This is a genomic window from Paraburkholderia oxyphila NBRC 105797 (assembly GCF_000685075.1).
Taxonomy (GTDB): Bacteria; Pseudomonadota; Gammaproteobacteria; order Burkholderiales; family Burkholderiaceae; genus Paraburkholderia; species Paraburkholderia oxyphila.
Window position 1 is genome coordinate 1 of record NZ_BAYD01000090.1, and the last position, 42,905, is coordinate 42,905.

Below are 42,905 nucleotides of genomic sequence, written 5' to 3' on the forward strand. Positions count from 1 at the left end.
TTAAGGCCAACGCCCCAAAGATCCGCATCAAACACCTTGATGCCCGCCCCACCCAGTATCCTGATCAAGCGGATAAACCGGCCGCGCAAGCCGAGCATACCGAAACAGCCCATAATCGGAACCAGTAACGCCCCGGCTATCACATTCAACAAGCGTCGCTGCAATCGGCACAAACACCGGCCTGCAATACATCCGCGACTTCAGCAACAGAAAGCGCGCACGCCGCGGATCGACACCGACGCTCTCAAACACCCCCAAATCCCAGGGTTCATGCGTGCGCTCGGTCACAACAAGCGTGGCCGCCCCAATATCAAGCACCGCCGCGCGTCCCATATGAGCGCGCTGCCCCGTATAAGTCGGGCCGCTAATCACATATTCGCCATCGGTAATCGCGCGCACGACACCCGTGGCCATGAACGGCGCACGCGGCGCCGCCCCCTCACGCGCAAGCTTGTTGCCAACGCCAAGCGTCACCCGCGCCCCCACGCCCGCTTCGATCAACGCGGCCACCGCCTCAGGATCGCACAGCGGACCACTCACCATCCCCGTGAGCCCCTGCGCGAGCGCAGCCTCAAGCAAATCCATCGTGTCGCACGTGCCGCCCGACATGCAATTGTCGCCATGATCGAGCAAAAGCACAGGCTTGCCCTCACCCCGCGTTCCTTGTATGTCCATCGCAACCTGCGCCGCACGCGCAACCGATTCCTCGAGCGGCGGGCTACGATAAACGAACTCATCACGTTCGTCCCAAATCTGCCGCGCGATCCGCTCGGCCACCGCCTCAGCCGCGGCGGCATCGCCGTCGCCCACCACCACCACGCTGATGCACGGCGCGGGAATGTCCGCAAGCGAGAAGCCCGCAAGCACCGAAACGGCCAGCATGCCCTGCGCCTCGGCCTCGCGCGCGGCCTCGACGGCGCGGCGCATCGGCCCATCGGCATTCGAACTGCGCAGCGTGGACGTCAGCAGCGGCGGTCGCCGCCACGCGAGCACCGGCCGTGCCCGCCCCGCAATGCGCGCGAGCAGGAGCCGCGCGGCGTGCTCGCCCGTCTCGTACATGTCCACGTGCGGGTATGTCTTGAAACTCACGATCACGTCCGCGTTGTCGATCATCTTCTGCGTGACATTGCCGTGCAGATCGAGCGCAACCGCGATCGGCGCTTCGGGCAGCGCGGCGCGCACGCGCTCGAGCAGATCGCCTTCGCCGTCCGGCGTCTGCTCAGCGACCATTGCGCCGTGCAAATCGAGCATGACGGCATCGCAGCCCGGCGCGGCCGCGAGGATCGCGTCGCAGATCGCATCGTATGCCGCTGCGGCGACCGGGCCGCTCGGATTCGCCGCGGCCGACACCGGCGTCACGATTTCCGCGCCCTCGCGCCCGGCCGCGTCGATGAACGCCGACATGGCCGTGCGCATGCCCTTGTTCTCGCGATATGCGTCCTCGCCCCATGCGGGGCCGCTGGCGCCGAACGAGGCCAGCGGCGTCGCGACCGGCGAGAACGTATTGGTCTCGTGATTCATGCGCGCGATGAGGATCTTCATGCCACGTCCTTCGCGGGAGCGCCCGCCGCAGCGCCGCGAGTCGATTCCTGAACTTGCATTGATGAGGTTCCTTGCATGTGTCGTGAACTGAGTGGGGCGGTCAGACGACCCGACACCCAGAAGCGCCCCGCCAAACGGTGAATGCTATTTATCATGATAAATAGGATGAACCCGATACTAGGTATAATCCATTCGACTGTCAATCATCGCCAATACTCGACAGCACCACCCAGGGGAGTCTCGAAGATGGTCACGAACCGCGTCAGATCGGGGCCCGCCGTCGAAATCAAGCAGCCGAAGCGGGCCGACCTCGTCGCCGAGGAGATCAAGCGCCTCATTACCGAGAAAGACCTGCGTCCGGGCGACCGGCTGCCGCGCGAAGCCGAACTGCAGCAGCTCTACTCGGTGAGCAAGAGCACGATCCGCGAGGCGCTCAAGTCGCTCGAAGTGCAAGGGCTCATCAAGGTCTCGACCGGGCCGAGCGGCGGCGGCATGGTGGTCGAGGTGCCGCTCGACCGCACGCTGCAACTTCTGCAGAACTATCTATTTTTCAAGGATGTGTCGATCGACGACATCTATAAGGTGCGCCAGCAGCTGGAGCCCGAACTGGCGGCGGGTGCGGTGCCACACCTGACTGATGCGGACTTCGTCGCGCTCGAAGCGAACATCGAATGCTGCGATGGCGTAAACGGCCCGGACGACCGTGGCCATCTCGTGCGTCAGCGCCAGGAGGATATGACCTTTCACGATATCCTTGCGGCAGCGAATCCGAATCCATTCCTGCGCTTCATCTGCGAGCTGATCAACGAGATGATCCGGCAGTTGATCGAATTCAGGAACGACACGCCGCTCGCGGACCAGCGGCGCTTTGGCGCCGCGAACGCGAAGATTCACCGCGAGATCTTGCAGGCCGCGCGCGAGCGCGACGCGGCGCGCGTGCGCGTGCTGATGGTCGAGCACATGACCGAAGCGCCGAAGCACGTCAAGCGCATGAAGGGCAAGCTGCGCGGCAGGCTGATCCTGGACTCCGAAATCCGCAAGCGGGCGCGTACGATGGTGGCAGCCGTCGGGAAGGAAACGTAAAGCGAACGCCGGATTGCACGGCGCCATCCGCCGTGCAATCCATTGCGCAGTCACGCCGGACGTGAAGCTTTCAATTCTCGCAACGGCCATTACGGCGCGTTACCCCGCACGCGCGCCCCACTGGCAAAAAAGCCGCTGTCGTAAGCCAGACACCCCGCCTTCCACTCCGATGCGGCTCCCTGGCAGCGCCGACGTTTGCTTACACTTGGCAAAGTCTTTTCATACGGCGAACCGTTACGCTTTGAGTACGGCCCGAGTGCCCTTTCGCTCGACAAGTCCTCAACGATTCGTACGACGCACTATGAAAAACATCCTTTCTCGCAGCACCCAACGCAACCCGAACCGCCGTATCGCAAGCGGACTGCTGGCCGGCGCGCTCCTCGCCACGGCATGGTTCGCCGGCATCGCGCCCGCCTCCGCTCAAATGGTCGTGCTCGCGCCACCCGCACCCGTCTATGAAGCCGCGCCGGCGCCGCGCGTCGGCTATGTCTGGGAACGCGGCTACTGGGGCTGGGATCAGGGCCGCTATGTCTGGGTGCGCGGACACTGGGCCGCCGTGGTGCGCGACGCCGCCGTGCCGCCACCGCCGCCGCCCGCGCCCGTCGTTCAAGTGATGCGGCTTTCGGCGGACACCCTGTTTCCGTTCGATCGCGGCGCAGCGTCCGACGTCCTCCCGGGCGGCCGCGCCGATATTCGTGAGATCGCCGCGAAGTTGACTGCGACGCACTACGGCCGCATCGAAGTGCGCGGCTATACCGATCGTCTGGGCTCTGCCTCGTACAACCTCGAATTGTCGCAACGGCGCGCCGATGCCGTGAAGGCGCTGCTCGTCGAACAAGGTATTCCGGCCGAGCGCATCGACGCACGTGGACTTGGCGAGCAAGACCCGATCACGCAGTGCTCCGACAATCAGTCGCGAGAGAGCCTCGTTGCCTGCCTGCAACCGGACCGCCGCGTCGAGATCGTCACGCATGCGCGCACCGGCGATCGCTATGCCCTGCCGCCGTCGTCCGGTCCCGCGACGTGACATGACGTGACGCACGTCACATGGTAAGCATCGTCCAGCGTGCGCTTCGCCTTCGCACTACGCGAAGTCCTTATGGCGAAGCGCACCACGCCATTCAATCAGCAGTCCTTTCTCTCGTGACCCGTGCGGACGTATTCGGCTGCGCGGGATCTCAATCCCGGTCCGGCGCGCCCAACGGAAATAGCGGCCGGTAAGGCCGTGCCTCTTCCACCGCGCGCGCGGACGACGGTCTCGCGAGCAGGCGCGCGCGATAGGCGCGCAACACCGGAAACGTCTGCGCTATGCGGTGCGTCCAGTCGGCGTAAAAGAGCGAAGGCGCCGCCGCGCAGTCCGCCATCGAGAAGTCCGCTCCCGCTGCCCAGGCCCTGCCCGCGAGCTGCGTTTCGAGCCAGGCATAGGCGAGCTCCAGCTTTTCCTGCGCGAACGCGAGCCCGTCCGCGCGCCTCGCCGCGTCGCCCGACAAGGCGCCGTCGACGGCGCGCTGCACCGGCGTCATCACATGCAGGTCGAAGAAACGGTCGAGAAACCGCACGTCGAGCGCGGCCATCGGGTCGGCAGGCAACAGCCGCACCGGTCCCGGATGCGCGAGCTGCAGGTATTCGATGATCACGCTCGTCTCGGCCACATTGCGCTCCCCCTCCACCAGCACCGGAAATTTGCGCAGCGGCCAGCGCTGTAGCCAGTCGCCCGTATGCGGCGAGTCGGGACCGATAGTGCGGAATTCGAACGGCGTGCCGTTCTCGTACAACGCAATGAGCACCTTCTGCGTATAGGAAGAAAAGGGATGGCCGTAGAGCGCGAGCGACATCGTGAACCCCTCGAAACAGGCTGATTGCGACAGGCGCCAGAGTACCTCAATCGGGAGAACCCCTCGATCATGCGCGGCCAGGCGCCTTCTACGCGGGTAAACCCGCTTCGTGACGAAAATTTGCGATCCTCTATTGCGCAAATTATTTTGCGTGTTAATACTAAACGCAAATGTAATTGCTTGTACCCATCAATCCACCACCGAAGAGGTCGTCATGAAACTCGTTGCAAAGCTCGCCGTGGCCGCACTCGTCGCCGCATCCTTTATTGGTCAAGCGGCGCGCGCCGATACCTTGCTGGTCGCTTGCGATACCGCCTTCGTGCCATTCGAATTCAAGCAGGGAGACAAGTACGTCGGCTTCGACATCGACCTGTGGTCGGCCATCGCCAAGGACCTGAATATCGATTACAAGCTGCAGCCAATGGACTTCAGCGGCATCCTGCCGGCGCTGCAGACCCACAATGTGGACGTCGCGCTGGCCGGCATTACGATCAAGGACGAGCGCAAGAAGGTCATCGACTTTTCCGACGGCTACTACGACAGTGGCTTCATGCTGATGGTGCCCGTTGCCAGCACGATCAAGAGCGCCGACGACCTGAAGGGCAAGTCGCTCGCCATCAAGACCGGCACTTCGGCGGCGGACTATGCCAAGGCCCATTTCACGGGCACCGACCTGCGCCAGTTTCCCAATATCGACAACGCGTATCTGGAATTGCAGACCGGTCGCGTCGACGCGGCCATGCACGACACGCCCAACGTCCTCTACTACATCCACACTGCGGGCAAAGGCCGTGTGAAGGCGGTCGGCCAGCAAATGATGGCGCAGCAATATGGCATTGCGTTCCCGAAAGGCAGCCCGCTCGTGCCGAAGGTAAACGCCGCACTCGCGAAGATCAAGGCCGACGGCCGCTATGCCGCCATCTACAAGAAATGGTTCGGCGTCGAACCGGCCAAGTCCTGATCCACCGGAACCCGGAGAGCCACCATGCAGTTCGATCTCTCGGTCGTGATCGACGCGCTGCCCGCCTTGCTGCAGGGCGCGCGCCTCACTGTGCTGATTGCCGTTGTGGGACTAGCGGGCGGCCTGCTCGTAGGCTTCCTCTTCGGCTTGATGCGCACGTACGGCAACGCCTTCGTGCAAAAAATCGCGTTCATCTACGTCGAATTCGTGCGCGGCACGCCCATCGTCGTTCAGGTGATGTTCATTTACTTCGCTCTCCCGATGTTGTTGCATGTGCGAGTGGACGCGCTCACTGCCGCGATCGTCTCCATCGTCATCAACTCGGGCGCCTATATTGCCGAGATCGTGCGCGGCGCGTTCCTGTCCGTGCCGCGCGGCCTGAAGGAAGCGGGACTCGCGCTCGGAATGCCGATGTGGCGCGTGCTCGCATTCGTCGTCGGCCCGGTTGCGGTGCGGCGCATGACGCCGTCGCTCGGCAACCAGTTCATCGTGAGCCTGAAGGACACCTCGCTCTTCATCGTGATCGGCGTAGGCGAGCTCACGCGCCAGGGCCAGGAAATCATGGCCGCGAATTTCCGTGCGGTCGAAATCTGGACGGCCGTGGCGGTCATCTATCTGTGCATGATTGGCGCGCTCACCTTCTGTCTGCGCGCGATGGAAAAGAGGATGCGGATACTATGAACGCCGGAAAAGCAATGGTGCAGTTCAAGCGCGTGACCAAGCGCTTTGGCCAGACGACCGTGCTCGATGCGGTGGACCTGACCATCCACGCCGGCGAAGTCGTGGTCCTGATCGGACCGTCCGGGTCCGGCAAGTCGACGCTGCTCAGGTGTATCAATGCGCTCGAGCACATCGACGGCGGCGACCTCGTCGTTGACGGCATCAGCGTGCTCGATGGCGCGAGCCAGGTGCGCGAAATCCGCAAGGAAGCCGGCATGGTGTTCCAGCAATTCAACCTGTTTCCTCAGCTGACCGCGCTCGAGAATGTTGCATTCGGTCCGCGCCAGGTACGGGGCATGAGCAAAGCCGAAGCACAGGCGCTCGCCCGCGAGCTGCTCACGAAAGTCGGTCTCGCGGGCCGTGTCGATCACTACGCGAGCGAGCTCTCCGGCGGCCAGCAGCAACGCGTGGCCATTGCGCGCGCGCTTGCCGTGAAGCCCAAGTTGATGCTGTTCGACGAACCGACCTCCGCGCTCGACCCCGAACTGCGCCAGGAGGTGCTGCGCGTGATGCAGTCGCTCGCCGAAGAAGGCATGACGATGGTCGTGGTCACGCACGAGATGGCGTTCGCACGCAAGGTGGGCACGCGGCTGATCTTCATGGAGCACGGCCATATCACCGTCGACGGGCCGCCCGCCGAACTGCTCGACGCGCCGCCGAATCAGCGTCTGCGTGACTTTCTTCAGCATGTCGAATGAATGGGAACCCATGCCAGCACTCGAATTCATCAAAATATCCGGCACCCCCTTCGAGGCCGGGCAGGCACTGGGCCGCTTCGGTTTCGGCGCGGTACAACGCCATTTGCTCCAGACGGCCGCCTGGCACAACGTGATGCAAAGGCGCGGCAGCCCGTTGGCGCTGGCGATGGCCGAGCACGTTCGACAGCGCTTCCCGCGCATCTGGCAAGAGCTACTCGGACTGGCCGAAGGCCTCGGCGTGCCCTTCGAACAGGCCTTCTTGTGGAATTGCCGCGGCGACCTCGCCACGCATGAGACGCTCACGCACGACGGCTGCACAACCGTGCTGCAGCCGGGCCGCGAGCACCGCCGCATCAGCCACAATGAAGACGGCGACCCCGGCTTCGCGGGCCATTGCGCGATCGCCGAATGCCGCATTGAAGGTAGCCCCGGCTTCACGTCGTTCGTGTATCCCGGCTCGCTGCCCGGACACACGTTTGCGGTAACGGATGCGGGACTAGCCGTCACCGTCAACAATCTGCGGCCGCGCCACGTCGATGCGGGCGTGCCGCGCATGGTGCTGACCCGCGCAGTGCTCGATGCCCCCGACCTCGACATCGCCGTCGCGACGCTGCGCGATACGCCGCGCGCCGGCGCCTTTCATCTCACACTCGGGCATCGCGCGAGTCCGGACCTGCTCAGCGTCGAGTTCAATGCACGCCATTGCTCGGTGCAGGCGCTCACGCAGCCGTCGCTGCATGCCAATCATGCGATCCATCCGTCCATGCGCGACGATCCGCAAGTCGTGACGGATTCCTCGCGCGACCGGCAGCGGCGCGGCGACCTGCTCCTGGATCAGGCTCGCGAGGCGGGCCACGCACCTGATCCGCTCGCGGTGCTGGCCGATACGAGCGCTACCGACGATACGGGCGCAGCGGCACTGCCGATCTATCGCACCGATCCGCTCGACCCCGATGGTGAAAACACGCTCGCAACCGCTGATATCGCGATCAAAGCATCTCACATAGAATGGGATATTTACGAACAACCCGGGACGCCGCCCCGGTATCGATTGATCGATGGATACAGACAAGCACAAGACGCGCCGCACAGGTGCCCGTCCAGCGGGCAACCGGGACGAAGCACAGGCGCTTGAAGCCACGGCCGCAGCGCCGCGCAGCGTCGACGGCCTGCGCGAACTCATGGTGCGCATCGGGCGCGGCGAGGCGAATCTTTCTCTTGGCGGCAAGGCGAACTCAGTGCTCGCGCGGCTGCTCGAGCAGCCGGAGGAAGTTGCCGTGCGCACGATCACGGATCTGGCCACGGCATTGGGCGTGAATGCGTCAACACTCACGCGCCTCACCACGAAGCTCGGCTATACAGGCTTCGCCGATTTTCAGGGCGTGTTCCGTGACAGCCTCGCGCAACGGCATCGCCATTTCTATACGCACCAGGCCGAACGGCTCGTTGCCGGAAAGAAGCCGCGCGGGCAATCAGCCGAGACCCACCGCACGTCGCCCGAGGTCGAAGTCGTCACCCAGCTCGCGCACGAATCGATCGCCAACGTCGACGCCTTTCTCTCCCGGCTCTCGCCCGCCGATCTGCACGGCGCGGCCGCGCTCCTTGCCCTTGCGCCGCGCGTGCGCGTACACGGCTTGCGCCAGTTCAGCGCCTTGGCGAGCTTTCTTTGCTACGGCCTCGGCATGATCCGCACGGACGTGGCCTTGCTCGACGCGCAAGGGCTCGGCGTGGCCGAGGGCCTCGCGCAGTTGCAGCCCGGCGATGTGGTGGTGGTCACGAGCGTCGCGCCCTACACCCGCAGCGTGGCCGAAGCCGCCGTAGCCGCCGCCGACGCCGGGATGACCGTGATTGCGATCACCGACACGCTCGCCTCGCCACTCGTGCCGCCCGCGCGCCATACGTTCCTGATTCCGCATGAGAGCAGCTTCTTCAGCAACAGCATGGGCGCGTATCTGATCTTCTGTGAAGGATTGCTCAATCTGGTCGCAACGCATCTGGGCAAGCAGTCCCTGCAGGCGCTTGCGCGGCGTGAACGGCTCATTACGGCGCTGGGCATCGAGTCGGAATGACGAGGCGAGGCCTGCGGAAATGGGCCGCTTGCGAATGTTGCAGGCGCCTACCGCAAACGGCCGAGCGCGAGATTCCCGCGCGGCATCGTAGCGCGTTTGAGGCGCAATGCGGGGGCCTCGATGCGTCGCCAGCTTGCAAGGGCGAGCGGTGCGCAAATTACCGTAACGCACACGAAAGCCACCAGTGGCGCGATTGACGGCACCCAATGCGCGGTCAGTTGCATGACGGGCCATCCATACAAATAGAGACCATAGGAAAGATCGTCGCGCATGCGCAGCTTCGCAAGCCATGGAGACTGCAGTTGTCCGCAATAAAGGATGAGGTAGGCCCCCATCGTCGATATCACCGCACGCAATACGTTCTGAGGCCCAAACAACGCCGCAACAAACACGATGAGCGCGACAGCGGCCAGGGACCCACGCAGAGGAATGCGCTCACGGAACACGTAGAAACACACGCCGGACAGATACATCGACGCGAACCAGATCATGAAGCCCGACACGCCGAAGAACGGCAACCCCTCGGCGCCGCGTTGATGCGGGGCGCCGAGTATCGCGGCGACATTGACGACGACTGCCAGCAGCAACAACGCCCAGCGCCGTTTCACGACGCCGCACAGGCCGAGTACGGTCAGCAGTAGATAGCAACGGAGTTCGAACGTAATCGTCCACATCGCCCCGTTGACCGACTGAACGGGCGACCCCGCGAACACAGGGGGCGTGCGCGGCTGGCGCAACCCGATCAGGTCGGCAATGAACTTGTAAGGCGACCACTCGGCAAAATAGTGCTGCGTACTTGCACCCAGCGGGCCGACGACGAGCACCGACAACGCCGACGCCACGACAAACGCCGGATAAAGACGGAGTGCCCGCTTTTTCAGGAATGCCAGTGCCAGCGGCTCGTGCGACCAGCTCTGCGCCGTGAGATAGCCGCTCAGCAGAAAGAAGCCGCAAACGCCGATGGTCCCGGCCGACATGGCCGACGACATGCGCTCCAATGGATCTGGAGAGCCGAGCAGTTCGAACGAGTGAGAATAGATAACGGCGACCGCGAATAGCAGCCGCAAAAGGTTGTAGTTGTTGTTATGCACGCGCTTATGATTTTTGTGTCCCCGTAGATAGCGCGGACTATATCATTATTCAGCGTCGTGCCAAGGCGCATTTCGGCGGCCGATAAAGCCGTACGCTACGGCTATCGGCCATCGCAAACGTTTGCTATGCGGAGCGCGGCGCGTCCGGCGCAAGCAGCACGCCCTTCGCGAACACGAAGCAGCCATAGCCGCGCGTTTCGCCCGTGGCGATCACGCAGTACGCCTGGCGTGCGCGGGCATAGAAGGCGTGGCGCTCGATCGGCGCGAACGGCACCGCGCGTCCCTCGGCGGCATCGACCTCGGCTTGCACCTCGCGCTGCACGGCCGGAATCGTGCCGGGCTCCCCCACCACTTCCATGCGCATCGCCGGCGACGTCACGAAGGTGTCGAGCGGCAGCACGGACAGGATGGCACGCACGGCGCGTGGCGCATCGGCGCCGTCGATGCGCAGGAGCTTGCCCGAGATAGTTGCGCGCGCAACTGAATCGGCGGGAAAATTCGCGTCGCAAACCACGAGCTCGTCGCCGTGGCCCATGGCGCGCAGCGCCTGCAACACGTCGGCGTTCAGAAGCGGATCCAGATTTTTCAGCACGGTTGTCTCCTCTGTTGACTCACGGCGCCTATGATCGATGAAAGTGCGCCTCAGGTCGCCCACCGACTCGCGTCCGGCCAGCGCTGGATTAGCAGCCGATGCAATTGTATCGTTCGTGGCCGTCTTGCATGCCGGCTGGTGTTTGGCGCCGAAAGGCGCTGGGCGGTAGAGGGAGCGCGGATGACAGTTAGTTGCACAATTCCCGGAAACCCGCAAACCCGTTTGATCCACTCAGGACGCCCGCCATAGGCCTACGTTGTCCTGCCCTCTCTAGCCAACGTCGCGCACCGCGAAGAATGCCGCTGCGTTACACCGGCAGCGCATGCGTCGAGAGAATCTCCTTGAGCACCATGAAGCTGCGCACCTGCCGCACGCCGGGCAGATACAGCAACTGCTCCGCGTGAAGCTGGTTGAAACTCTCGTTGTCGCGCGTGCGCACGAGCATGAAGTAGTCGAACTCGCCGGTCACGACGTGGCACTCGACGCACCCCGACACCTTGCGCGCGGCCTTCTCGAATGCACTGAACGCCTCGGGCGTCGAGCGATCCAGCACGAAACCGATCACGACCAGCATCCCCGCGCCTAGCGCCTTTGGGTCCAGCAGCGCGACGATGCCCCGTATCAATCCCATCTCCTTGAGCCGTTCGACGCGCCGCAGGCACGCGGGCGCGCTCAGCTTCACCCTGGCAGCGAGGCTCACGTTCGAGATGGACGCGTCCGCTTGCAGATGCTTCAGGATCGCGCGGTCGATACGATCCAATGCCGGTAGTGCATCTGACGCGGCTGCCGATTGCTTGCTTAATTTCATTGCGCATCACTCCAGTTTTACAAACTAATCCTGTTTATCCTGGTGGTTTTATGCCTCAAAAGTAGGCCTCATGGATTTTTTTCGCAAGCACATTTCGCGCACATCGGCCTAGCATTTTTCAGGCGGAATGTGCGCCTCAGATGCGCAGCGATCGCAGCCGCTCCCCGCGTGCCACCCTTTTCCGGAGACATTCGATGAACCTCCAACGCTTTCCCCGTTATCCGTTGACGTTCGGGCCAACGCCCATCCAGCCGCTCAAGCGCCTCAGCGCTCACCTCGGCGGCAAGGTCGAGCTCTATGCGAAACGCGATGACTGCAACAGCGGCCTCGCGTTCGGCGGTAACAAGACGCGCAAGCTCGAATACCTGATTCCGGACGCGCTCGCACAAGGCTGTGACACGCTGGTCTCGATCGGCGGCATCCAGTCGAACCAGACCCGCCAGGTCGCCGCCGTGGCTGCGCATCTGGGCATGAAGTGCGTGCTTGTTCAGGAGAACTGGGTAAACTACGCCGATGCCGTCTACGATCGCGTCGGCAACATCCAGATGTCCCGGATGATGGGCGCCGAAGTGCGGCTCGTGCCGGACGGCTTCGATATCGGCATTCGCCCGAGCTGGGAGGAAGCGCTCGAGAGCGTGCGCGCGGCGGGCGGCAAGCCGTATGCGATCCCGGCCGGCTGCTCCGAGCATCCGCTCGGCGGACTCGGCTTCGTGGGCTTTGCCGAGGAAGTCCGCCAGCAGGAAGCCCAGCTCGGCTTCAAATTCGATTACATCGTCGTGTGCTCGGTCACGGGCAGCACGCAGGCGGGCATGGTCGTCGGCTTTGCGGCCGATGGGCGCGCGGATCGCGTCATCGGCATCGACGCTTCGGCGACACCGGAAAAAACGCATGCGCAGATCACGCGCATCGCGCGTCATACCGCTGAGTTGGTCGATCTCGGGCGCGCCATCCACGAGCGCGATGTGGTGCTCGACACGCGCTACGGCGGCCCCGAGTACGGCTTGCCGAACGCAGGCACGCTGGAGGCGATCCGCCTGTGCGCGCGGCTGGAAGGCGTGCTGACGGACCCGGTCTACGAAGGCAAGTCGATGCACGGCATGATCGACAAGGTGCGCCGCGGCGAATTCGAGCCGGGTTCGAAGGTGCTGTACGCGCATCTGGGCGGCGTGCCGGCGCTCAGCGCGTATAGCTTCCTCTTTCGCGACGGCTGAGGCGCGGCAGGCACGGCGCGAACGCCGCTCGTCCGGTCAGGGCCGCAAGGTGCCAAACGGAAGCGAGCCAATACAATGGCTCCTTTAAATCCCGACTCAGCCCCCGCAAAAGCGCGCGATTGAGGCCACTACCCGGCAACAGCCACCGGCAGCCGGGTGGTGGCCACGCACGTCAGTCCATGCAACGCGCACAACGCGATGAAGGCCCACCCATACGGCCCGAACATCCCCAGAGCGGCATGCACCGGCTCCTTCAACTGCCAGGCAAGCAGCAAGGTGCACAGCGTGGTCCAGGTGGGCCCGCCGAGCCGCTGGACGATATTCATCGTCGTCGTGGCCATGGGCAGATGCGGCCGCTCGACCGATGCATACGCCGCGGATAGCGACGGCGCACCGATAGTGCTGAGCCCCATCCCGCGCAAAAAAAGCCCTGCAGCGAGCACAAACGGATGGAGGCCGTTGCTCGCCAGCCAGACAAACGGCAACGTCCCCACCAGCGCAAGCAATGCGCCACCGAGGGCAAGCTTGCGCACACCGAACCATGTCGTGAGCTTGCCCATCCAGAGATACGTGAGCAGCATGCCCAGCCCCATCGGCATGAGCATCCAGCCCATTTCGCCGGGCGAGCGTCCACAAGCGTCGATCAGGAACATGGGCACCAGCGCCTGGCCCGCGAACATCGCGCCGTTCGACAGGAACTGCGTCGAGGCCACGGTGCCGAAGACTGTGCCCCGAAAGAGCCCCAGATCCAGCAGCGCACGATCGCCCTTGCGGCGTTGCACGTACAGAAAGACCATCAGCAGTGCGACACTGACTGGCAACGCCACTACGCCCACAGGCTCGCCAAGTCGCGCACAACCATAAAGAAAGAGGACCAGCGCTGGCGATAGCAGCATGAGCCCGATCCAGTCGAGTTCGCGCGGCCGCGTCTGTGATCGGTCGTACGGCAGGAAGCGCCATGCCAGCACGAGTGCGAGCACGCCAATCGGCAAGTTCAGCAGAAACAGCCAGCGCCAGGAGGCATGCTGCAGGATTGCGCCGGCGACCAGCGGCCCGAGTATTGGGGCTGCGAGCACCGGGACGGCCATGTAGCCGATCACGCGCGCCATCTGCTTACCCGCCGCGCGCGCGACGATCATCTGCGCCATCGGCGCAAGCAGTCCTCCGCACGCACCCTGCAGCACGCGAAACGCGATCAGCGAAGACGCGGACCACGCCATGCCACACAAGGCCGATGCGAGCGTGAAGGCCAGAAAACACCACAGATAAACGGCCTTCGCGCCAATCCGGTCCACCAGCCAGCCGCTTATCGGCAGAACCAGTGTGAGCGTCAGCAGATAGCCGCTCGTGACCCATTGAATCGTCGCGAGGCTGGTATGGAGGTCCGCTGCGAGACTCGAAAGCGAGACGTTCACGATGGTCGCATCGAGTTGGGCGAGTAACGAGCCTATCGTCGCTACGGAGATGATCTTCCATTGCGAGGCATCGAGCCGCCTTGCGGACTCGATACCCTTCACACCGCCATCCCCTTCAGGCATGGCGCCGATCCAGGGCCTCACAGATGGCCTGCGCCGTGCCGGTTTCACCCAGCAGCGGGAAGATTCGCAACAGACTGTTCTCGTGGGCTTGCGCGCTCAGGTCGGACATGGCGTCGATCGCAAGCGTCACGTTGAACCCCAGTTCATGCGCCTGACGCGCGGTGGATTCCACGCCGATGCTGGTCGCAACGCCCGAAAGCACCACCTGCGTGGCACCGCTTGCGCGCAGATACGCCTCAAGATCGGTGCCGGTGACAATCGTCGTGATGCTCATGCGTCTCTCCTGCGAGATCGAAAAGAATGGCGTATTGACGGCTTAAATCAGACTCATGCCGAGTCGCCCGATGGCAGGTTGCCCAATCGGCTGATCAAAGGAATCGCGGCTTCGAGTGCGCGCAGCTCCTCGGGCTGGAAGGTGGCCAGCGCCGCCATCATCCATTCGCGTTTCGCGACGCTACGCCTTCTGCGTTCTTCAGCGCCCGAAGCCGTCAGCACAAACAAGATCTGGCGTCCGTCGGTCGGATGCGGGCGCCGCTCGACCAGTCCGTCTTCTTCGAGGCCCGCCAGGATCACCTTCATCGACTGAGGCTTCATGGCCTCCATACGCGCCAGATCGGCCGTTGTCGCGGGGCCCTGCCGCTCCAGCCTCGCCAGCGCACCCATCTGCGACAGGTTCAGTTCGTGCGGATTGGCTTCGGAGCGCAGCCTGCGAACGAGCTGGCCCAGTGCCAGCATCAGGTCCGCGGCGAGGGTGTCGGGAGAAGGGTCGGATTGGCGCGCTCGTTTCATTCACACATCATAGATATCAACAGTTTATCTTGCAAGTTTATCTGTCTATTTTTCATGCACCTGTGGACAATGCGACCTGCAATGCATGCCCGCTGCGGCCGACGGTAAATGGTTTGATTGCGCATTGGCGCACGTTGCGTGCGCAGGCACGCTCTGCTTCAGGCAGTGCGCCGGTGGGAGATGAGGCAAGTTGGCGTTGACGGCGTGCTCGAGTGCGCGCGAGTCCGGCGGGCGACGCGCCTGGCGGCGCCGCAAGGCGGATTGTCCCTGGAATGCTAACGTCGACCGGTCAAACCGCCCCTATCATCCGGCAGCGGCCGGCGAGACTCCACGCCTCAAAAGGTCGTCCATGAACTGAAGTGTGCGCCAGCCAACAATCCTGGCCACGAGAGGCCACCTGAGCACACATCGCATGCCTACCATCAAAATTCCAGCCTGGTGGCGGTATCCCATGACCCCAAATCAGTGGCTAGTACTCGGGGCGGTCCTGTTCGGGGCGGCGCTGTGCGCGCTCGTTGCCCTGCTCGTTATCGGGTTCAATTAAACCCAGGCTGCCACGCCGGCTACCGGCATTCGTGCGCGCGCATTGCACGCTCGACCCACTAAGGATGCACAGCGCACGAATCGGAACCATGGAGCTGTTGCTCCAGGCGCCAATCGGCAAACGTCAACGGACGCGCCAGCAGGTCATCTCCGTCCAGACGCGTCCAGCTGTAAAACGCACCCGGAAGCCCGTTGATCGGATGAGGCACCGCGTAGCGCACGATTTCCGCCCCGGGCCGGTACGCCTGGTGCGGCCAGAAGACCGGCATGGTGCGCCGCGCATTCATCTCATCAAGCAGCTCGCGCGGACCACCTTCATCCGCGATCACGTCGCATTGCAGCGCCCAGTCGGTCTCGTCCCAGGCGAGAAAAATGCCCGCTTCGCCAGCGGCGTCGAAAGTCAAGATGGCGTTCCCGTCGGGTCGCCAGTAATACTCGGTAATCGACTCTCGCCTGGCGAGGTTTTCGAGCACCGCGATCGTCTCCGGCCGCGAATAGACGGCCCCCGTATCGTGAACACTGACGAGCCCACGGCTCATGCAGTGCTTGCGTCGCGCCTCGCCTAACAACGCGCGCAGCTTGACGATCATTTCCGCGTCCGACTTCTTCAGGTAATAGTCGATCAATCCGGCATTGAACGCGTCGACGGCCTCGGGAGCCCCCGCTTTGCCGGTCAACAAGACTCTCGTGCAATCGATGCCCTTCATTTGCGACAGGAACGTGAGCCCGTCGATTTCCGGCATCTCGTAGTCGACCACGACAGCGGCGACCGATTGGAAACGGTTGCCGTCCTCCATGATGTCGTCACCAACGGCATTTCCAGCGCCACAGTCGACCGCCGCATAGTCGCGCCCCGCCAGCCGCGCGCCCCTTGCCGGATATCCGTTGCGCATCACGAAGTCCAATGCCTGCCCGGGACGGGCAAAGAAATGATGCGTGCGGGTATCGGGAAACATGCTCCGCAATGCCGAGAGGAATCCGACACTGTCGTCGAGGAATACGACGGACGCGGGAAAGGAAACGGGCTGCCGGGTAAAATCGCTCATGGTCGCTTATGTCGTTGAGCCGCAGAATTAACGCGATTGCATCATCGGTTCGCGATGCGTATTGAATCGACGCGATTAACTTTTGATGCAGTCCCTGGGCATTCCCCTGAAATGCTTCAAGAGCATTCTATGGCAGAATGCACGAGCGTGCGGAGCAGATTCGGAATACCCGATCAAGTTTTACAAACTGCATCCGGCACTATCAAAACAGCCATGAAAGACGATCCATGCCGACCTCGTCCTTCGAGAAATATGCGAGACATCCCCATTCGATTTTCACCTTCTGAGCCGTTGCGATGAGCGGCCAGGTTCAACCTTCACCGCTCATTCTCTTCGTTGACGACGATGAGATGTCACGCACGCTATTCGCACGCGCAACGCGCGGTCTTTACCACGTTCGCGTCGCGCAGCACGCGGATGAGGCGATGGCGATTCTGGACAGGCATGCCGCCGAAACCGCCATTATCGTGACGGACTTCCGGATGCCGGGCCGCAACGGCGACGATCTGCTGCGCGAGATCGCGCAGAAGTATCCGCATATCGTGCGCATCCTCGTCACGGCATACGCGGACAAGGACTTGCTGTTGCAGATGGTCAATACCGGCAACGTGTTTCGTATCCTCGAAAAGCCGCTGCGAATGGAGGCCATCTGCGAGGTCCTGAGTCTCGCGATCGCGCACTTCAATGAGCGGGAGAGCCGTCATCAGCGGCTGCTGGCCATGGACGAGACGTTGGGCTTTCTCGCCCATGAGCTCAATACGCCACTGGCGGCGATTGCGCTTTTTGCGCGCGGCATTGGAGAGGACAGGCCCGATGAAACCGAGCCCGAGCGCCGTGCCAGGTTTGCCGACGCGGCCACCTCCATGCTCGATAACGCGCAGTATTGCCTGAGCCTGATCGAGTCGTTCTGGTCGTCGGTCAAAGATGGCGGTCAGCGGCCGTCATCGCCGGCGGCCATGCACGAGGTCAGGGCAACGCGCCTCGTGGCCGGACTGATCGAGACCTACCCGTTTGTCTCCTCGCAGCGCGACTGGATAACCGTCGATGTGCAGGGTGACTTTGTCGTGAGCGCGATGCCCAATTGCGTGGCGCTGGTGCTGTCTTCGCTGTTGTCGAACGCCCTGCGTGCGCTCAATGGCTCGAACGCGCCGTCGTTGCGCATTGAAGTGACGACACTGCCTGCGCCTGCGATTCGCATCTGCGATAACGGTCCGGGGATTGCGCCGGACATCAAGGCGCGCCTCGCGCACGACGTCGTGACCACGCATGCCGGGAGCGGTGGCCACGGCATGGGCATGATCTTTTGCAACCGCATCATGCAATCATGCGGCGGAAGCCTGCGGATCGAATCCGCCCTGGGCGTGGGCACGACGGTCACGATGGACTTTGGCAACTCCAGAAAGCGGGCTTATGCCATCGACAGCCCCGCGCCGCTCGAAGCTCATTCGTCGCGCGGTACCTTGTCGTAGCCGCGCGTCGTTCTGGCCGAAGCGCAATACGTTTGCAGCGCATCGGCCGAACGCTCGCCCAGTGCCGTGATCCGGCCAATCCAGTCGGGTTCCAGAGGCCACTGACCGGCTACCAGCCGTGGATAGACGTTCCTCACCAGCGCGTGCAAGGCCTGCGCCCCCATATTGCCGCTGACACCGAGTAGACGATGCAGCGCCGCATGGGCCGCTTCGATATCCTGCTTCTGTGCGGCACCTGAAAGCTGCGTCAGCAGCGATCGAATCTGCGTGATGCCATTGAGGAAAGTCTCGTCGAGCAAATCGAGTCTCGCGAGTTCGTCGAGTTGCTCTTTGTCCAGCAGTTCGCCATCCGTTGCGATCGGCTGGACATAGGGCGGAATGAGCGAGGCCGGCGACGAGTCCGCCTTCGTCAAGGTGTGCAATACGCGCTGCCGCGCGAACTGCCTGGCAAGCGCCGCGTAGAGCGCGCCAACCTGAACGGGCTTGGTCACGACTTCATTCATGCCCGCGGCCATGCATTCCCGAACCGCGTCCATGTCGGTCTGGCCAGTCAAGGCGATGATCGGGATCCTCGCGTAGCGGTCGTTGCGGGCACGAATCAGCGAGGTGGCTTCCACGCCCCCGATCCCCGGCATGTTCACGTCGATCACGACCGCGTCGATGGCGGTGCCGTCCTTCAAACGACTCAGCACGGCATCGCCGTGCTCGGCTTCGATGACGCTCGCACCGCATCGCTCCAGATAAGCCTTGGCAACGAGCCTGCTGAAGGTGTCGTCGTCCGCCACGAGGATCGATTTGCCCTGGAAACCCTCGAAGCCCTTGCCCAGATGCCGCCGGTCGCCGCTTTCGAAGAGCGCCTGAAGCGACGTGATCAATTCCATCATGCCGCAGGATTTGCTGATCACGTCATCCATGCCGGCTCGGCGCGCCAGGACATGAGCCACATTGCCGGACTCCGCGGTATAGCCCGCGATCAGGACATCCCGGTTCGGCAGTTCACTGCCTGCGCGAATTCTTTCGGTGGTCGTATAGCCATCCATGACCGGCATATTCACGTCCATCAATACGAGGTCGCAGGGCGCGGCGCCCCTGCCCTGCAACATGGCCAGCGCACGCTGCCCGTTGTCGGCCTCGCTGATCTGCGCGCCCAGCTTCGACAACACGCGCTGAACTTTCAATCGCTGGTCAGCGTCGTCATCGACGAGCAGAATGGATTTCCCGTGAAAGACAGGCGTGGCCCGCGCGAGAATCTCGCGCTCGTGCTCGGCGATCTCGCGGTCGGCAATAGCGGGAAAGCGCAACGTGAATTGCGTGAATTCGCCCAGTTCCGAATGGCAGGTGATCGTGCCGCCGAAGGCCTGCATCGCGCGCTGGCAGTATGCGAGCCCGAGTCCGGTCCCCGCCGAATTTCCCGCGGTACGGAAAGGCTCGAACAGATGCGGCAGGATTTCCGGGGAGATGCCCGGGCCGGTGTCGCGCACGACCACGGTATGGCGGTCGACCACCAGCGTGAGCGTGGCCGAGGGGTGCGCCGCCATGTGATGCAGCGCGTTCTTGATCAGGTTGAAGAGCGTGAACAGATAGACCGTTTCGTCGACCTTGAAGACGAAATCCTCGAGCACGAGGAGCCTGACCTTGCTGTGCTCGGTGTCGTCGGCAAAGCCGTATTCGTCCAGCACTTTACGCGTGGTGCTCGCCGCGCGCAGATAGACGAGATGGTCGGAGCGAATGGGTTTCGCGCTCACTTCGTCGAGCGTCATGGCAATGATGCGCAAGCCCCGCTCGATCGAGAGTTGGCCCTGTGCGAGGTAGCGATAGAGCGACGTCGCATTCGCGTGCGTCAACACCAGCGACCGGCCGATTTCGGTCGACGCAGGCAGGGTCTCCTCCATGCCGTCGAGCACGTACCTCAACTGGCTGAGCGGATTGCGCATTTCATGGGCGATCGAGCCCGCGAGCGCCTTGAGCGCCCGATTCTTTTCGACAAAGATGCGGCCTTTGCTGATCGCGTGACTAAAGGCCATGCTGCACAGCACGACCACGGGGAGCAGCGCGATATTCGACATATCGGCTGCGCTGACGATGATCGGCGTTGGCGAAGTGATGACCGCCGCCACGGTGCTCGCAGCGATACCGGCGCCGATGCAGGCCATCAGCAACAGCGGGCTGTCGATACACAGCGCCAGAATGAAGATCATCATGACTTCGGTCATCATCCACATCGTGGAGAAGTCATTTCTGATCGCCAGGAACGTACAGACGAACGGCAAGACGTAGATCAGGCAACAATGCCAGTAGATGAGCAGATAACGGCTGTACTGCTTGGGCCAGCGTGCCTGAAAGATCAACGGGATACAGAGGCACGCGGCGCTCAGGCGCAGAAAAAGATTGTCGTAAGGCTGCGGCAGGACCCAGGTCCAGACCACGTAGTAAATGGGGTGGCACAGGAGGCCCAATATGCCCCCCCAACGAATCGCAAGCCGGCTTCGTTCGAGCATGTCCCTCATGCTTTCGCGCGGCATCACCATCAGGCCTCCAATGACGTTTTTATGACCCCACCGGTTCAGGCAGGGCGCTCTGTTGTGCTTCCCGGACGATGGACGAACCGTTCTTCCCGTGGAACGGCCCAACCGAAAATCCGTACTTCTTCAAAAGACTGTGAGTATAAGAAACCGACCACACTGGCGGACTGCCGACAATGAAATCGGACGCTATGCCTTCCTGCCAGGCCGCATAGCCCTCGGCGAAACAGGTATAGCAGTCGCGCGTGCTCGGCAGCCTGAACGGGAACGCCGTGTTCAGCCCCGCCGGGCCACGGGCGAAGCATTCAATATATAGCGTCTGGCCGCGTGAGGCGAGTTCTGCTTCGACGCTCGCCGCCCGCGGATGGGAGTCGTCAATCCAGAATTGCGCGCGCCTGAGGTCGGCTGCCGTAAGGTACGGGACGCTGGTGCTGCTGGCGAGGATCGCGCCGTCGAACTGCGGCAGCGGTGTGTGCGGACTGAACGTGTGGATCGACACCTTGACCCGCCCCAGCAGGTCGGCCGCCAGCAGCTCGCCCGCCTGCTCCCTGAGCAGGTTCACCTTGTCCGGCAAGTCGATCAGCACGAGCTCTCTCGGCGCGTCCTTGTAGAGCACGTACTTGGCCACCGTCGTGCCCAGCCGGCCGGCGGCGCCAAACAGCGCGAGCTTAGTATTGCCAAACTCCAGGCCCACCTCGTTGCAGCAGTGCATGGCCCAGTCCTTGAGCATCGCCGCGGTTGCCGCGTGACCCGTGGTGATATGGGGCGGCTTGCTCGGACGCGGCAGCGCGCCATAGTTGCAGGCATAGGGCGTCGATGCGCCCATGGCCACCATGTTCAGCCCCGCTTGCCTCGCCAGCTCGAGCGCCGGGAAGAATTGCGCCTCCCTGAACCGCTTGATGCCACGCGCGCTGCCCAGCCACAGTTCGAGGGGCACCGGACAGGCGATGTTCGCCCCGATCACCTGCGAGCCCTGATAGATCGCCGATGCAATAAAGGGGCGCGTTCTCCAAAGCTCTTCTTCGAACGACGCGCTTCGATGCTTGACGTTATGAAACGAGAACGCCAGCGTGTCCCAATCGGTCGCGTGGAACAGAAAGCCAATGCCGCCTCGCCCCGCTGGCAGGTTCTCGCGTATTGCTTCCGGGTGGATGATGTGTTTGAGCTCCAACGGCGCGCTGTTGAGGTTAAGGCTGGAATAGATCCGCTCATCGAACCCGGCCGTCATTTCGTTATGAATTGGCGTCATTATTTATTTCCCTTCGCGTGAAGTCTTGCCGGATAGCCGGCGCAATGTCGCCAGTCGGGATTGACTGGCAATCCTTCAACTCTAGAGAAATATCCTGGCCTATGGTCATGGGGCCGTTGCTAATCGAATTGCGGTGGGCGCGCTTTCGATGTAGTGCGAAGGACTCCTGCGCGGGGCGCCATCCCGGCAAACAGGCGTGGCGGATCCTTCCGCTTTCTGGAAGGGTATCTTCCCGAGATCATGGTTAACCCTGGGCCCTGAAACTCCTAGACTTTGGTCATCGGTTGCAGCGAATCCGCAGCATCGAAAGCCAAAACACCATGGAGGTTGTCATCATGAAGTCCCTTATCCAGGCCGTCGCAGTGGCTGTTGCCCTCATTGTCCCGGTTGCATCGTTCGCCCAGTCGAATGGGCCGCTGACCCGCGCGCAGGTTCGCGCCGAACTGGTGCAGCTCGAAAAGGCCGGCTATAGCCCGGGCCGCGGCAACGATCCGCACTACCCCGACGACATCCTTGCCGCACAAGCCAAGGTCAACGCACAAAACAGCGCGTTTGGCGGCGTCGCCAACGGCTCGGCGGCCTCGGGCGCCCCGGTTGCCCGCCCCGCCTACGACGGGATGAAGCCGATCTACTTCGGCCAGTAAGCAGCGGGACTAGCCCATTCCCCAAGGGGCGCCGCACTCGTGCGCCCGTCGTTTGAAAGACTGGCCCGCTCCCGCGATCAAGCCCGGAACGAGCCAGTTTTTGCATGAATACCTCCACCATGGGGGCCCCGCCCCGATGGTTTCACCCGGACCTCGCCGGTCTGGGTCTTTTTCGCCCTCGCGGGTGCGGTGCTAGCCGTCATCGCCCGAATTCCTTATATTCCCCATCGCGGATGCCCCGGAGCGTTTTATGCGCGGCCGGCTGCGCACGACGCCGCCGCCAATCCGGCGCGCCATCCCCCCGATTCGACGCTACCGCGTCCAGGCCAATATCAGGAGCCCCCACCCCATGAGCGAAAGCCGTTATTGCGAAGTTGCCGACCTGGCCCATGCCCGCGAGCAACTCAGCGAGATCCGTCATCACATCCACCAGCATCCGGAGCTGTCCTACGAGGAGGCCGATACGGCCGATTTCGTCGCGCGCAAGCTCGAGGCGTGGGGCTACGAGGTGACGCGCAATGTCGGCGGCCATGGGGTCGTCGGCTCGCTGAAGGTGGGCACGAGCGCGCGCACGGTGGGCGTGCGGGCCGACATGGACGCGCTGCCGATCCAGGAGCAGACCGACCTCGATTACGCGAGCATTCACGACGGCAAGATGCACGCGTGCGGCCACGACGGCCACACCACCGTCCTGCTCGGCGCGGCGCAACAGCTCGCGAAGACGCGCAACTTCGACGGCACCGTGCACCTGATTTTCCAGCCCGCGGAGGAAGCGGGCTCGGACAGCGGCGCCGTGCGCATGATTGCCGATGGCCTGTTCGAGCGCTTCCCGTGCGAAGCGATCTTCGGGCTGCACAACCATCCGGGCATGGCGGCCGGCACGTTCGGCTTTCGCAGCGGCGCGTTGATGGCCGCCTGCGACACCGTCAAGGTGCGCATCGCGGGACGCGGCGGCCACGCCGCGCGTCCGCATCTGGCGATCGATCCCGTGCTGGTGGGCAGCAGCATCGTGATGGCGCTGCAATCGGTGGTGTCGCGCAACGTCGATCCGAACGAGGCCGCGGTGGTGACCGTCGGCTCGTTCCGCTCAGGCTTCGCGCCGAACGTAATACCGGAGGACGCCGTGCTGGAACTGAGCGTGCGCTCGTTCTCGCCGGCGGTGCGCGAGCTGCTGGAATCGCGCATCCGCGCGCTGGTGGAATCGCAGGCGCAGGCTTATGGCGCGAGCGCGGAGATCAACTATATCCGCGGCTATCCGGTGCTCGTGAACAGCGGGGCCGAGACCGAATTCGCGCGCCAGGTGGCCGAGGAGCTGGTCGGGCCGGAGCGCGTGGTTGCGCCGTTCCCGCCGATTGCGGGCAGCGAGGACTTCGCGTATTACCTGCAGCAGCGCCCCGGCTGCTTCGTGCGCCTCGGCAACGGCGAAGGCCAGCCGATGCTGCACAACGCCCGCTATGACTTCAACGACGAGAACCTCACCATTGGCGCCGCGTTCTGGACGCGTCTGGTTGAGCGCTTTTTGAGCGCGACGCGTACATAAGGCAGCGCAGCGCCGGTATTTGGGGCCCTTACCCTCCTTAACCGGCCTCTTCGCTTTTCGTCTCGACCGCATTGCTCGGATAGCGGGCCTGCCCATAGCGAATCAGCAACACACCCAGCGCGATCAGCACGATCGCGCCCGCTGACGCCAGCAGGTGCAGCTCCGTATTCGAGCCCGAGCGCAGAATCAGATCTCGCGCGATCGACACCATCGCGATGTAAAGCGGAAAGCGCACCGGCAACTGCCCGGCCTTCAGGTACTGCCCGACCATCGCGAAGACTTCCAGATACAGGAACATCAGCAGCAGATCGGTCAGCGTGACGCCATCGGAATTCACCATCCGCCAGATGAGATGCACCATCGCCGCGACGGTCCCGATGCCAATAATCCCGAGGCCGAACAGCTCCGCAAGCTCCATCGCGCGCTCGAGACGCACTTTGATCGCCTTTTGCAAGGCGCTCTCGTATTTCATATGTTCCTTCAATCCGTTGAATAACCGTCAGGAACGAGGAATCGTACCGCGAGACTGTGAAATGAAGAAAATCGGGCCGGAAAAGTCGGCGTGCGGGGCACCGATACTTTATATGTGCGGGTTTATATGTTTCGACGCACCCGCTCGGCTGCCGGGAAGCTGGCGGGAAACCGCTCGACTGCATGGCACGCCGGCTTCCAGTCGATGGAATGTTGTAATAACGCAACGGCTAATGTGTGCCAGGTCCGCGAATCGCCGCTCCGGGCGCGCCTCGCCCGCCTCTTTCCTTGCATTCTGGCGGGGCGTCGCTATAATAGGGTTTACCCTTAGGTAACTACCCTGGAATCGAGGACACCATGGCTGCGCTCATCGCCGCAATTTCGTCTACCGTCACTCACGCTTTCGAGGCTGTTGGCCGCCTCAGCGTCAAGGCACTCAATCGCCACCTGGAATACTGCGAGCTGCTCGCAGAAGCGCAACGCCGCTACTAATCCGCTCAAGCAGAGAAGACTCCCGATCTACCGCGACATACGCCGTGCCCGCATGGGCAGCGGCGCCGGTGGATCGGTGCGGGCTACGCCCGTCTGCGGGCACAGTCCGCTGTACCGGATGGCATCAGAACCGGTGCACGATCCCCACTCCGGCCGCAAACATGCTGCGCGAGTCGAGTACGTGGCGCCGCCGCCCAAATCCTCGATTCGAGGTTGTTGTTAATTCGCTGTTCTTAGTAATTCGATTTTTTGGTCCGATTGGCCATGCGCCCGACGGACGCTGTCGCGCCGCCCGGTCACGGCCGATCAATCCACCGTTGTCGTTGTTTTTGAAGCCGTGCGCGCGTTTGCTTCGCCCTGGGCCACGGGCTCCGGAATCGCCTCGATACGGCCCATCACGAACACGAACGACACGATGCCCACCGCGAGGATCACGCCCGCCACGAGGAATGCGTTGGTAAAGGAATTGGTCGCGCCGACGATGAAGCCCGTCACGATCGGCGCGGCCACGCCCATCAGGTTATTGGCAAAGTTCATGATGCCGCCGATGGTGCCCACACCGCCCTTCGGCGCGATCAGCGAAGGCAGCGACCAGCCCACCGGCGCGGCGGCGGCTAGGCCGCCCAGCGCGATCGAAATCCAGAAGATCGCCCAGCCGGGATTCGTGGTCTGCGTCGCGCCAAATACCGCGAGGCCGAACAACATGCCCGTCACCAGCACCGCGCGGCGCACGCGCGTCTCGTCCTTGCCCCGCGCGATCAGGTGATCGATCAGCCAGCCGCCGACCAGCAGATCCGTTGCCGTGGCCACGGCCCACGGAATCGCCGCGAAGCCGGCCGACTTGAGAATGCTCATGTGCATGGTCTGGACCAGATAGCCCGGCAGCCAGGTCAGGAACAGATAGAACGAGTAGCCGTAGGCGGCGAAGCCGATCGTCAGGCCCCAGACCTTGGTCTTCGTCAGCAGGTAGCCCAGCATGCCGAACACGCTACCGCCCGGCGTGCCTTCGGGCGTGGCGCCGCCCTGCTGGATATAGTCCAGCTCCGCCGCGGAAAGTTTGCTGTCCTTGCCCGGATCGCGATAGATCATGAGGAATGCGATGAAATACGCGATGCTCAGCAGCGCGGTGACGCCGAAGCCCCAGCGCCAGCCGGCGTTCACGACGACTACGGCGACCAGCGGCACGCCGATCACATTGGAGAACTTGGCCGCGGCGTCGAAGATGGCCGTCGCCAGCGCCCGCTCCTTGCGCGGAAACCAGTAGCCGGTGGCCTTCGAACTGACCGGAAAACCCGGCGCTTCCGCGATCCCGAGCACCGCGCGCGCGGCGAACACGCCGCCGAACCCGCTCGCGAAGACGGTGATGGCAGAGGCCAGGCCCCACAGGAATGCCCCCAGCCGGCCAATGCGCGTCACGCCGTAGCGGTCGAGCAGAATCCCGGCCGGCACCTGGAGCAAGGCGTACGGCCAGAAGAATGCGCTGAACAGCAAGCCCATCTCGGCTGGCGAGAGGTTGAACGCCTCCTTCATCTGCGGCGCCGCCACCGAGAGGTTGATGCGGTCGAAGTAGTTGATGAGCACGCCAACGCCCAGCAACACCCCTATCGCCCAGCGCCGGTTGGGGATGCGTTTTCCTGATGCGGTTGCCATCGTTGTCTCCTTGCTTGTCTCTATCGTTCTGGTTCTAATTTTCTGTCTCGTCAGCCTGAGGGCCAGACTATAGACAGCGCTATCTCAAGCGGCCTGCATAAAGCCCGGCTGCATTTGCGTGCTCGCGCACCACGCGACCGCATCCGTGACGATGCTGGCGAGCGAGCGCGTGCCGTCGACGGTCAGGGTCAGCGGCTCGGCGACCGGCGGCTCCAGCGCGGCAAACTGGCTCTCGACCAGCGAGGCCGGCATGAAATGGTCGTCGCGCTGCGCAACGCGCCGCAGCGCCTCCGCCTGCGGCAGATCGAGAAACACGAAGCCGAGCGACGCCGTGGCCGCACGCAACCGGTCCCTATAGCGCTCCTTGAGCGCCGAGCAGGCCAGCACCGCTCGCTCGCCCCGGCTGGCGGCGCGTTCGAGCTCCGCGCTGAGCCGGTCGAGCCAGCCGGCGCGGTCCTCGTCGGTGAGCGGGATGCCGCGCGCCATCTTCTCGACATTCGCCTTCGGATGGAACGCGTCGCCTTCGATCAGCACGCCGCCGACGTGCTCGGCAACCGCCCGCGCCACGCTGCTCTTGCCGCAACCCGCTACGCCCATGACGACGAGGGATGAAATTTGCCGGGTCATTCGAGTCTCCCAGAATCTTGAGATAGCGCTATCTCAAACTTTCAAAAAAAAGTGCACCACCGCGCGCGATTCACATTGGCCGCCATATTAGGGGCACTACCATTGCGCCAGGTGCAAGACAGCGCTATCCTAAATCGACCATGGCACATTCAACAATCAGGAAAACCCGCAGCACCGGCCGGCCCACCCTCGAGGAGGTCGCCCGGCGCGCCGGCGTGAGCACGATTACGGCATCGCGCGCCTTGCGCGGCGTGGACTCGGTGGGGCCCGACCTGGTGGAGCGCGTCAAGGCCGCCGCCGCGGCGCTCAACTACGTCACGAACCCCGCGGCGCGCGCGCTCGCGTCGTCGCGTAGCGACGCCGTGGCCGTGGTGATCCCGTCGATCTCGAACGCCGTGTTCGTGGACGTGCTGGAGTCGATTCACACCGTGCTGCGCCCGCGCGGCTATGAAGTGCTGATCGGGAACTCGCACTATTCGCGCCACGCGGAGGAAGACCTGATCCGCCATTACCTGGCTTCACCGCCCAGCGGCCTGATCGTCAGCGGCTTCGACCGCACCGAAAGCGCGCGCCGCATGATCGATGCGAGCGGTGTGCCCTGCGTGCACATCATGGAGCTCGATGCAGCCGAGGGCGTGCACTGCGTAGGCTTCTCGCAGGTGCGGGCAGGCGCTGCCGTCGCCGGGCATTTGCTGGGCCGCGGCTGCCGCCGCAATGCTTTCGTCGCCGCCCAGCTCGATTCGCGGACGATGCAGCGCGGCGAGGGCTTTCGCGAGGCGCTCCAGCGCAAGGGCCTCTACGACCCCGATCTCGAAGTGCTCACGCCGTCGCCCTCGTCGATCGGGCTCGGATGCGAGCTGTTCCGGCAATTGCTGCAACGCCGGCCCGACGTGGATGGCATTTTCTTCGGCAACGACGACCTCGCGCAGGGCGCCCTGTTCGAGGCGCGCCGCCAGGGCATCGAGATTCCGGCCCGGGTGGCCATTGTCGGCTTCAACGACCTGGCCGGCGCCGCCGATTGCGTGCCGCGCCTGACCACGGTTCGAACGCCGCGAGCGGAAATGGGACGCGTCGCGGCCAATCTGTTGCTCTCGATGATCGACCGCGAGCCGATTGCCAAGCCGGCGGTCGATCTGGGGTTCGAGCTGGTGGTGCGGGAAAGCGCTTAACGGCGCTCGGTAACCGGCCCTTCAGCATCGACGCGGCCGACGGCGCCCGCCGCGCCGCCGACGTTGATCGGGCCGCGCGCTTCCAGATCGCCGTGGACGACGAGCGGGCCGTGCACCGTCAGCGGGCCATAAAAGGTGTTTTCTCCTGCGCGCCTGGCCATGGCGGGTTCGTCGGGCGCAATTCGTTCAACCCGCGCTGCCGATATCGGCCCAGCGGCGTGGATGTCTCCGGCCACCCTCAGCGAACCCTCGACAGTCAACGGCCCGCGCACGTCGAGCGACCCCGTGACGTTGAGCGGCCCGGTGGCAACAGGCTCGGCATACGCCGATGCGCACCGGCATACTGTCCCTCGAGCCGACACATTGGCGTGCACGCGTGTCGATACACTCCATCTACATTCAGGATGCCTGATTATCTGGACACGGCGCAGCTGCCTGCAATGGCTCCCAAAGAAAAGGAATATCGCTGCGAGACTGGCTAACGATCCTTTACATTTTCTTAAGGATATCCGACGCAAAATCTGCCAGACTGTGTGCGCTGAATCGAATTCACGGAATGAGTGCAAGCACGACGATTTCCCCATGGTTGCCGAAGCGACATACAAGCCAAACGACGCCGGAGGACTTATCAATGCTGCAATGGATCGTGACCTGGTGCTCGCGCCACGCGCCAACACCGCAGAAGCAAGCCGAGCGAGCGCTCAGTGAATTGCGTATGTCCTTGTTTCAGGCCGAACAACGCGTCCTGGACGCGCAATTCCAGGCAAGCTACTACCGCACCCGAATTGCGTTCTACGAAGATGTCGTGAATAGCGGCATCGAGCAGGTTTCGGATCAACGCAAAGAGCAAAGCGCTACGGCGCGAACACCCTCGCCCACGCTCAAGGTTGCAGGCTCGCCGCTGTGAAAAGCGTGCAATCGAAAAATGCACGCGTACCCTCAACGTTCGAATTGCAGGCCGCTGAAGACACCCAGCGGCCTGCCTCGTATTTACGAAGCGAGCTTGGCCGCGAGCTCGGCAACGTGCTTGCCCTGATAGCGCGCGATATCGAGTTCGTTCTCGCTCGGCTGGCGGCTGCCATCGGCGCCGGCAAGCGTCGTCGCGCCGTACGGCGTTCCGCCGGTGATCTGATCCATCTTCGTCAAGCCCTGGCAAGCGTACGGCACACCGACGATCACCATGCCGTGATGCAGCAGCGTCGAGTGAAACGATGTGATCGTCGTTTCCTGACCGCCGTGCTGCGTGCCCGTTGAAGCGAACACGCTGCCGATCTTGCCAACGAGCGCGCCCTTCATCCACAGGCCGCCGGTTTGATCGAGGAAGTTGCGCATCTGCGCGGCCATATTGCCGAAGCGGGTAGGCGTGCCGAAAATGATCGCGTCGTAGTCCGCCAGCTCGTCGACCGTCGCAACGGGCGCAGGCTGATCGAGCTTGATATGGGCTGCCTGGGCCTGCTCGGTGGGAATGGTTTCGGGCACGCGCTTGAGCGTCACGCTCGCGCCCGGCACCGAACCCGCGCCCTCGGCAATGGCCTTCGCCATCGTTTCGATATGCCCATACGACGAGTAATACAGCACGAGAATTTTGGCCATCTGGTTTCTCCAGTTTTACGGTAGCCCCGGTCGGGTTCGCCTGGCGCCGCGGATGCGCTGCGCAGTTGTTCAACACGTCAACACACCTGCGATCAAGTCGACTGCCAGGTTCAATGGTCGACTGAATGCGCTCAAGTACGGATCAGTCCAGGCGATCGCTCCAAGGAATCAACCGAGCCGCGCCGTACTCTCCGTCACGCTCTAGTGGACAATCTAGTCGGGCAAGCCCGTTGATCGAGGATCGCCTAAGGCGCCGATGGCAAGCTTTCCGAAAGATAGTCGAGCAACGCCGCAACGCGTGCAGGACGGAACACCCGGGGCGGCGTGACCAGACTCAGGTAGATCTGCGCGATCTTCCACTCCGGCAGGACTTCGACCAGCTCGCCGCGCGCCAGCGCATCCGCTACGACAAACTCCGGCTGCAGCGCCATCCCCATGCCGGCCAGCAGCGCCGGGATCAACGACTCGGCATTGTTGGTGCGCATCCGGCTGTCCACCGTCACGCTGCACTGCTCACCCGACGCGTGCTGGAAACGCCATGACAGCGACGTCGAATGACTCGCATAGCAAAGACATGTATGACTTTCGATTTCCCGAGGGTGGGCGATGAGCTCATGTCGAGCGAGGTACGTCGGGCTTGCGACGAGCATGCGGCGTATCACGCATAGATTGCGTGAGCGCACCGATGAATCTTCGGGTGCCGCAATCCGGATAGCCACATCGAAGCCACCACTCACGACGTCGACTACGGCGTCATCGAAACAAACATCGAGATTCACATCCGGATAGCGGGCGAGGAACCCCGGCATGAGGGGCGCCACATACTTGAGACCGAATGACATGGGCGCCGAAATACGCAGCAGGCCCTTGGGCGCCCGCGAGTGCGCCGTTGTCTCCGCCTCGATCAGCTCGCCCTCTCTGACGATGTGCTTGGCGCGCTCCATGACGAGCTGACCGGTTGGCGTGAGGGAAACCCGGCGCGAGGTTCGGTAAAGCAGCGTCGTGCCGAGCCGCCTCTCGAGGCGGATGATCGCCTTCGACACCGTGGGCTGCGTCATGCCGAGTGTCTCGGCCGCTTTCGCGAAAGAGCCTGTTGTGGCTACGCGCGCGAAAATCGCCCAAGCCTCGAGATCGGGAAGATTTTGCATGCAATAGTTCTGACTGGGGGAGTTCCACGAGTTCTACTGGCCGGTATTGACAGGTCGGCTCACCACCTGCAGCGGTGATTCGATGCCCCGCTGAATTGTCTCGGGGTCATGTTATCGGAGCGCAAGCCAACTACAAATAGAACAAATGGAATAGATGTAATTCCAGATTTATCGATTCGTAGTAACATCGAAGGCCATAAATGCATAAAAAATCGGCATTTAAATGGAGCTCCGGATTTCAATAAAGCGCTGCGCGTTTCGATCGAGCTCCCCAACCGGCGTCGTAGCCGCGCCGGCATCGCGATACCATGTCGGGTCTCTTTGTGCAATTTTGAACCAGTGGCCTCGCGGCCATTCTGCTTTCCATGCAAACACTCCCTGACCTCGAGGCGTGGGCCATCTTCGCGCGCGTGCTCGAAACCGGTTCGTTCGCCAAGGCCGCCGAGTCGATGGGCATCTCGCAGCCCACGGTGTCGAAGGCCATTGCGCGGCTCGAGCACAAGCTCGGCACGACGCTCCTCTACCGCAGCACGCGCCAGCTTTCGCTCACGCCCACAGGCGAGCTCGCCAAGGCGCGGGCCATACGCATCCTGACCGAAGGCGAGGCGGTGGAGGCCGAGGCGTCCGCGCAGGCCGTCCAGCCGCGCGGCATGGTGCGCGTGACCGCGCCGATGTCGTTTGGCATCCGCTACCTCGCGCCGCTGATCCCCGCCTTTCTCGAGCACTACCCCGATGTGGAAATCGACCTCTCGCTCACCGACCAGATTGTCGATGTGGTGGCCGGCGGCTTCGACGTGGCCATTCGCATTGCGGAGCTGGGCGATTCATCGCTGCGCTCGCGCCGGCTGTGTGCCGTGAACCGCCCCCTGGTGGCCACGCCGACGTATCTCGAGCGTCATGGGCACCCCACGCACCCGCGTGAGCTGGCGCAGCATGCCTGCCTCATCTACACGAATCTGGCCACGCCCGAGCTATGGCACTTCCGCCATACCTCCGGGGAGGAGTGTGCGGTTGCCGTGAAGGGCCGCATTCGGAGTAACAATGCCGATGTGATCGGCCCGGCGCTACTCGCGGCGCAAGGCCTCGCCTTGCAACCGGAATTCATCGTCTGGGATGCGCTTCAGGAAGGCGTGCTGGTCGATGTGCTGCCCGACTGGCGCATCAGTCAAATCAACCTGAATCTCGTGACGCCGCCCAATATCCTGCGTCCGGCACGCGTGACCGCACTGCTCAACTATTTGTCCGAGTCTCTCGCCGCGGCGCCGTGGGCGGTCGTTGCCGCCTGAGTTCGGCACGCCCCGCGAAACGACTTTGAAGGCGGCACTTGCGGTCGTCTGAGATCCGTTTTTCCCAATACTTCGCAATCCTGATAGATGAAGAAGCTGTTACGGACCTTTGCCGGATTCATTCTCAACCTGCAAATTTTCGTGATCGTCATGCCTGGTTGACCGATCCAGAACACCGTGCGCCGGCAGGCTGCGTGCGGGCGCCAGCGGCGCGCCCGCTCGATCCACCCATACGCTGATGGGCCCGTTTGGCAAGCCCGGATATTTTCCTGATCGACGAGAGCGGGTCAAATTGGGTATTGTCTTACCAACCCGGCCGATGTCCGCGCCCGCCCCGAACCATTCGAAATTCATTCACCGGGCCCGCATCGTACCCCAGCAAGCGCATCCGCGCGGTCCCTGGCCCCCATGCGCCAGGCCCGCGGGCCGCCTCTCGTCCACCCCATTGACAACACAGGAGACAGCATGCCGACCCGTACCCCGTCCGCCCTATGGGCCCAGCAGTTCAGGCGGACACCGGAGTCGAAGGCAACGCTGCAGCACCAGATTCGCCAGATGCTGGTCGCGGCAATCCTCGATGGCCAGCTCCCCCCCGACTCGGCGCTGCCGTCGAGCCGCGAGCTGGCCGACCAGCTCGGCGTCGCCCGCAACACCGTCGTGCTCGCCTACCAGATGCTCGTGGAAGAAGGCTATTTGCTCTCGCGCGAGCGCAGCGGCCACTTCGTCAACCCGGAGATGCTGCAGGGCCTGCACGGCCTCACGGCCCGCCAGCCCGAGCCCGACACCGAGCTCGCGCAGGGCGGCGAAACGCCCGCGCGGCCCGCCTGGCAAAGGCGCATCGTGCGGCCGCCCTCGGCCCAGCGCAACATCGTCAAGCCCGCCAATTGGCAGAACTACGCGTATCCGTTCATCTACGGGCAGTTCGATCAATCGCTCTTTCCCACCAACGACTGGCGCGAATGCTGCATGAAAGCGCTCTCGATCATGGAGATCCGCAACTGGGCGCCCGACCTGATCGAACGCGACGACGAATCGCTGATCCAGCAGATTCGCACGCGCGTGCTGCCGCGGCGCGGCGTGTTCGCGATGCCCGAGGAGATCATCATCACGAACGGCTGCCAGCAGGCGCTCTATCTCGTGGCCGACCTGCTCTGCGGCAAGCGCACGACGGTGGGCTTCGAGAACCCGGGCTACCCCGACGCGCGCAACATCTTCGTGAACCGCAACGCGCATCTGCTCGAGCTGCCCGTGGACGCCGAGGGCATCGACCCGCAGCGTCTCGCCGACTCGCTCGCGCGCTGCGATTACGTCTACGTCACGCCGAGCCACCAGTGCCCGACCACGGCCACCATGCCCATCGAGCGCCGCCGCGCGCTGCTCGAACTCGCGCAGCGCCACGACTTCGTCATCATCGAGGATGACTACGAGAGCGAGAACACCTTCTCCGGCACGCCGCACCCGGCCTTGAAGAGCCTCGATACGGCAGACCGCGTGATCTACGTCGGCAGCCTCTCGAAGACCTTCGCGCCGGGCCTGCGGCTCGGCTACGTGGTGGGCCCGCAGGAGCTGATCCGCGAGCTGCGCGCGCTGCGCCGCCTGATGGTGCGCCACCCGGTGGCCTATATCCAGCGCGCGTTCGCGACGTTCCTCGCGCTCGGGCACCACGACGCGCTGCTGCGCCGGCTCGCGCATGCCTACAAGGAGCGCGCGCAGGCGTTGATGGCGGCGCTCGACGCCCATCTGCCCGAAGTGCGCTACGTGCCGGTCACGGGCGGCGCGTCGTGCTGGGTCGAAGGCCCGCCGTGGCTCGACGCCGCGCGTCTCGCCGACGACGCGCGCGAAGCCGGCATCCTGATCGAACCCGGCGGCGTGTTCTTCGCCGATGAAGCCGAGCGCAGCCCCTGGTTCCGCATGGGATTCTCGGCGATCAAGCTCGAGAAGATCGAGCCCGGCGTGCGCGCGCTCGCGCAGGTCGTGCGCCAGCAGCAGCCCTCGTAGCAACGCTGCCGGCGGCCCCGCCGGCAGGCCTGCTCGCCGCCCTCCCGGCAGCGCTGCGGAGCGCTCCCCTCGCACCCCAGCCCTTCAGTCTTCCCCTCCCCGCAGAGCCGCGCGCAGCCTGCCTGCGCGCTGGCCCAGGCGAATCCTCCGCACTGGTGCTACCCGCTTCAACGGGCGATCTCTAACGTGTCGCTATACCGTGCCGGGCGCGTCGATTGCCCGACGCACGGCACCGGCTTTCCACCCGTTCCTAGGAGACATGCATGGCAGACACGCTCACCGCTCAAGCCGCCGTTACCGCCGACACGCTCGCCGCCTTTTCCGACGCCTTCAACCGCCACGACGCCACGGCGCTGATGGGGTTCATGACCGAGGACTGCGTGTTCGACGCGGCCGGCGGGCCCGAGGTCCACGGCACCCGCTTCGTCGGCCGCGAGGCGGTGCGCGCCGCCTTCGAAGCGGTGTTTCGCACCTTCCCCGACGCGCACTGGGGCCAGGGCCGCCACTACGTCGTGGGCGAGCGCGGCGTATCGGAATGGGTGTTCACGGGCACGCACGCCGAAGGCTGGCGCATCGAAGCCGAAGGCTGCGATCTGTTCGAGTTCCGCGACGGCCTGATCGCCGTGAAGCGCGCGTTCCGCAAGGAACGCCCGAAGCAGCCCGCGTGACCCGGCTAACTGCGGCCCAACCTGTTTTTGAAACGAATCGTTCCATTCCATTTCAGATTCACCCATCAAGGACGGAATTGCTTGATCCGCAAAACGCGGCGAATAGCATTCGAAACACGCAATTCCGTCACACGACAACCGGAGACAGCTGATGAGCGACAAGACCCCTACCCAGACGGCAACGGCCAACGGCCCGCAGGACATGACCCCCTCCGAAGCCTTCGTCGAGACCCTTGCGGCCAACGGCGTGACCGACATGTTCGGCATCATGGGCTCGGCGTTCATGGACGCGATGGACATCTTCGCACCCGCCGGCATCCGCCTCGTTCCCGTGGTCCACGAGCAGGGCGCCGCGCACATGGCGGATGGCTATTCGCGCGTCTCCGGCCGTCACGGCGTCGTGATCGGCCAGAACGGTCCCGGCATCAGCAACTGCGTGACGGCCATCGCGGCGGCTTACTGGGCGCATAGCCCGGTCGTGATGATCACGCCGGAAGCGGGCACGATGGGTATCGGCCTCGGCGGCTTCCAGGAAGCCAACCAGCTGCCGATGTTCCAGGAGTTCACCAAGTACCAGGGCCACGTCACGCACCCCGCGCGCATGGCCGAGTACACCGCGCGCTGCTTCGACCGCGCGATGTCCGAAATGGGCCCGACGCAGCTGAACATTCCGCGCGACTACTTCTACGGCCAGATCAAGGCCGAGATTCCGCAGCCGCGCCGTCTCGATCGCGGTGCCGGCGGCGAGGAGAGCCTGAACGAAGCGGCGGAATTGATTGCGAATGCGAAGTTCCCGGTCATCATCTCGGGCGGCGGCGTGGTGATGGGCGACGCGATCGAGGAGTGCAAGGCGCTCGCCGAACGCCTCGGTGCGCCGGTCGTGAACAGCTATCTGCACAACGACTCGTTCCCGGCGAATCATCCGCTGTGGTGCGGCCCGCTCGGCTACCAGGGTTCCAAGGCCGCGATGAAGCTGATCTCGCGCGCCGACGTCGTGATCGCGCTCGGCTCGCGTCTCGGACCGTTCGGCACGCTGCCGCAGCACGGCATGGACTACTGGCCGAAGAACGCGAAGATCATCCAGATCGACGCCGACCACAAGATGCTCGGCCTCGTGAAAAAGATCTCGGTGGGCATCTGCGGCGACGCGAAGGCCGCGGCAGTTGCACTGACCGAGCGCCTCGCGAACCGCACGCTCGCATGCGACGCCACGCGTGCCGAGCGCGCCGACCAGGTCGCCACCGAAAAGGCCATGTGGGAGAAGGAGCTCGACGGCTGGACGCACGAGCGCGACGCCTACAGCCTCGACATGATCGAAGAGCAGAAGCACGAGCGCCCGCCCACGGGCGGCGAGTATCTGCATCCGCGCCAGGTGCTGCGCGAGCTCGAAAAGGCCATGCCCGAAGACGTGATGGTGTCCACCGACATCGGCAACATCAACTCGGTAGCGAACAGCTACCTGCGCTTCAACAAGCCGCGCAGCTTCTTCGCGGCGATGAGCTGGGGCAACTGCGGCTACGCGTTCCCGACCATCATCGGCGCGAAGGTGGCGGCGCCGCACCGCCCGGCCGTCTCGTATGCCGGCGACGGCGCCTGGGGCATGAGCCTGATGGAAACGCTCACCTGCGTGCGCCACAACATCCCCGTGACGGCCGTGGTGTTCCATAACCGCCAGTGGGGCGCGGAGAAGAAGAACCAGGTGGACTTCTACAACCGCCGCTTCGTGGCGGGCGAGCTCGACAGCCCGAGCTTCGCCGCCATCGCGAAGGCGATGGGCGCCGAAGGCATCGTGGTCGACAAGCTGGAAGACGTGGGCCCGGCGCTCAAGCGCGCGATCGACATGCAGATGAACGAGGGCAAGACGACCATCGTCGAGATCATGTGCACGCGCGAGCTCGGCGACCCGTTCCGCCGTGATGCGCTCTCGAAGCCCGTGCGCCTGCTCGACAAGTACAAGGACTACGTCTGAGGCGCCGGTAGCGGCCGGCGCGCGTGCGACGCTGCACGCACCTCGCCGGCCACGCGTCACCGGCCGCAGGCGGCTCACCCGCCTGCGGCCGCTTGCGTTTCTCTGGTTCGTTTTTTGCCTGCATGATTCCAGCGCTCACTGAGCCCATGACACCATGAAAGCCCTGAACCGCATTGTCGAAGGCGCGCGCATGTCACCGATGCGCATCGTGCTGTGCGAAGCCGAGGACGCGCGCGTGCTCGCCGCCGCCGCGCGCGCGAGAGAGAAAGGCATCGCACGCATCCTGCTCGTGGGAGAGCCCTCCGCCGTACGCGCAAGCGCCGCGCGCGAGTCGATCGATATCGGCGAGATGACGCTGATCGACCCGCAAGCGAGCGCCTGGCGCACGCGCTTCGCCGACGAGCTCGTCGCGCTGCGCGGCGCCAAGGGCATGACGCCCGCGCTCGCATGGGAAGAGGCCGCGAAGCCGCTCACCTTCGCCAACCTGATGGTGCGCCTCGGCCACGCGGACGGATCGGTCGCGGGCGCGCTCCACACGACCGCCGACGTCGTGCGCACGGCCATCCAGCTGATTGGCGTGGAGCCCTCGTTCAAGCTCGTTTCGAGCTTCTTCCTGATGATGCTGTGCGAGCCGTTTCACCGTTACAAAGGAGGCCTGATATTTTCGGACTGCGCGCTCGTGGTCGACCCCGACGCCGCGCAGCTCGCCGAAATCGCCATGGCCGCCGCGGACAGCGCGCAAAGCCTGCTGATGGAAGACCCGCGCGTGGCGATGCTGTCGTTCTCGACGAGCGGCAGCGCCCATCACGCTTCAGTGGACAAGGTGATCGAAGCCACCCGGCGCGTGCACGCGCAGCGCCCTGCCCTGTGCGTCGACGGCGACGTGCAGCTCGACGCGGCCATCGTCGCGGAAATCGCCGAGCGCAAGATCGAGCATTCGCAGTGTGGCGGCCACGCCAACGTGCTGGTATTTCCGAACCTCGACGCGGGCAACATCGGCTACAAGCTCGCCGAGCGCCTCGGTGGTGCCAAGGCCATCGGCCCGCTGCTGCAGGGTTTGAATCAGCCCGCCAACGACCTCTCGCGCGGCTGTTGCGCGGAAGACATCTTTTACGTGATCGCCGTGACGGCGGTCCAGGCGCAGACGGCCCGCCAGCGCGCCGCCACTCACTCGAAGGAACCCCACGCAGCATGATGCACGAGAAGGTCCTGGTGCTGATCGCCCTGATCGGCGCCGCCAGTTATTTTCAGACGATCACGGGCTTTGGACTCGGCATGATCGTCATGGGCGCAACAAGCGGCTTCGATCTCGCGCCCGTCGCGAGCATCGCGACCCTGTTGAGCCTCGTCACGCTCACGAACAGCGCGACCGCGCTGCACGGCAAGCTGCACCATATCGATTGGCGCGCGGTCGGCGCCGCGACGCTCGGCGCGCTGCCTTCGGTGGTCGTAGGCGTGCTGCTGCTCAATTATTTGAGCGCTTCAGCATCGGGCGTGCTGCAATTGCTGCTGGGCGGCGTCGTGCTGTACGGCGGCCTGAGCGCCGCGCTGCGGCCCACGCCGCTCGCACAACGCTCGGGCGATCGCAGCTTTTTCGTGAGCGGCTTGTGTGGTGGCTTGCTGAGCGGGATGTTCGGCGTGTCCGGCCCGCCGCTCATCTTCCAGTTCTACCGGCAGCCGCTCAAGCTGGTCGAGATTCGCTGCGCGCTCATTCTCATCTTCGCGGTCACGGCGTTCACACGTGTGCTGTTCAGCGTGTATGAAGGGAAACTGGGCTCGTCGATTTGCGTTCAGGCCATGCTCGCTGCGCCCGTCGTCATGCTCATGACGCTTGCCGCGCGTCGCTACCCGCCGCCGCTTTCTTCGATCGCGACGCGGCGGCTCGCGTTTGGCGTGCTGATGGCGATTGGGGCTTCGCTGGTGTTGTGCGCGGTCAGGGCGTTGACTCGCTGAAAAGCTGATGTACCTGTTCAGGCGGCGTCGCAAATCCGCGTGTAGTGGGCGGCTAAATCATTGTGCATGCCGATCTGGACAAAGGCGTTGAAGACCTCTTGCGCACCCCAGTATTGCCGGTAGCGTTGGTATATTGCCTTCACGCACGCGAATTTTCTCAAATCGCAGTAGACCTTTAGCAAAGCCACCCCTCTCGGGGAAGAGAGCGTCTGTATATCGACATCTCGAATGATTTCCAGCATCGTCTTGTCTTCGACGTGCCGCCACATGTTGATGAGCCCGTGAAAACCAAACGACGGACGTGTGGGGACCGCATATTCGTAAGAAAATCGATCGGCTATTTCGGCCGGCGCAAAGCGGATCCCGTAATCGTTTTCGAGCGCCGATCGCCAGGTATCGCAAATCAAGACATCTTCGAGCCTCTCGGTGCCGGTGGCAAACCGCTCGTCTGCGAGTGCCTTGAGCAGCTTCGAAGAACGTAACGAGAAGCCACCGTTGCCCACTTCAATGCCTTCCTTCGCATTGAGCCAACGCGCTCCGATATAGTCGTATTGGTAGAACGCTTCGGTCCACCGCGACCCGTCCACTACGTAGCCGTCCCACTGTACGACGAGCACCCAAGGCGTGGAAATGTAGCGCCCAAGCTGTTTGATCATGAATGTGGAGTACGCGGCCAGCGACTGGAGGCGGTCTATCTTGACGATTCGTGCGCGCGTGGACACGGCTTCGTGCGTAAGGAGCAGCGCGTCGCCAAACCGGCACTGTGACATCGAAATATCGAGCGCGCGCGCCGCAAACGCGGGGTTGATGGTATCGACGGCACAGATCGTCACGTCGGATAAATCGGGAAATGGATTGTCGCTCATCTGAAAAATACCCGGTGGCCGCTGAATCAGATGGCTAGCTTAATCGATGCCTAATATGAGAGAAGCCTCGATCCGACAGGGATAGTTGCAAAATTCAATATGTTTTAAATGAAATTGGGATCCATCAAATTTGCTCTCCGACATTCCTGCTGACCGGGTACACCTTGCATCGGATCAGCGCCGCCTCTCCCCAATCCACCTCGCCAGTCCCGCGAGCCGCGTCATGTCGAGCGGCTCGTCCAGGTCGACCGCAACGCAGTGCCGGTAATACGGGCTGAGATCGAGCCCCACGCCCAGCCCGATCACGTCGACGTCGCGCATGGCCTCGTGTTGCGCCACCACCTGCTTCAGATGATTGTCGAGATAGAACGCGTCGTTCGCCTGGGCGGTGGCCGCGTCCATCGGGCTGCCGTCCGAGATCACCACGAGGATGCGCCGCGCCTCGGTGCGCGCCGCGAGCCGCGCACACGCCCACTCGACGGCTTCGCCATCCACGCCTTCGCGAAACAGGTCGGCCTTGAGCAACGCGCCAATGGCCCCGCGCGCGCGCCGCCAGCTGTCGTCGGCGGACTTGAACACCATGTGACAGGTCTCGTTCAGCCGCCCCGGATGCGCCGGCCGTCCGTGCGCGAGCCATTCGTTGCGCGCCCGCCCGCCGTTCCAGGCGAGCGTGGTGAAGCCGAGCACCTCGCTCGCAAGCCCCGCTTGCTCGCAGGCGCGCGCGAGCAGATCGACCATCATTGCCACCGGCTCGATATGCGCCTTCATCGAGCCCGAGCAATCGATCAGGAAGCCCACCACGCAATCGCCGCGCGGCTGCAGCCGCTCACGCGTGAACACGCGGCGCTCGGCGGGCGAGCTCACGACCTGCGCGAGGCGCCGGCCGTCGATGCAGCCCTCCTCCTCGCCGAACAGCCAGCCGTCGCGCTGCGGCACCGCGAGCGCCGCCTGCAGCACGCGCGCGAGCCGCGCGACGTTGATGCCGCGCGCCGCGATGCGCTCATCGAGGCGCTCGCGGTACTCGCGCAGCAACGCCTCGCGCACGAGCGTGGCCGGGCGGATCTCACGGTCGTATTGCGTCGTGTAGGCGCGATAGCCCTCGGCCGCCGCGCCCAGCACGCGGCTCTCGCCGGTTGGCGCGAGCGCGGGCAGGTCGGCGTCCGCCTCGTCGAAGTCCACCCAGAGCGAGAACGACGTCAACGCGTCGTCGGGCTCGCGCGCATCTTCATCGTCGTCCTGGGCGCGAGCCGCGGCGCGCGCGTCGTCGAGCATCGCCGCAACACTGCGCGCGAGCTCGAGCGCGTGTGACGCGTAGGCGCGCTGGTCCGAGCGATGGCGGCGCAGGCCGGCGAGCTGCGTGCCGATCGCGGGCACGATGCCGGCGCGCGTCGCCTCGATCAGGTCTTCGGTCTCGTCGAGCACCGGCCAGCCGGTCACGCGCGACCAGACGATCTGCGCGACCGTGTAGAGCAGGATGCCGAGATGGCCTTCGCTGAGGCCCGCGCGGCAATACGCGCGCGACCATGCCTCGAAGCGATGCCGCAGATTCCGCGCGAGGCCCGGCATGCCCGGTGGCAGTTGCGCCTCGCAACGCACCTGCTCGAAAAGCTCGAACAAGAGGCGCTCGATTGGCTGCTCGGGGCACAGCAGCCGGTGCAGCGCCGCATCGGAATGCAGGAGGCGCTGCGCGGCCCCATCGGCGGCACCACGCAGCGAAGCGAAATCGTCCTCGTACGCGTTGCTGCGCAGATGCGGCGCATGGAGCGGCAGCGGCCGCAACTGCCGGCACAGCCGCCCTCCGCGATAGTGCAGCGCGGCGTCGCCCGTGAGCGCACGCACGGCGGCCGCGCACAGCGCCTCGCGCCGCAACGCGGCACGCACGGCTTCGCGCGAGGGCAGCGTGGGTTGTGTGGGCTGCGTGGGTGTCATACGGCACGCGGCTCAGAAGCACCGCCGGAAGGCGTGGCACCAGGCCACGCGGCGCCGCCACCGTCCGGCGGCGCTGCGTCGAGTTCGACACCGAAGCAGCGCTGGTAATACTCGGCGACGATGGGCCGCTCGGCCTCGTCGCATTTGTTCAGGAAGGTGAGCCGGAACGCCAGCGCGGGATCGCGGAAGATCTCGCAGTTCTCGGCCCAGTTGATGACGGTGCGCGGCGACATCAGCGTCGACAGATCGCCGCTCGCGAATCCCTTGCGTGTGAGCGCGGCCATGCCGACCATCGAATCGACGAGCGCACGGCCTGCGGCGTTGGCCATCTCCGGCACGCGCGCGAGCACGATGCCGGCCTCTTCCTCGCGCGGCAGGTAATTGAGGGTCGCGACGACGTTCCAGCGGTCCATCTGCGCGTGGTTGAGCATTTGCGTGCCGTGATAGAGCCCGTTGAGATTGCCGAGTCCTATCGTATTGGTGGTTGCGAAGAGGCGGAAGTATGGGTGCGGGCGGATCACGCGGTTCTGGTCGAGCAGCGTGAAGCTGCCGTCGCGCTCGAGAATGCGCTGGATCACGAACATCACGTCGGGGCGGCCCGCGTCGTATTCGTCGAAGATCAGCGCGACTGGGCGTTGGAGTGCCCACGGCACGATGCCTTCCTGGAACTCGGTCACCTGGCGGCCGTCGCGCACGACGATGGCGTCTTTGCCGACGAGGTCGAGCCGGCTGATATGGCCGTCGAGATTCACGCGCACGCACGGCCAGTTCAGGCGCGCGGCCACCTGTTCGATGTGGGTGGATTTTCCCGTGCCGTGAAGGCCCTGCACCATTACGCGGCGGTTGCGGGTGAAGCCGGCCAGGATGGCCAGCGTGACTTCGGGGTTGAAGCGGTATGCCTCGTCGAGGTCGGGGACATGCGCTTCGCGGGCGCTGAAGGCTGGCACCTTCAAGGGCGAGTCGATGCCGAAGTGGTCTCGGACCGAGATCATTTGGTCGGGCTTTTCTATCGCGAGCGATGTTGTCATCGCGGGCTCCTCAACGGCGTCGTGGCTGCGCGCAAGCTGTTCCATCGTTAGGTCTTCCATTTTCACTTACGTGTCGGGGTGGCGCGAAGGGTCGCTAGTTGGCCTTAA

General features: G+C 64.0%; 39 protein-coding genes and 1 pseudogene. 20 read left to right on the forward strand and 20 right to left on the reverse strand.

The annotated features are described in order from the left end of the window. Positions 1-27: 27 nt before the first annotated feature. The gene (locus tag BO1_RS36550) at positions 28-1,542 is read right to left on the reverse strand and encodes a M81 family metallopeptidase (RefSeq protein ID WP_028221807.1); all 1,515 of its coding nucleotides are present in this window, start codon (positions 1,540-1,542) and stop codon (positions 28-30) included. Positions 1,543-1,788: 246 nt separating this feature from the next. Here BO1_RS36550 and BO1_RS36555 point away from each other — a divergent pair, with 246 nt between their 5' ends. Next, entirely contained in the window at positions 1,789-2,625 is an 837-nt protein-coding gene (locus BO1_RS36555) for a FadR/GntR family transcriptional regulator (RefSeq protein WP_028221808.1), read from the forward strand. A 301-nt stretch (positions 2,626-2,926) separates the two neighbouring features. Beyond that, positions 2,927-3,652, forward strand: coding sequence for an OmpA family protein (locus tag BO1_RS56660; RefSeq protein ID WP_052409724.1), 726 nt, complete (start codon positions 2,927-2,929; stop codon positions 3,650-3,652). A gap of 151 nt (positions 3,653-3,803) precedes the next feature. Here BO1_RS56660 and BO1_RS36565 read toward each other — a convergent pair whose 3' ends face one another. Beyond that, complete coding sequence (locus BO1_RS36565) at positions 3,804-4,460, reverse strand: glutathione S-transferase family protein (protein ID WP_028221809.1); 657 nt, start codon at positions 4,458-4,460, stop codon at positions 3,804-3,806. A 214-nt stretch (positions 4,461-4,674) separates the two neighbouring features. On the opposite strand from BO1_RS36565, the gene glnH reads away from it, so the two are divergent. The 5 genes from glnH to BO1_RS36590 are packed head-to-tail and all read left to right on the forward strand — an operon-like array spanning position 4,675 to position 8,908. After that, positions 4,675-5,421: a glutamine ABC transporter substrate-binding protein GlnH gene (glnH, locus tag BO1_RS36570; protein WP_028221810.1), complete on the forward strand. Its 747-nt coding sequence runs from the start codon at positions 4,675-4,677 to the stop codon at positions 5,419-5,421. A 24-nt stretch (positions 5,422-5,445) separates the two neighbouring features. Continuing rightward, complete coding sequence (glnP, locus tag BO1_RS36575) at positions 5,446-6,102, forward strand: glutamine ABC transporter permease GlnP (protein WP_028221811.1); 657 nt, start codon at positions 5,446-5,448, stop codon at positions 6,100-6,102. After that, a complete protein-coding gene (gene glnQ / locus BO1_RS36580) occupies positions 6,099-6,839 on the forward strand; it encodes a glutamine ABC transporter ATP-binding protein GlnQ (protein WP_028221812.1) in 741 nt (246 codons plus the stop codon). Before glnP ends, glnQ begins: the two co-directional genes overlap by 4 nt. Before the next feature lie 10 nt (positions 6,840-6,849). Further along, positions 6,850-7,974 (forward strand): C45 family autoproteolytic acyltransferase/hydolase, encoded by a 1,125-nt coding sequence (locus BO1_RS36585; RefSeq protein ID WP_028221813.1) that lies wholly within the window; start codon positions 6,850-6,852, stop codon positions 7,972-7,974. Beyond that, the gene (locus BO1_RS36590; RefSeq protein ID WP_028221814.1) at positions 7,898-8,908 is read left to right on the forward strand and encodes a MurR/RpiR family transcriptional regulator; all 1,011 of its coding nucleotides are present in this window, start codon (positions 7,898-7,900) and stop codon (positions 8,906-8,908) included. Before BO1_RS36585 ends, BO1_RS36590 begins: the two co-directional genes overlap by 77 nt. A gap of 47 nt (positions 8,909-8,955) precedes the next feature. On the opposite strand, the gene BO1_RS36595 is transcribed toward BO1_RS36590, so the two are convergent. From BO1_RS36595 to BO1_RS36605, 3 genes are all read right to left on the reverse strand, one after another. After that, positions 8,956-9,999: an acyltransferase family protein gene (locus tag BO1_RS36595; RefSeq protein WP_084688492.1), complete on the reverse strand. Its 1,044-nt coding sequence runs from the start codon at positions 9,997-9,999 to the stop codon at positions 8,956-8,958. Positions 10,000-10,123: 124 nt separating this feature from the next. Then, positions 10,124-10,591, reverse strand: coding sequence for an RbsD/FucU family protein (locus BO1_RS36600; RefSeq protein WP_028221816.1), 468 nt, complete (start codon positions 10,589-10,591; stop codon positions 10,124-10,126). 307 nt (positions 10,592-10,898) lie between these two features. Further along, positions 10,899-11,399 carry an Lrp/AsnC family transcriptional regulator gene (locus tag BO1_RS36605; protein ID WP_028221817.1) on the reverse strand — a complete coding sequence of 167 codons (501 nt, stop codon included), beginning with the start codon at positions 11,397-11,399 and terminating at the stop codon, positions 10,899-10,901. A 194-nt stretch (positions 11,400-11,593) separates the two neighbouring features. Between BO1_RS36605 and BO1_RS36610 the strand changes: the two genes are divergently transcribed. After that, the gene (locus BO1_RS36610; RefSeq protein WP_028221818.1) at positions 11,594-12,610 is read left to right on the forward strand and encodes a 1-aminocyclopropane-1-carboxylate deaminase; all 1,017 of its coding nucleotides are present in this window, start codon (positions 11,594-11,596) and stop codon (positions 12,608-12,610) included. Between the two features lie 128 nt (positions 12,611-12,738). Here the strand turns inward: BO1_RS36610 and BO1_RS36615 are convergent, their stop codons facing one another. The 4 genes and pseudogenes from BO1_RS36615 to BO1_RS36635 all read right to left on the reverse strand — a co-directional run bounded on the left by BO1_RS36615 (position 12,739) and on the right by BO1_RS36635 (position 16,526). Continuing rightward, on the reverse strand, positions 12,739-14,148 hold the full coding sequence (locus BO1_RS36615) for a DHA2 family efflux MFS transporter permease subunit (protein ID WP_043288076.1): 1,410 nt from the start codon (positions 14,146-14,148) through the stop codon (positions 12,739-12,741). Next, positions 14,141-14,401, reverse strand: a pseudogene (locus tag BO1_RS54235) (isochorismatase family protein); the annotation flags it as partial. The pseudogene BO1_RS54235 and the gene BO1_RS36615, both read right to left, overlap by 8 nt. Before the next feature lie 74 nt (positions 14,402-14,475). Beyond that, on the reverse strand, positions 14,476-14,937 hold the full coding sequence (locus BO1_RS36625) for a MarR family winged helix-turn-helix transcriptional regulator (RefSeq protein ID WP_028221820.1): 462 nt from the start codon (positions 14,935-14,937) through the stop codon (positions 14,476-14,478). Between the two features lie 602 nt (positions 14,938-15,539). Beyond that, positions 15,540-16,526, reverse strand: a complete 987-nt coding sequence (locus BO1_RS36635) for a response regulator (protein WP_028221821.1) — start codon at positions 16,524-16,526, stop codon at positions 15,540-15,542. 296 nt (positions 16,527-16,822) lie between these two features. Here BO1_RS36635 and BO1_RS36640 point away from each other — a divergent pair, with 296 nt between their 5' ends. Continuing rightward, positions 16,823-17,995 (forward strand): hybrid sensor histidine kinase/response regulator, encoded by a 1,173-nt coding sequence (locus tag BO1_RS36640; RefSeq protein ID WP_028221822.1) that lies wholly within the window; start codon positions 16,823-16,825, stop codon positions 17,993-17,995. Here the strand turns inward: BO1_RS36640 and BO1_RS36645 are convergent. Then, positions 17,968-20,523 carry an ATP-binding response regulator gene (locus tag BO1_RS36645; RefSeq protein ID WP_028221823.1) on the reverse strand — a complete coding sequence of 852 codons (2,556 nt, stop codon included), beginning with the start codon at positions 20,521-20,523 and terminating at the stop codon, positions 17,968-17,970. The two genes, BO1_RS36640 and BO1_RS36645, sit on opposite strands and share 28 nt — an antisense overlap. Before the next feature lie 19 nt (positions 20,524-20,542). Beyond that, the gene (locus tag BO1_RS36650) at positions 20,543-21,745 is read right to left on the reverse strand and encodes a hypothetical protein (protein ID WP_043288079.1); all 1,203 of its coding nucleotides are present in this window, start codon (positions 21,743-21,745) and stop codon (positions 20,543-20,545) included. A 356-nt stretch (positions 21,746-22,101) separates the two neighbouring features. Between BO1_RS36650 and BO1_RS36655 the strand changes: the two genes are divergently transcribed. Further along, the gene (locus tag BO1_RS36655; protein ID WP_028221825.1) at positions 22,102-22,410 is read left to right on the forward strand and encodes a DUF4148 domain-containing protein; all 309 of its coding nucleotides are present in this window, start codon (positions 22,102-22,104) and stop codon (positions 22,408-22,410) included. A 349-nt stretch (positions 22,411-22,759) separates the two neighbouring features. Continuing rightward, positions 22,760-23,950, forward strand: coding sequence for a M20 aminoacylase family protein (locus BO1_RS36660; protein WP_028221826.1), 1,191 nt, complete (start codon positions 22,760-22,762; stop codon positions 23,948-23,950). A gap of 37 nt (positions 23,951-23,987) precedes the next feature. Here the strand turns inward: BO1_RS36660 and BO1_RS36665 are convergent, their stop codons facing one another. Beyond that, positions 23,988-24,404 (reverse strand): phosphate-starvation-inducible protein PsiE, encoded by a 417-nt coding sequence (locus BO1_RS36665; RefSeq protein ID WP_245643990.1) that lies wholly within the window; start codon positions 24,402-24,404, stop codon positions 23,988-23,990. A gap of 374 nt (positions 24,405-24,778) precedes the next feature. Here BO1_RS36665 and BO1_RS61825 point away from each other — a divergent pair, with 374 nt between their 5' ends. Beyond that, on the forward strand, positions 24,779-24,913 hold the full coding sequence (locus BO1_RS61825) for a hypothetical protein (RefSeq protein WP_256377805.1): 135 nt from the start codon (positions 24,779-24,781) through the stop codon (positions 24,911-24,913). A gap of 306 nt (positions 24,914-25,219) precedes the next feature. On the opposite strand, the gene BO1_RS36675 is transcribed toward BO1_RS61825, so the two are convergent. Together BO1_RS36675 and BO1_RS36680 are read right to left on the reverse strand one after the other, a co-directional pair. Then, positions 25,220-26,563, reverse strand: a complete 1,344-nt coding sequence (locus BO1_RS36675) for an MFS transporter (protein WP_028221828.1) — start codon at positions 26,561-26,563, stop codon at positions 25,220-25,222. A gap of 84 nt (positions 26,564-26,647) precedes the next feature. Then, positions 26,648-27,190, reverse strand: a complete 543-nt coding sequence (locus BO1_RS36680; protein WP_028221829.1) for a gluconokinase — start codon at positions 27,188-27,190, stop codon at positions 26,648-26,650. A gap of 140 nt (positions 27,191-27,330) precedes the next feature. Here BO1_RS36680 and gntR point away from each other — a divergent pair, with 140 nt between their 5' ends. Beyond that, positions 27,331-28,359 (forward strand): HTH-type transcriptional regulator GntR, encoded by a 1,029-nt coding sequence (gene gntR, locus BO1_RS36685; protein ID WP_028221830.1) that lies wholly within the window; start codon positions 27,331-27,333, stop codon positions 28,357-28,359. Here the strand turns inward: gntR and BO1_RS61505 are convergent. Continuing rightward, a complete protein-coding gene (locus BO1_RS61505; RefSeq protein WP_245643991.1) occupies positions 28,356-28,520 on the reverse strand; it encodes a hypothetical protein in 165 nt (54 codons plus the stop codon). The genes gntR and BO1_RS61505 overlap by 4 nt on opposite strands. A 470-nt stretch (positions 28,521-28,990) precedes the next feature. Here BO1_RS61505 and BO1_RS36695 point away from each other — a divergent pair, with 470 nt between their 5' ends. Then, positions 28,991-29,266 carry a hypothetical protein gene (locus BO1_RS36695; protein ID WP_028221832.1) on the forward strand — a complete coding sequence of 92 codons (276 nt, stop codon included), beginning with the start codon at positions 28,991-28,993 and terminating at the stop codon, positions 29,264-29,266. Between the two features lie 83 nt (positions 29,267-29,349). Here the strand turns inward: BO1_RS36695 and wrbA are convergent, their stop codons facing one another. Both wrbA and BO1_RS36705 read right to left on the reverse strand, forming a co-directional pair. Next, positions 29,350-29,952, reverse strand: a complete 603-nt coding sequence (gene wrbA / locus BO1_RS36700; protein WP_028221833.1) for an NAD(P)H:quinone oxidoreductase — start codon at positions 29,950-29,952, stop codon at positions 29,350-29,352. A gap of 245 nt (positions 29,953-30,197) precedes the next feature. After that, entirely contained in the window at positions 30,198-31,100 is a 903-nt protein-coding gene (locus tag BO1_RS36705; RefSeq protein WP_028221834.1) for a LysR family transcriptional regulator, read from the reverse strand. Positions 31,101-31,465: 365 nt separating this feature from the next. Here BO1_RS36705 and BO1_RS36710 point away from each other — a divergent pair, with 365 nt between their 5' ends. The 6 genes from BO1_RS36710 (at position 31,466) to BO1_RS36735 (ending at position 38,974) form a co-directional block, all read left to right on the forward strand. After that, positions 31,466-32,386: a LysR family transcriptional regulator gene (locus BO1_RS36710; protein WP_028221835.1), complete on the forward strand. Its 921-nt coding sequence runs from the start codon at positions 31,466-31,468 to the stop codon at positions 32,384-32,386. A gap of 465 nt (positions 32,387-32,851) precedes the next feature. Beyond that, positions 32,852-34,384 carry a MocR-like pyridoxine biosynthesis transcription factor PdxR gene (gene pdxR, locus BO1_RS36715; RefSeq protein WP_028221836.1) on the forward strand — a complete coding sequence of 511 codons (1,533 nt, stop codon included), beginning with the start codon at positions 32,852-32,854 and terminating at the stop codon, positions 34,382-34,384. Between the two features lie 263 nt (positions 34,385-34,647). Further along, a complete protein-coding gene (locus BO1_RS36720) occupies positions 34,648-35,052 on the forward strand; it encodes a nuclear transport factor 2 family protein (RefSeq protein ID WP_028221837.1) in 405 nt (134 codons plus the stop codon). Positions 35,053-35,203: 151 nt separating this feature from the next. Continuing rightward, positions 35,204-37,021, forward strand: a complete 1,818-nt coding sequence (gene xsc / locus BO1_RS36725; protein WP_028221838.1) for a sulfoacetaldehyde acetyltransferase — start codon at positions 35,204-35,206, stop codon at positions 37,019-37,021. A gap of 154 nt (positions 37,022-37,175) precedes the next feature. Beyond that, positions 37,176-38,216: a phosphate acetyltransferase gene (gene pta, locus BO1_RS36730; protein ID WP_028221839.1), complete on the forward strand. Its 1,041-nt coding sequence runs from the start codon at positions 37,176-37,178 to the stop codon at positions 38,214-38,216. Further along, positions 38,213-38,974 (forward strand): sulfite exporter TauE/SafE family protein, encoded by a 762-nt coding sequence (locus BO1_RS36735; RefSeq protein ID WP_028221840.1) that lies wholly within the window; start codon positions 38,213-38,215, stop codon positions 38,972-38,974. Before pta ends, BO1_RS36735 begins: the two co-directional genes overlap by 4 nt. Positions 38,975-38,991: 17 nt before the next feature. Here the strand turns inward: BO1_RS36735 and BO1_RS54240 are convergent, their stop codons facing one another. The 3 genes from BO1_RS54240 to BO1_RS54245 all read right to left on the reverse strand — a co-directional run bounded on the left by BO1_RS54240 (position 38,992) and on the right by BO1_RS54245 (position 42,797). Beyond that, positions 38,992-39,840, reverse strand: coding sequence for a DUF5672 family protein (locus BO1_RS54240; protein WP_156992600.1), 849 nt, complete (start codon positions 39,838-39,840; stop codon positions 38,992-38,994). A 174-nt stretch (positions 39,841-40,014) separates the two neighbouring features. Beyond that, positions 40,015-41,769 carry a cobaltochelatase CobT-related protein gene (locus BO1_RS36745; protein ID WP_043288084.1) on the reverse strand — a complete coding sequence of 585 codons (1,755 nt, stop codon included), beginning with the start codon at positions 41,767-41,769 and terminating at the stop codon, positions 40,015-40,017. Beyond that, positions 41,766-42,797: an AAA family ATPase gene (locus tag BO1_RS54245; protein ID WP_043288094.1), complete on the reverse strand. Its 1,032-nt coding sequence runs from the start codon at positions 42,795-42,797 to the stop codon at positions 41,766-41,768. The genes BO1_RS36745 and BO1_RS54245 overlap by 4 nt, the downstream gene beginning before the upstream one ends. Positions 42,798-42,905 lie beyond the last annotated feature (108 nt).

Bases quoted from the DNA above. Each gene is read 5' to 3' on its own strand.
- BO1_RS36695 (WP_028221832.1), top strand. From the start codon at position 28,991: ATGCTGCAATGGATCGTGACCTGGTGCTCGCGCCACGCGCCAACACCG.
- BO1_RS36565 (WP_028221809.1), bottom strand. From the start codon at position 4,460: ATGTCGCTCGCGCTCTACGGCCATCCCTTTTCTTCCTATACGCAGAAG.
- BO1_RS36705 (WP_028221834.1), bottom strand. From the start codon at position 31,100: ATGCAAAATCTTCCCGATCTCGAGGCTTGGGCGATTTTCGCGCGCGTA.
- BO1_RS36585 (WP_028221813.1), top strand. From the start codon at position 6,850: ATGCCAGCACTCGAATTCATCAAAATATCCGGCACCCCCTTCGAGGCC.
- BO1_RS36555 (WP_028221808.1), top strand. From the start codon at position 1,789: ATGGTCACGAACCGCGTCAGATCGGGGCCCGCCGTCGAAATCAAGCAG.
- BO1_RS36550 (WP_028221807.1), bottom strand. From the start codon at position 1,542: ATGAAGATCCTCATCGCGCGCATGAATCACGAGACCAATACGTTCTCG.
- wrbA (WP_028221833.1), bottom strand. From the start codon at position 29,952: ATGGCCAAAATTCTCGTGCTGTATTACTCGTCGTATGGGCATATCGAA.
- BO1_RS36635 (WP_028221821.1), bottom strand. From the start codon at position 16,526: ATGAGCGATTTTACCCGGCAGCCCGTTTCCTTTCCCGCGTCCGTCGTA.
- BO1_RS36710 (WP_028221835.1), top strand. From the start codon at position 31,466: ATGCAAACACTCCCTGACCTCGAGGCGTGGGCCATCTTCGCGCGCGTG.
- BO1_RS36650 (WP_043288079.1), bottom strand. From the start codon at position 21,745: ATGACGGCCGGGTTCGATGAGCGGATCTATTCCAGCCTTAACCTCAAC.
- BO1_RS36645 (WP_028221823.1), bottom strand. From the start codon at position 20,523: ATGGTGATGCCGCGCGAAAGCATGAGGGACATGCTCGAACGAAGCCGG.
- gntR (WP_028221830.1), top strand. From the start codon at position 27,331: ATGGCACATTCAACAATCAGGAAAACCCGCAGCACCGGCCGGCCCACC.
- BO1_RS36655 (WP_028221825.1), top strand. From the start codon at position 22,102: ATGAAGTCCCTTATCCAGGCCGTCGCAGTGGCTGTTGCCCTCATTGTC.
- BO1_RS36615 (WP_043288076.1), bottom strand. From the start codon at position 14,148: ATGCCTGAAGGGGATGGCGGTGTGAAGGGTATCGAGTCCGCAAGGCGG.
- BO1_RS36660 (WP_028221826.1), top strand. From the start codon at position 22,760: ATGAGCGAAAGCCGTTATTGCGAAGTTGCCGACCTGGCCCATGCCCGC.
- BO1_RS36735 (WP_028221840.1), top strand. From the start codon at position 38,213: ATGATGCACGAGAAGGTCCTGGTGCTGATCGCCCTGATCGGCGCCGCC.
- glnH (WP_028221810.1), top strand. From the start codon at position 4,675: ATGAAACTCGTTGCAAAGCTCGCCGTGGCCGCACTCGTCGCCGCATCC.
- BO1_RS61825 (WP_256377805.1), top strand. From the start codon at position 24,779: ATGGCTGCGCTCATCGCCGCAATTTCGTCTACCGTCACTCACGCTTTC.
- BO1_RS36720 (WP_028221837.1), top strand. From the start codon at position 34,648: ATGGCAGACACGCTCACCGCTCAAGCCGCCGTTACCGCCGACACGCTC.
- BO1_RS36610 (WP_028221818.1), top strand. From the start codon at position 11,594: ATGAACCTCCAACGCTTTCCCCGTTATCCGTTGACGTTCGGGCCAACG.
- BO1_RS36745 (WP_043288084.1), bottom strand. From the start codon at position 41,769: ATGACACCCACGCAGCCCACACAACCCACGCTGCCCTCGCGCGAAGCC.
- BO1_RS36605 (WP_028221817.1), bottom strand. From the start codon at position 11,399: ATGAAATTAAGCAAGCAATCGGCAGCCGCGTCAGATGCACTACCGGCA.
- BO1_RS56660 (WP_052409724.1), top strand. From the start codon at position 2,927: ATGAAAAACATCCTTTCTCGCAGCACCCAACGCAACCCGAACCGCCGT.
- BO1_RS36680 (WP_028221829.1), bottom strand. From the start codon at position 27,190: ATGACCCGGCAAATTTCATCCCTCGTCGTCATGGGCGTAGCGGGTTGC.
- BO1_RS36625 (WP_028221820.1), bottom strand. From the start codon at position 14,937: ATGAAACGAGCGCGCCAATCCGACCCTTCTCCCGACACCCTCGCCGCG.
- BO1_RS36640 (WP_028221822.1), top strand. From the start codon at position 16,823: ATGAGCGGCCAGGTTCAACCTTCACCGCTCATTCTCTTCGTTGACGAC.
- BO1_RS36590 (WP_028221814.1), top strand. From the start codon at position 7,898: ATGGATACAGACAAGCACAAGACGCGCCGCACAGGTGCCCGTCCAGCG.
- pta (WP_028221839.1), top strand. From the start codon at position 37,176: ATGAAAGCCCTGAACCGCATTGTCGAAGGCGCGCGCATGTCACCGATG.
- xsc (WP_028221838.1), top strand. From the start codon at position 35,204: ATGAGCGACAAGACCCCTACCCAGACGGCAACGGCCAACGGCCCGCAG.
- glnQ (WP_028221812.1), top strand. From the start codon at position 6,099: ATGAACGCCGGAAAAGCAATGGTGCAGTTCAAGCGCGTGACCAAGCGC.
- BO1_RS54240 (WP_156992600.1), bottom strand. From the start codon at position 39,840: ATGAGCGACAATCCATTTCCCGATTTATCCGACGTGACGATCTGTGCC.
- glnP (WP_028221811.1), top strand. From the start codon at position 5,446: ATGCAGTTCGATCTCTCGGTCGTGATCGACGCGCTGCCCGCCTTGCTG.
- BO1_RS36675 (WP_028221828.1), bottom strand. From the start codon at position 26,563: ATGGCAACCGCATCAGGAAAACGCATCCCCAACCGGCGCTGGGCGATA.
- BO1_RS54245 (WP_043288094.1), bottom strand. From the start codon at position 42,797: ATGACAACATCGCTCGCGATAGAAAAGCCCGACCAAATGATCTCGGTC.
- pdxR (WP_028221836.1), top strand. From the start codon at position 32,852: ATGCCGACCCGTACCCCGTCCGCCCTATGGGCCCAGCAGTTCAGGCGG.
- BO1_RS61505 (WP_245643991.1), bottom strand. From the start codon at position 28,520: ATGGCCAGGCGCGCAGGAGAAAACACCTTTTATGGCCCGCTGACGGTG.